Here is a 56,597-nt window from a genome sequence, read left to right as displayed (position 1 = left end):
CGCCATCATCAGCTTGGCCATGCCGTTGACGAAAGGCTCGACGCCGATAAAACCGGTCTCAGGAGCCGCCGTCGCCCGATGCAGCAGGTGCTCGCCGCCGCCGAAACCAATTTCGAGATGAATAGCGCAGACATTCGCTTCGAACAGGCTGCGCATTTCGGCCGGCGGTCCAGCCGTCAGATCGAGCCGGTAGGTGCTGAAGCCGCTTTCCAGTGCCGCCGCCTGCTGCGGACGGATGGTCTTGCCGCGCCGGCGACCGAAAAAAGCTTCGGTCGCGCGGCTTGGCCGATCTTTCGGATCCATTTCTTTCGGATCCATGACTTTCGGGCCCATGGGCGCCGCGATTAGGCGGCGACGGCTTCGGCGGTCGCTTCGGCGAGTGCTTCCTTGAGCGCCTTGGCCAAGTCGGTCCTTTCCCAGGAGAAGGACCCATCGCGGCCGGCCTTGCGGCCGAAATGGCCATAAGACGACGTCTTGGCATAAATCGGCTTGTTGAGATCGAGGTGACGACGAATACCGGACGGCGACAGGTCCATCACGGTGCGCAGCGCTTGCTCGAGTTTTGCCTCGTCGACCTTGCCGGTGCCATGCAGGTCGACATAGACCGACAGCGGCTGAGCAACACCGATGGCATAGGAAAGCTGGATGGTGCAGCGATCGGCGAGCTTGGCCGCCACCACGTTCTTGGCGAGGTAGCGTGCCGCATAGGCTGCGGAACGGTCGACCTTGGTGGTGTCCTTGCCGGAAAAAGCGCCGCCGCCGTGGGGCGCAGCACCGCCGTAAGTATCGACGATGATCTTGCGGCCGGTCAGGCCGGCGTCGCCATCAGGCCCGCCGATGACGAACTTGCCCGTGGGGTTAATGTACCAGTTGCAGCTGTCAGCGATCTTCAGCTCGCCCAGTGCCTCGCGGATATAGGGTTCGACGACCTTGCGGACCTTCTTCGAATCCCAGTCCGCATCAAGGTGCTGAGTGGACAGCACGATCTGCGTCACTTCCGCCGCCTTGCCGTCGATATAGCGGACGGTGACCTGGCTCTTGGCATCCGGGCCGAGCCGGCCGGCATCGCCGCTGCCTTCGTGGCGCGCGGCGGCCAGCAGTTCGAGGATCTTGTGGCTGTAATAGATCGGCGCCGGCATCAGATCCGGTGTCTCGCGGCAGGCATAACCGAACATGATGCCCTGGTCGCCGGCCCCTTCCTCGCCTTGCCGATCGGAGGCATTGTCGACGCCCTGGCCGATATCCGGCGACTGGCCGTGCAGCAGAACCTCGATCTTTGCCGTCTTCCAGTGGAAACCGGGCTGTTCGTAGCCAATTTCGCGGATCGCCTTGCGGGCGGCCGACTTGAACTTCGCCGGATTGACGAGCGGATGACCGGCGGCATCCATCAGGATGTTGCCGGCCTTGTCCTTCTTCAGCAGGGTCTCAGGGACGCGCACCTCGCCGGCAATGACGACGCGATTCGTGGTCGCCAGCGTTTCGCAGGCGACGCGGACCTTCCAGGGGTCCATGCCGGCCTTTCTGGCCTCGCGATAGACCAGATCGACGATCTCATCGGAGATACGGTCGCAGACCTTGTCAGGATGACCCTCGGCAACGGATTCCGAGGTGAATAGGTAATTTTGCCGCGTCACGGGTGTCCCCTCTTGAAAAAATATCGGCAAGCTGCCGATTGGCGCGCCACGTGTTAGCGGTGCCGGGCGCCGCTCGTCAAGCGATGCGGCCGTTCTGCCACGAAAATCACGCTATTATCTTGTACCACTGTGATCGGCTACCCCTGTGACCAGCGGCAGGATGCCGCCAGCGTGCCTAGCCCTAATCCCCAAATAAAAAGGACTTGAGGACGGGCGTCGAGCAAAATCGATCCCCTCTTGGGCACGCCTACGGAATGCAAATTCCACGATGCACGAGATCACGAGAATTTTGCGTGCCGCTACGACGGCCTCCGCCATTTTCGACTTTTCAGCGACCTCTCAAAATCGGCCCAGTCAATCGACTTCGTCGGCGGCAAGCGCCTTCACAAGCTCGATGATCTTGCGACGTATCTTCACGTCGGCGATCTTGACGAAGGCCCGGTTGAGTTGAAGACCTTCAGGACTGCCGCAGAATTCGACGGCAAAAGCCATCGATGAATCCTCGGCAAATCCGCGGTTGCCCACGGGCTCCTGACCCGGCGCGTCCTCGAAAAAGAAAGCGACAGGCGCGCCGAGTATCGAGGCGATTGCCTGCAAACGGCTGGCGCCGACGCGATTTGTCCCCTTTTCGTATTTCTGTATCTGCTGAAACGTTATGCCGAGGTTCTCGCCCAGCTTCTCCTGACTCATTCCCAACATATTGCGGCGAAGCCTGATGCGACTTCCGACATGGATGTCGATAGGATTCGGTTTCTTCTTGTTCTCTTCTGTCATTTTTTCCTCGCCGAATTTTTCCGGCTTTTTGTGTTTTTTTCTGCCCAAACAACGCCGGCGGCCAGTGCCCCAACAGAACGACATACCGACTTCGAGAAATTTTAGGCGGTTACAGTATGAGTTTCTAATGTGTCGACTGTCAATTCACCCGTAGCCTTTGCCTTACATTCAATGTGAACGAGGCCAGGACAAGCACCAACATGATCAGCAGTCCGTTAACGCGTCTTTGACCGGAGGAGACGACGGCTTCATTGGAGATCGGCACATGGGCATCGATGGCTCCGCGTGCGTCGATCGCCAGTGCATCGAGGATGCGTCCGCGCGGATCGACGACGGCGGAAATGCCGTTATTGGCTGCGCGCAACAAGGGCACCCCGTTCTCCACCGCACGAATCTGCGCCTGCCTGAAATGCTGGTACGGACCCGGCGTGTCACCGAACCACGCGTCGTTCGTGACATTGACAATAAGATCGGCTGACGCAACGTCAACTGCCACCAGATCGGGGAAGATGACTTCATAGCAAATGAACGGAAGCGCGCGGATGCCACCGGGCAGCACGATCGGATGCCGCTCATTACCCGCCGCGAAAGTCATCGGCCCGGCGACGAGCTGTTCGAGCCCGAAGCGGCCAAGCAGGTCGGTGAAGGGCAGATATTCGCCAAAGGGCACCAGATGAACCTTGTCGACGGCGTCGATGATTTCACCCCTGTCGTCGATCGCCACCACGGAATTGTAGTACCGCGTGTCGGCGTTTGCCGCCGAGCCGCCCTCCTCCCGGACGACGCCGGCGATCAGCATCTGGCCGCCGCCAAGCATCTCTCCCAGCGCGGTCAGCGCGTCGGGACGTTCGGTGAAAAGAAACGGCACGGAAGTTTCCGGCCACAGGATCAATTGCGGCTTGCCATGGCCAGGTTCGGGCGTCTTGGCCGAGAGCCCCATCATGGTGGCGAAGATGCGGTCGCGCACCGAAGCATCCCACTTCTCGCTGAGGTCGACGGCCGGCTGCACGATGCGGACATCGAGGCTGCGCTCCGCCGGCTTCTCCGGAGCAGCAAGCCTGAGATAGCCGAAGCCGACATGGGTCGCGACGAGAACCGCAAGCAGTGCCGCGCCCAGGCGGACATGCCGGCGCGCCGCAAGCAGGGCCGGCAATGCAAAGACGAAGACTGCCAGCGCGTTCATGCCGACCATGCCGGTCACCGACACGCTCTGCATCAGCAAGGGCACCGGCATCGCCGCGTAGCCAACGGCATTCCAGGGAAAGCCGGTGAACAGGAAGTCGCGCAGCCATTCCGTCAGGCCAAAGCCGAAGGCCAAGGCAGCGATGCGGCCGATGTCGTTGCTCCACAGCAGCCGGGCAACCGCTGTCGCGAAGCCGTAGAAAAAGGCGAGCACCAGCGGAATTCCGACCACTGCGAAGGGAAGCGCCCAGGCGAAACTGTCGGCCTCGACGAGAAGTGCCGAGCCGACCCACCACAGGCCGGCGAGAAAATAGCCGAAGCCGAACCACCAGCCGATGGCGAAGGCCGGCCGCAGCCGCCGGAGCCAGCCATCGGAGGCTTCGCCGGTCGCGCCGTCGAGGAGCCAGACCAGCAACGGAAACGAAACGAAACAGACGGCGAAGAAATCGTAAGGCGCCTGGGCAAGAACCGCCAGCGCCCCGGCAAGAAACGCCACGAGCGCGCGTCGCCAACCCCACAGCAGAATTATCCGGCCGGCCAGGCGCTGCATCAATGCTTCCGAGTCGCGCGAATCACGGAGCAAGATTTATCAGGCTGCGGTCCACGCTCCAAACCCGGATGAGCGCGATCCGATTATAGCGGCTATCGGTGCCAGCCCTCGATCCGCAAACCGCTCAACTGCTCCGCTTCCTCGCGTGGAATGGAGCGTACGGTCTGGGAAAAGGTCCAGACGTGACCTTCAGGATCGCGCGCCCTGTATTGCCGTTCACCGTAGAACTGGTCGGCTGGCTCCTGGACGATCCCGGCGCCCGCGGCCCTTGCGCGATCGCAGTGGGCATCTATGCCGTCCTTCAGGCGCACATAGACCGACTGCGTGTTCTTGCCTCCAAGCGAAGCGGGGCTGGCGACATGGTCGGCCCATTCGGAATCGACGATGATATAGCCGTCACCGAACCGCATCTCGGAATGGACGAGCCTGCCATCGGCGTCGCTGACCACCATGCTCGGCTCGAAGCCGAAGGCCTTTTCAAGCCAGATCAATGCGGCGCGCGGATCCTTGTAGAATATGCTGGAGCCCAAGGTCGAGTGCTTGAACGGATCGTCGACCGTCATCGGGCGGCGATGCTTCCTCAGGCCTGCTCGGCGCGGACGGCGCGCCGGCGGCGCTCGCCCTTTGGGGTCTCGACGATGCGCACGCGCTTGACGCGGCGCGGATCGGCGTCGAGCACATGGAATTCGAAGCCAGGTATGGCCTGCACCACTTCGCCGCGGGCCGGGACACGTCCAAGCGTGTTGAAGATCATGCCGCCGATCGTGTCGACATATTCGCCATGCTCGCCGGCGGCGAAATCCTCGCCGATCATCTTGGCGACATCGTCGATCTCGGCCTTGCCGTCGACGACGAACACGCCCTCGCCGGTCTGGGTGATCATCGGCTCGTCGTCGTCATGCTCGTCCTCGATGTCGCCGACCACCATCTCGACGATATCCTCGAGCGAAGCCAGACCATCGGTCCCGCCATATTCGTCGATGACCAGCGCCATCTGGGTGCGCATCGCCTGCATCCGCCCCATGAGATCGGAGGCGAGCATCGACGGCGGCACGAAAAGCACCGGGCGGATCAGGTTCAGGTCGCCGATGGTGCGCGCGAGATCGACCTTGGCAAGATCGAGAAGCGTGGTGGCGGCGGCTTTCCTGGTCGTCCTGCCCTTCCTGACACGGGCGACCTTGGTGATGTGGGCGAGCACGTCGCGGATGTGGACCATGCCGCGCGGGTCGTCGAGCGTCTCCGAATAGACCGGCATGCGGGAATGGCCGGACTGCTCGAACAGTCCCAGAAGATCGCCCAGGTTCGTCGTGATCTCGACCGCCTCGATGTCGGCGCGCGGCACCATGACGTCCTCGACGCGCACCTCGCGCAGGCGCAGGATGTTGTTGAGCATGGCCCGTTCGCCAGGCGAGAAGGATCCGGCATCGCTCGCCGTTTCGGCAAGCGCGTCGGCGATCTCCTCGCGCAGGCTGGTGCCGTTGCGTTGCCTGAACAGGCCGAGCACGCGATCGAACAGGGAAGGACCGGCAGACGATGGCTCGCTGGCGAAGCTGCCGGTCGTGGTACTCGGACTCGAGCCCTCTTCCGTCTGTTCAGATGGCTTAATCGCACTGCCGGGGTCTGGGCGGGCGGCAGTCTCTGGTTTGTCGTTCATCGTCGTCCGGTCATTTGATCTTTTTAGTTACGCGTAGGGATCGGGAATGGCAAGTCTCGCAAGCGCCGCGCGTTCGACTGCTTCCATTTCCTCGGCCTCGGCATCGGTCTCGTGATCGTAGCCCAGCAAATGCAGCAGGCCGTGGATGACGAGATGGGTGATATGGTTGTCGACAGGCTTGTCTTCCAGTGCGGCTTCGCGCGCGACCGTCTCGGCGGCCAGCACGATGTCACCCAGCATGGGCGGCAACGGGCCACCCTTTGCGAGCGGAAAAGCCGGGAAGGACAGAACGTTGGTTGGTTTGTCCTTACCGCGCCAGCCGGCATTGAGGCTGCGGATATGGGCATCGTCGGAAAAGACCATGCTGAGCTCGGAACTCCCGTTCACACCGGTTTCGGCAAACGCAGCGGCAACGGCGCGATCGACCAGCCGCATCAGCGCGGCCTCATCGGGCCAGTCGCCTGCTTCGACCGCCATATCGATGTCGACGGGAACCGGAAGATCCCCGCCGCCAGACTTTCTGTCCTCAGCCATGGGGCCGCATCGTGATACTGGAGCGGCGGGCTTTCGCTTCGCATCGTGCCCCCGCTCTATTTTCTTGTTCGAGCATCGGATTTCCCACCGGTTCCCGCTTTGGGCCCGATGCTTCTAGCCTTCGGCGTCCAGGCCCCGGGCCAACTTGCCGTCGCGGTCGTAGGCCTTGACGATCTCGGCGACCAGCGGATGCCTGACGACGTCGCCTTCGTTGAAGCGGACAGTCACCATGCCGGTGACGCCGTCGAGGATCCTGAGCGCCTCGACCAGACCGGATTTGGTGTTTTGCGGCAGGTCGATCTGGGTCGGATCGCCGGTGACGATCATGCGCGAGTTCTCACCAAGGCGGGTCAGGAACATCTTCATCTGCATCGGCGTGGTGTTCTGCGCCTCGTCGAGGATGACGGCGGCATGCGCCAGCGTGCGACCGCGCATGAAGGCCAGCGGCGCGATCTCGATCACCTCGGCGGCAATCGCCCGCTCGACCTTGTCGGCCGGCATCATCTCGTAAAGCGCGTCGTAAAGCGGCCGCAAATAGGGATCGACCTTCTCCTTCATGTCGCCGGGCAGGAAGCCAAGCCGCTCGCCGGCCTCGACGGCCGGCCGCGACAGCACGATGCGCTCGACCATGCCGCGTTCGAGCAGCATCGCCGCATGCGCCACCGCCAGGAAGGTTTTTCCCGTGCCGGCCGGGCCGATGCCGAACACGAGTTCGGACCGCTCCAGCGCGCGCATATAGGCGTCCTGATTGAGCGAACGGGCATAGATCGTCTTCTTGCGCGTTGATATCTGAGCGGCGGACACCTTGCCCTTGCGCTCCAGCGTCGGCAGCGTCAACTGGTCGTCGGCGGCGATCGCCATGCGCACGGCGCCGTCGACGTCCGACTGGCCGATGTCGGCGCCTTTCTGGAGAATGCCGTAGAGATTGTCCAGGGCGCGGCGCGCCTGCTCGGCGGCCGAGGCGGAGCCCTTGATGGTCAACTGGTTGCCGCGCGAGCGGATATCGACGCCAAGCTTCTGTTCGAGCCTGGCCAGATTCTCGTCGAACTGACCATAAAGGGCGCTGGCAAGCTTGTTGTTGTCGAAAGTCAGAACGATGTGCGCCATATCCGAAGCCCCCGATGGTAGGTTCTGGGGCAGGTTCTTCACTTCCGCAGCGCTCAACCGTCTCTCCTCATCTGCCGAGACCTTCAGGCCAATTCGGCGAACAGGCTGTTGTAACCCGTCTTCGTGATTCGTACCTGGATAATCTCACCGATTTCGCCGGCCTTTTCATCAACAATAACCGGCTGCAGCCATGGCGAGCGGCCAACCTTCTGGCCGGCCTGACGGCCGGGCTTCTCGATCAGCGTGTCGATGGTGCTGCCGACCAGGCTCGCGCCGAAAACCTGCTGCTGCTTCAGCAGCAGCGCCTGCAGCCGCTGCAGGCGCTCGTCCTTGATGGCTTCCGGCACATGATCGGTCATCTCGGCGCCCGGCGTGCCGGGGCGCGGCGAATATTTGAACGAGAAGGCCGAGGCGTAGTTCACCTGGCGGACCAGTTCCATCGTCGCCTCGAAATCGGCATCCGTCTCGCCGGGAAAGCCGACGATGAAATCGCCCGAAAGCGCGATGTCGCTCCGCGCAGCGCGGATCCGGTCGAGCAGTGTCAGATAGTCCTTTGCCGTATGTCTGCGGTTCATCGCCTTGAGGATGCGGTCCGAACCCGATTGCACCGGCAAATGCAGATAGGGCATCAGCGCCGGCAGGTCGCGGTGGGCGGCGATCAATTCGTCGTCCATGTCGCGCGGATGGCTGGTGGTGTAGCGCAGCCGCGAAAGCCCTGGGATCTCGGCCAGCCTAAACAGCAGGCGGCCAAGGCCCCATTCGGCGCCGTTCTCTCCCTGGCCGTGCCAGGCATTGACGTTCTGGCCAAGCAGCGTCACCTCGCGCACGCCGGCTTGCGCCAGCCGCTCGGCCTCGGCGACGATCTGCGCCACCGGCCGCGACACTTCCGAGCCTCTGGTGTAGGGCACGACGCAGAAGGTGCAGAACTTGTCGCAGCCTTCCTGCACGGTCAGGAACGCGGTGACGCCGCGCTTGATGATCTCGGCGCGTTTGGGCCGCGGCAGGTGATCGAACTTGTCCTCGACGGCATAGTCGGTCTCGACGATCTTTTCGCCGCCGCGCACCCGTGCCAGCACATGCGGAAGCCGGTGATAGGTCTGCGGGCCGATGACCAGATCGACGGCTGGCGAGCGGCGGATGATCTCGGCCCCCTCCGCCTGCGCCACGCAGCCGGCGACGCCGACCAGCATCTCGCGGCCGGCCTGAGCCCGTTCGGCCTTCATCTCACGAATGCGGCCGAGTTCGGAATAGACCTTCTCCGCCGCCTTCTCACGAATATGGCAGGTGTTGAGCAGCACCAGATCGGCTTCGCCGATGGCGTCCGTCGCCACATAGCCGTCGGCGGCCAGCGCATCGGTCATTCGCTGCGAATCGTAGACGTTCATCTGGCAGCCATAGGTCTTGACGAAGACCTTCCTGGTCGCGGCAGACGGCACGACCGCAGTCTCGGCCGCACGTTCGATGTCGTCCCGTTCTATCGTGTTCAGCTCCATTCGGCGGCTTCTAACGCCTTTCCGTGACAAAAAACAGACGATTCTGCTCTACAGCGCCGCGTATCGTCCTGGACGCGAGCACTTGATTTTGTGCGTGAGCCCTTCGGGCTTACCGGCTCGGACGCGGATCGGCGAGCGCCGCCCGCACCATATCACGCACCTGGCTTTCCATCAGCCTTGCCGTCTCCTTGCGGCTGGAGCCCTTGGAAAAGGCGACCGGCTCGCCGAAATGCACTTCGACATCGAGCCCGCCTTCCGCCATCAGGACCTTGAGATGCGGCACCAGATCTTCATCACCGATCCAGGCGGCAATCGGCCGGTGCCTGCGGCCGAGCGGCACGCCATGCAGGCGCGTGTAGACGATCGCCACCGGCTGGATGAAGACTGTTTCGGCCGTCCCTTCCGAAATCGCCATCGAGGCGGCGCCGAACAGCGTGCTCTTGAACGGCAGGATCATGTTGCCGTCGCTGGTCGAGCCTTCGGCGAACAGCACCATGGCGTCGCCCTTGGCCATGCGGTTGGCGATCTCGCTCGCCTGGTCGCCCGACGAACGCTTGCGCTCGCGCTCGATGAAGACGGTGCGCTGCAGCTTCGACAACATGCCGATCAACGGCCAGCCGGCCATATCAGCCCTGGCGATAAACTTCACGTCGACCATGGACCCCAGCACCATGATGTCGGTCCAGGAGATGTGGTTCGACGCGACCAGTAGAGGACGCTGGCTGGACAGGGTCCCCTTGACATGGATGCGCATGCCCAATGCCCTGACGATCAGCCGGTGCCAGATCTTCAGGATGAACGTCTCGCGCCAGAGCCCGGTCTTCATCGACAGGATCTGCAACGGCACGAGGATCAACGAGCCGCCGACAACGAGGCCCAGCGCCAGGAAAATCCTGATTTTTCCGATCATTCGCTCTTGGCCCTGCCCGCGCTCTGGCTAGCGAAGATCGCGGCGCATGACAAGCGCCCCGGTCGGGCCGTGCTCGGGCGACCTGTAATAGTTGGGGCGCTTGCCGACCTCGCGGAATCCCAGCCGCCGGTAGAGCGCGATCGCAGCTATGTTGGTCTCGTCGACCTCGAGGAAAAGCGCCTCGGCGCGTTGCGCGTGCAGTTCACGCAGCACGGCGTCCATCAATTGCCAGCCAAGCCCCTGGCGGCGATGGGAGCGCGCCACCGCGACAGTCAGGATCTCGCCTTCGCCGGCAGCCAGGCGCGCCAGCACGAAGCCAACCGGCGGCTTGGCGCCCTGTCCGGTCTCGCGCGCCGCATAGCCGAACACTGTGTCCTGCTCGAGCAACGCGGCGAACTCGCCGTCTGTCCACGGCCGCACGAAATCCTCGCGATGCAGCACCGACATGGCCGCGCTGTCGGCAATCGTCAGCGGCTCGAGCGCATAGTCCCTGCGGCGCGGCTGGAGGAAAGGAATGCGCATCAGTTTTTTTGCCTTGATAAAATAAACCCGGCCTGCGGTTTGGCGTCCGCCCCGCGCAGATAAAGCGGTTTCGGCTTCTCGCCTTCGCGCTTCTTACCGGCACTTTGGGTGGCGGCCAGCCGGGCATAGATAGCGACGTCCGCAGTGGCCGCTGTCGGACCGATATCAAAGGCGCGCCCGGCCGACGCGGCGATTTGCGTTGCCGCCGTGCCGGCAAGAACCGGAGAACTAGCCGCCGCCATGGCGGCGGCTTGCGAAAGCGTGGTCACGGCCGGACCATAGCGCAGAACCGACACTTCGTCGTAAAATGCTGCGTGGATTTCCTCACGGCCGGCGTCGAGCGCGGCCAGCACGGCGCGGCCGGGAAATGTCTCTCTCGCTTGCGCCGCCAGAGCTTCCAGCGTCGTCACCCCGATTGCCGGGATTTTCAGCGCCAACGCCAGGCCCCGCGCCGCCGAGACGCCGACGCGCAGGCCGGTGAACGAGCCCGGGCCGGTGGAGACAGCGATGGCGCCAAGGCCGGCATAGTCGGTCCCGCCGGTCTTCAACGCCTCTTCGATCACGCCCATCAAATGCTCGGCATGGCCCTTGCCGAGGTCGAGCACCGAGCGGCCGAGCTCTTTCCCGGCCGCCGCGTCGTAGACGCAGGCGGCGCAGAGATTGGCGGCACAGTCGATGGCAAGCAACTTCATGAGGCGACCGGTTGGAGCACCCGCTTGGGCACAGGGGTTCGAAAAACAATTTCCCTGTGCCCGCCATGGCTCATCGCCGCAAGGGGATAATGCATAAATCGTTTGGCGGCTTCGCTTCGATCTCGCCTGAAGATGGTAAGTTCTAGCGAACGTAGCCGTTGGGGAACCATGCCGGGTTCATCTATCCGGCCGGCTCGATGCGCAGCATGTGATTGTCCCAGACATAGTCGGGTTCGGACCGTGTCGCGCCGCCCGCTTCGACGATTTCGCCGGTGCCCGTCGTCGCCATAAAGCTTGCCCCCTCGGGCGCCACGCCGCAAACCTCGGCCAGTGCGCTGGTGGCGACGATCCGGCCGCTGGCCGCATCGATCACCGCAAGCGAGTTGCCTTGCGGCGAGGACACGGCGACGGTGCCGGCGGCGGGGTTGGCGGCGACCGAGCCAATGTAGTTCCTGAGGCCAGAAAGCACGTCCTGCGGCATGTCGAGCAGTTGCAGATCCTTGCCGCGCGCGGCGCGGCCTACCAGGGGCGGACGATCGGCGCCCGACCCCCTGTACTGGCAGCCGAACCAGACCGTGCCGGATGGGTCGGCATCCATGTGACGGATCGAAAGCTGGTGCAGCGCCGGCGGCAGTTCGTGCTTTTCGACGAGGTCGCCGGTGAGGCTGTCGACCAGCACATAGGAAGGCTTCATCGTCGCGATGTTGAGTTCGGCACGGCCGTAGTCCGGATGCGTCTCGATGCCGCCATTGGCGACGGCAATCGTCCTGCCATCACCCAGCAGCAGAAGCTCGTGCGAACCCATGCCGTAGGTCGGGAACTCGCTGACGCGCTTGAATTTCGCATGCGCGTCATAGACGCCGACCACGCCGGCGGCGTTATCGAAGTCGTTCTCGGTGGCGTAGAGCAGGGCACCGTCGGTCGAGAACACGCCGTGACCGAAGAAATGCCGTCCGCTGACGCTGGCAATGGTCAGCGGCTCGTCGCGGCCGGTGTGGTCGAAGACCACCGCGAAAGTGCCGGGCTGCCTGGCAAAGACCACGGAGCGCTTCGACACCGGATCGAAGGTGACGTCGTGACCGCGGGCGGGCAGGTCGATGGCAAGCAGGACCTTGCCGGCCTCGGACAGGATGGCCGCGCCATAGCTGCCGTCGCGCTTGACGAAAGCGGTGGCAAAGACGGCGTCGGCGGCAAGCGTCTTCGCCCATGCGGACGGCGTCATGGCCGCCACAAAGCCTGCTCCGGCGGCCCTGAGGAAATCGCGACGATCGGTCAGCGGGGTTTTCAAGAGACCGTCCTCTCGGGCACGGTCTCATTCCTCGACACGGTGATTTTGACAGACCGGAGGGCTTCTTGGTGCCCAGCACCCACCGATCGTTTGAATGGATCATCGCAGACGTTCGGGATTGGCCGAAGCCTCCCCAACTTCGTCATCCCTGGGCGAAGCAGGAGCGAAGCTCCGTCGCGGAGACCCTGGGATCCATGCCGTAATCTCAGCCGAAGAGTACGGCGGAGCAGAATTCTGCACCGAAGCAACGCTCTGAAGTTCCGGCATGGATCCTGGGGTCTGCGCCGCGTCGCTGCGCTCCTTGCTCCGCCCCAGGATGACGAAGCGATGGGCGTTTCGGCCAATCTCCAAAGTGTGCGATCCGTCAACGCAAGCGCGTCCGGCCTGTTAAAAACTTCCTCGCCAAGTAACTCGCCCCAAAAGTCGACGCCGTTTCGAGATCATGCTCAGTCCCCGTCGAGCGAGGAGAAACCAGCGGTCAGGCCGAATTCCGCGGTCAGCCTGGTGCCGATCAGGGTCGACAGGCTGGATGTCACCAGCGACAAATGCTCGAGCTTCTGGCGCAGCGCCGGGTCGACGAGCGCCTTGTCGATCGGACCTCTGATGGCCGTGGCGTCGGCGGTCCCGTTGACGAGCTGGATATGGATCGATTCCGCCATCCAGCGTGCGTCGGGTGACAGCGCATCGCCAAGCTGCGAGGCCTGGAACAGCGCGTCCATGCCCGCCAGATTTCCGGTCAGCGAACGCGCGGTGTTTTGCGAACGCCAGTAGATCGCCTGCTTTGGCTTGTCGGCTTCCGGATTGCTGCCCAGGAACCCTTTCAGGCGCACGTCACGGACCATTTCCAACTCGTTGATGAAGACGCTGACCAGTTCGGTCACCGCTTCCGTACCGTCGCGGTAGAGCGCGTTCTGCGGCCCCGGATTGGCCCAAAGTGCTGCAAAACCGTCGGGCTTGTTCCAGGCGTCGCTGACATCGGCGGCAATCGTCTCGATGTTACCGGCGACAGCCGCGCCGTAAGCGCAGCGATAGGGATCGTCCCTGCCGGCGAGCCGCTCGGCGCCATCGCCATAAAGCACGAATTCGAGCGCGCCGAGGCCTTGCATGGCCACGCTCTTTGTCGCCAGCTGGGTCGGATCGGCGGCGGTCTGATCCTTATTGGCCAGCGCCGCCTGCACTTGCCTCAGGCCGATGCTCTTGCGGTCCGGCCAGAACAGCATGCGCTCCAGCCGGTTGTCCTGCGTGATCGGTCCGATGCGAATTATCTCCACGACCGACCAGGCATCCACGGTGCCGGAGAATTCGGCGCGCGCCGCATCGAGATGCTCTTGCGAGGGCGCGTCGCAAAGCGTGCGCATGGCCTTGGTCAGGCTGTCCGCATGCTCATGCAGGCGGGCATAGGCCGGGCGGACAAAGCCGTCGATCGCCCGCTGGATCACATCGGAGGCCTTGACAGCGGCGGACGCCGGAAAAGCGCTGACGAGGACCAGCGGGAGAACCAGAGCAAGCGCAAGACGCTTCGACATCAGAACGACTCCAGGAACTTGACCAGGGCGTCGCGATCGGCCGCATCGGCGGCGGCAAAGCGGTCGCGCGCGGCCTGCCCCTCGCCGCCATGCCAAAGGATCGCCTCGGTCAAGGTGCGCGCGCGCCCGTCATGCAGGAAGAAGCTGTTGCCGTTGACGGTCTGCGTAAGGCCGATGCCCCACAGCGGCGGCGTGCGCCATTCACTGCCGGTCGCCTCGCCCACCGCCTGCCCGTCGGCGAGGCCCGGTCCCATGTCATGCAGCAGGAAGTCGGAATAGGGCCAGATCAACTGGAAGGCCTGCGCCTTGTTGGGCGTACCGCGGCGGGTGACGAATTTCGGCGTATGGCAGGAAATGCAGCCCATGTCGTAGAACAGCTTCTTGCCGGCCAGCACATCGGGCTTGTCGAGGTCGCGCCGCGACGGGACGGCGAGGTTTTGCGAATAGAAGGTGACGAGATCCATGACCGGCGGCGGCGCCTCGACCGGGCCGAGGCGCTCCTGCACGCCGTTCGGCATGGCAAGACAGGCCTTTTCGGCTGCGGTGCAATCGCCCCAGTGGTTCGGCACTTCCGGCGACGAAATGCCGATATCGCCAGCGAGTGCGTCCGCCGCTTGCTGGCGGATCGACGGCGTCTGCGCCTTCCAGCCGAAGCGGCCGAGCGTCAGTTCGCCGCTCTTGCCGTCGCGCACGATATTGGGCTTGCCGGAAATGCCGTCGCCATCACGGTCGTCCGGATCGGCACGGGCGAGAATATCCGCCGGCGCGATCTGCTCGACCAGGCCGAGGCCGATCATCGGCGGCGTGATGCGCGGCGAAAGCGTGGTGCGCGGATCGAGCGACCCATTGGCGAGATCGTCGACCGAATAGCTCGGCTTGCGCAGTGAAACCACGATACCGTCCGGCAGCGTGACTTTCTGCTCCTGGTAGTCGACACGCATCCTGCCTTCGCCCCGAAGGCCCGGAACGGCAAGGTCCTGCAATTGCGAGCCGTAGATCGGGTCGGGGAAGTTGAGCACCTTGCGTTCGGCAAGCACGGCTTTCTCCTCCTCGGTGCTCGCCTGCCGCGCCAGCCGCAGGAACATGGAGGTGGTACCACTATCGCCTTTCGGCGGATGACCGCGGCCGTCCTTCAGATGACAATTCTGGCACGCCCGTTCGTTGAACAGCGGCCCAAGCCCGTCCGATGCCTGCGTCGAGGAGGGCGACGACACCCAGTTCTTGCGGAAAATGGCATTGCCGAGCTTGAAGGTGCCTTCTTCCTCGAATGTGATGTTGGTCGAGGAGTGCGAGAAGGCGTCCTTGTTGACACCTTTCCGCGACGTGCCGGCGCCGCCCTGCATCGGCTCGAACTGCTCGGGCTTGGAAAAATCCTTGGTCGGCCTGGTGATGGCGATGACACGCGCCAGATCCTTCGGCGTCAGATCGGTACGGCTGGTGGCGAGGCCCGCCGACTCGGTTGCGCCGGCCACCGCCGAGGCTGTCAGCGCGACCCCAACGGCAAGCGATAGCCCGCGAAGCCATCGCAGGTTTTGCTGGGACGGCAGGCCGTAGTCCTCGGCCCGCCGCAAGCGGCGCAAGAAATCTAAGGGGCGCCGCATTCCCGCATGTCCTTATTCCGCCTCGTCGGCCGATGCCGCGTTGAGCTGGCCGTATTTTTCCTCGCCGATCGAGGCGAGCAGGTCGAGTTGCGTCTCGAGGAAGTCGATGTGACCTTCCTCGTCGGACAGCAGATCCTCGAACAGCTTCATCGTCACGTAGTCGCCTGCTTCTTCGCAAATCTCGCGCGACCGCTTGTAGGCGGTGCGCGCGTCGTACTCGCCGGCAAGATCGGATTCGAGCACTTCCTTGACATTCTGTCCTATGCGCAGCGGCGCTACCGACTGCAGGTTCGGATGGCCTTCAAGGAAGATGATGCGGGCCACCAGCCGGTCGGCATGGTGCATCTCCTCGATCGATTCCGCGCGTTCCTTCTTTGCCAGCTTGGCGTATCCCCAGTCCTCCAGCAGCCGGAAATGCACCCAGTACTGATTGACCGCTCCGAGCTCCAGAAAGAGAGCCTCATTAAGCCGCTCGATGATCTGTTGTTCGCCTTTCATGGGTACTGCTCCCGTATTGGACGCGCAGGCCTCTGACGCGATCCAGGTGTGAAACGATGTCCACGCCGCTCGCCTCCGAGCGGGCATGGTAATTTTCGGTGACCCGAATGATCGTTTCGACCACATTTGGGAAGCAGCCGCAACAGCGACCACGCTTCTGCATGGCATGATATATCTTCGCCGGCACGATAAGCTGCCAGGGATCCTGATCCAGCAGCCCGACGATCGTCTGCTCAATCTCCTTCTCGGTGATGATATTGCAATGGCAGATCAGCATAGTTTGCTCTGATTGGCTGACGGCGCTTTCTCGGCGCCGTGTGGCTGATACTCGGCTTTGACGCCCTACTGGAACACCTTGTCGGGCGCATCGAGGCTGTCGGACCCCTCGAAGGCAATGGCATTGAGTTTCAGGGTGCCGACGGCGCGTTCGATCGACTTGGTCTGATCGACCAGCGCGTCGATCGCCGCCTGCACGGTGGCGTTGCCTTCCGTGTTGCCTTCTCCGATCTGCTGGTCATAAGCCTCGCCGGCAAGCGCCCGCGCCTTGATGGCTTCCATCTTGGCGACGGTGGCATTCAGCTTGTCCGACAGTTCCTTGTCGACCGCCGAATCGGCCTCCTTGACCATGTCCGATACCGAGGGCCCCTCGACGACCGTGCCGTCGAGGCGCGTGTAGCTGCCATCATACGCAGTACGGATGCCGACGGCGTCGTAGAGATGCGAATCGTAGGTGTTGTCGGAGAAGCAGTCGTGCTCCTCTTCCGGATCGTGCAGCAGCAGGCCGAGCTTCATACGCTCGCCGGCGAGTTCGCCATAGGACAGTGAACCCATGCCGGTGAGGATGGTCGAGATGCCGGCTTTCGGCTCGCCGTCGACAAGGCTCTTGCGGGCGGCGCCGCCTTCCTTCCAGTCGTTGACCATGTCCTGCAGGTCGGCAACCAGAAGGTCGCTCGCCGACTTCAGATACTGCGCCCGGCGATCGCAATTGCCGCCGGTGCAGTTGGCGAGGTCATAGTCCGTATAGGGCCGTTCGCCAGTGCCTGCGCCGGTGCCGTGCAGATCCTGGCCCCACAGGAGGAATTCGATGGCGTGGTAACCGGTCGCCACATTGGATTCGATGCCACCAGCCTCCTGCAGCGTGCCGGAGAGGAACTCGGGCGTCAGCTCAGCGGCGTCGATCTTCTGGCCGTTGATCTCGATCGACTTGTTGGCGATCACATTGGCGGTGTAGAGCGCATTCGCGTCCGACTCGGTGCCGTAGCTCTCGGCGACATAGTCGATCAGGCCTTCGTCCAGCGGCCAGGCATTCACCTTGCCTTCCCAGTCGTCGACGATGGCGTTGCCGAAGCGGTAGACTTCGGTCTGCTGATAGGGAACGCGCGCCGCTTTCCAGGCCTCGCGGGCGGCGGTCAGCGTTTCCTCCGAAGGCTTGGCGAGCAGCGCCTCGACGGCCTTGTCGAGCGCCTGTGCCGTGGTCAGAGAATCCTCATATTTGGCGAGCGCGATGTCGGAATAGGTCTTGATGACCGCCTTCGCATCGGTTTCCGCCTTGGCCGGCAACACGAATATCGCCGCCGTCAATGCCGCCGTGGCGCCGATCGCGGCGAGCCTGCCATATCGTGCCGTGATCATCGCTCTCATGACTGTCATCTCCTCGGAATTCAGTGAAATGCCGGCGCCAAAGGCGCTTCGGCAGGCAATCGGCGCCAGGGCAGGTCCATGCCATCGGGCAAAAAACAGACCGCGGCATGGCGCGGTTCGCAGAAGAAAGACATCGAAATGCCTCCAATCGAAAGGGTTCAAGGCCCAGACATCAAAGGGTGCGCTTGACGCGCAAGCTCTCATAAAGCGATGCAGGGGGCGGAAGTCAACCAATTTCGGAGAGAAAAACCAATTGAAACAACAGTTTAGAATTATTCTAAACTGCAAGTGTCAACTTTATCCCTATTTACCATGTCGCCGTCGAACGAGACAATTGACAGACCGCCATTCCGGGTGCGACCCGCAAAAGCGGTCTTGCGGCGGCGTCAGACAATCGCCACTTGGCGAGACGTCCTAGACTTGGATTAAGGAATTCGGGGATTAAGAAATTGGGGGATTAAGGAATTGGGGCTGCGATGAAAAACGGTGTGGTCATTGTCGGTGCGGGTCACGCGGGCGTGCAAGCGGCCGCCAGCCTGCGCGAGGACGGTTACAACGGATCCGTGATCCTCGTCGGGGACGAGAGCGAACTGCCCTATCACAAGCCGCCGCTGTCGAAGACCTTCATCAAGGACGAAGAGGCCAAACCACAGCCGCTGCGCGGTGAGGCTTTCTACACCGGCAGCGCGATCGACTACCGGCCGGGCATCAGGGTCGACCGCATCGATACCGGAGGCCGCAGGCTGGAGCTATCAGGTGGCGGCGTGCTGGCATTCGACCGGCTGATCCTGGCGACCGGTTCGCGGCCGCGCATCCTGCCGCTGCCGGGTTCGGATCTTTCAGGCGTGGTGTCGCTGCGCTCGCTGGCCGACGCGCGCCTGATCCGCGAATTGAGTGCGCAGAGCGAAGATGTCGTCATCCTCGGCGGCGGCTTTATCGGACTGGAAATCGCCGCGACGCTGAAAGCGGCCGGCCGCAGGGTCACGGTGGTCGAGGCGGTCGACCGGCTGCTCGGCCGGGCGGTGGCGCCGGTCATCGCCAGCCATGTGCGGCAGCGGCTGGAAGCAACTGGCGTCCGCATCCTCACCGGCACGACGATTGCCCGGCTCGAAGGCGAAAACGGCTATGTCTCGGCCGCGGTCACCTCAAGCGGCGAGCACCTGCCGGCGCAAATGGTCGTCATTGGCATCGGCGTCGTGCCCAATGTCGCACTGGCGCAAGCCGCGGGCATCACTATCGCCAACGGCATCCGCGTCGACCAGCAGATGCGTACGTCTGTGGCCGAAATCCTTGCCATCGGCGATGCCGCCGCCTACCGGCACTGGCTCACCGGCAGCGACGTGCGACTGGAATCGGTGCAGAACGCGACCGACCAGGCGCGCCTTGCCGCGCGCACCATCCTCGGCCATGCGGACGCCTTTGCGGCGGTGCCATGGTTCTGGTCCGATATCGGCGACATGAAGCTGCAAATGGTCGGTCTGATTTCGGGCGGCGACAGCCATGTCGTGCTGGGCGACGTCAACGAGAACAGATTCTCCATCTACCATTATGCGGCAAACCGGCTGCTCGGCATCGAATCGGTCAATCGCCCCGGCGACCACATGCTTGGCCGCAAGATGCTCGGCGCCGGCTTCTCGCCGACGCCGCAGACGGTTGCGACGGGACCGGACGGACTGAAGGCGGCGCTCGCCGCCTTCCAGCAGGAAGAGCCTGTCCGCGCCGCTGAATAGGATATGTTGGTATTCAGGTGATGCCGGCCTGACCTGAATCTCAACACATCCCGGAGCAGACGAGGGTCAGGCGGCACGGACCTCGCGGATCGAGCTTTCCAGAATGTCGAGCGCTTCGTTCATGACGCCGTCCTGGATGGTGATCGGCGCCAGGAAGCGGATGACATTGCCGTAGACGCCGCAGGTGAGCAGGATCAGGCCCTTGTCGAGCGCCTTCAGACGGACCGCATTGGCGATTTCCGCCGACGGCAGGCCCTTCTTCACATCGTTGAACTCGACCGCGTTCATGAAACCGGGGCCTCTGATGTCGACGATCTCCGGCGTGTCGTCGCGGATTGATTGCAGCCGCTGCTTCAGCCGCGCGCCCAGCGTATTGGCGCGGTCGCAGAGCTTTTCCTCCTCGATCACGTCGAGCACGGCATGCGCCGCGGCGACGCCGATCGGGCTGCCGCCATAGGTGCCGCCGAGCCCGCCGGGGTTGGGCGCATCCATGATCTCGGCACGGCCGGTGACCGCCGACAACGGAAAGCCGCCGGCCAGGCTCTTGGCCATGGTGGTGATGTCGGGCGCCACCTCGTGATGATCCATGGCGAACATCTTGCCGGTGCGGGCAAAGCCGGTCTGCACCTCGTCGGCGATCAACAGCATGCCATGCTGGTCGCAGATCTTGCGCAGCGCCACCATGAAGTCGCGCGACGCCTCGTAGAAACCGCCCTCGCCCTGCACCGGCTCGACGATGATGGCGGCGACGCGGGCCGGGTCGACATCGGCCTTGAACAGGCGGTCGAGGGCGGCCAGCGAATCGGCGACGGAGACCCCGTGCAGCGCCACCGGGAACGGCGCGTGGAAAACATCGGCCGGCATGGCGCCGAAACCGACCTTGTAGGGCACGACCTTGCCGGTCAGCGCCATGCCCATGAAGGTGCGGCCGTGGAAGCCGCCGGCAAAAGCGATGACCGCCGGCCGGCCGGTGGCGTTGCGGGCGACCTTGATGGCGTTCTCCACCGCCTCGGCGCCGGTGGTGACGAAGATCGTCTTCTTGTCGAACTTGCCGGGCAGCATGCCGTTCAGCCGTTCGGCCAGCCTGACATAGCTCTCATAGGGCACCACCTGGTGGCAGGTGTGGGTGAAGCGGTCGAGCTGCGCCTTGACCGCCTCGATCACTTTGGGATGGCGGTGGCCGGTGTTGACGACGGCGATGCCCGACGAGAAATCGATATAGCGGCGGCCTTCGACGTCCCATATCTCCGAATTCTCGGCGCGGTCGGCATAGATCTGCGTGGTCATGCCGACGCCGCGCGAGATCGCCTGGTTCTTGCGTTCGGAAATGGCTGAATTCTTCATTTTCGTCCCTCGCCGGGCTGGTGCCCGTTCTCGTTGATGGTTGGTGAAATCTGTTCTGGCCCTATTTCATGTTTTCCTCAAGTTGGCACCGCCGCCAGGCGATTGGGCCTGCCGTTACGCGCCGGGCCGTTTCGCCAGCTCTGCTAGACCAATCGGCCGATACGTGTACGAAAAGGTTCCCTTTTACGAGGGATCGATTATTCTCGCATTCGCCTGCGACGTGTTGCCGCGAGAGCATCCTCGCAGACAGGGGAACCCATGAGCAGGAATGCGACACCGTCCGCCCCGCAACCATCGGTCAACGCCTCCAGCCTTTTGCCGTCTCCAACCGTTCCCGCCATTTTTGCCTGCGCGATGATGCCGTTGCTTCTGGCCGGCTGCCAGAAGCAGGAGGCGGCCAAGAGACTGCCGGTTATGGTGCGCGCCGAGACGGTGGCGATCGCCGACTATGCGCCCAGGACCTCGCTCACCGGCGTGATCGCGGCGCGCACACTGAACAACCTGTCATTCCGCGTCGGCGGCCGCGTCGCCGAGCGCCTTGTCGATGTCGGCCAGCATGTCGACAAGGATGCCGTTCTTGCCCGTATCGATCCGCAGGAACAGGAATCGGACCTGCGCTCGGCACAGGCCGACCTCGATGCGGCGCAAGCGCAGTTGACCCAGGCTTCCGCCGCCTTCGAACGACAGAAGACCTTGCTTGCCCAGGGCTACACCACAAGGCGCGACTACGATGCGGCCGATCAGGCGCTGAAGGTGGCACAAGGCAGCGTCGAACAGGCGCAAAGCGCGCTGGCCAACGCCAGGGAGAACCTGTCCTTCACCGAGCTCAAGGCTGGAGCGGCCGGCGTGGTCACCGCTCGCCAGGTCGAAGCCGGGCAGGTGGTTCAAGCGGCACAGACCGTCTTTGCCATCGCCGAGGACGGCGACCGCGACGCGGTTTTCAATGTGCAGGAAACGCTGGTCGCCAAGACGCCGGCGGCACCCGCGGTGACGATCACGCTGTTGTCCGACCCGCAGGTCAAGGCGACGGGCAAGGTGCGCGAGATCTCGCCGGCGGTCGATCCGGCTTCGGGTTCGATCCGCGTCAAGGTCGCCATTGCCGACACACCCGCCGGCATGCCGCTGGGCGCCGCCGTCATCGGCTCGGCCAGCGCCAAGCCGTCGAAAGCCGTCATCCTGCCCTGGCAGGCGCTGACCTCGAGCGACGGCAAGCCGGCCGTCTGGGTTGTCGATGCGTCGACAAAGGCTGTGGCCACGACCCCCGTGAATGTGCTGGCCTTCGATTCCGGCACCGTCGTCATCGACAAGGGACTGGAGGCCGGACAAAGCGTGGTCACCGCCGGCGGTCAGCTGCTCAGCCCGGGGCAGACGGTCGAGATAGCGGGAGCAGGGCAATGAGCCGGCTGCCGCGCATTCCCGCTTTGCTCACCTTGGCATTGCTTGCCGCCTGCTCGCAAGCGGACGAGAAGCCGCCAGAGATCGTCCGGCCGGTGCTGTCGATTGTGGTCGAACCGCGCACCAGCCAGGTATTCGGGTTTGCCGGCTCGGTCGAACCGCAATTCAGCGCCGACCTCGCCTTCCGCCTGCTGGGCCGGGTTGTCGCTCGCGACGTCAATGTCGGCGACATCGTCAGCAAGGGAACGACGATCGCCGCGCTCGACCCGACTGGCCTGGACCTTGCCGCCCAGGCGGCAAAGGCGGAACTCTCCAATGCCGAGGCGCAGTTCGCCAATGCCGCCGCGAGTGAGGAGCGCCAGCGCCAGCTGCTTGCCGCCGCCAACACCTCGCAGGCCGTCTTCGATGCCGCCCGGCAAGCCAGGCAGGCCGCAGAGGCCGGTGTCGAACGGGCCAAGGCCGCGCTTGCCAAATCACAGGAGCAGCTCGGCTATACCAGACTGTTTTCGGATTTTGACGGCGTCGTCACCGCCGTCGGCGCCGAGGTCGGCCAGACGGTTTCGCCCGGCCAAACGGTTGTCACCGTGGCGCGTTCGGACCTGCGCGAGGCAGTTGTCGATATCCCCGACCAGCTGACCGGCGACCTCGCGGTCGACACCCCTTTCGAGATTACCTTGCAATCGCTGCCGACGATCCGCACCGAAGCCAGACTGCGCGAGGTCGCGCCGCAAGCCGAAAGTGCGACCCGCACCCGCCGCGTCCGGCTGACGCTTACCGACCCGCCGGTGGCGTTCCGGCTCGGTTCGACGGTGACGGCGACACGCGTGGCAAAAGTAGCGCCGACGATCGAGCTGCCGCTGTCGGCACTGCTCAAGAAGAACGGCGCCGACAAGGTCTGGGTCGTCGACGCGCAAACGTCGAGCGTCAGCACACGCGACGTCAAGATCGCCGCCAAAGGCGCCGCCACATTCATTGTCGCCGAAGGCCTCGAGCCCGGCATGCGCGTGGTCACCGCCGGCGTTCACAGCCTGGTGGAAGGCCAGAAGGTCAGGATTGCCGAAGGAGGGGCCATATGAAGGGCTTCAACCTGTCCGACTGGGCGCTCGGCCATCGCTCGCTGGTCTGGTACTTCATGCTGGTCTTCGTCGTGGCCGGCGTCGCGGCCTATCTCAATCTCGGCCGCGAGGAAGACCCGGCCTTCACCATCAAGACCATGCTGGTCCAGGCCAACTGGCCGGGCGCTTCGGTAGACGAGACGCTGCGGCAAGTGACCGACCGCATCGAGAAGAAGCTCGAGGAGCTCGACAGCCTCGATTTCACCCGCTCGGTCACCACCGCCGGCAAGACCGTCATCTTCGTCAACCTGAAGCCGACAACCAGGGCACGCGATGTCGTGCCGACCTGGCTTCAGGTGCGCAACATGATCAACGACATCTCGGCCCAGTTCCCGCAAGGTGTGCAAGGGCCGTTCTTCAACGACCGTTTCGGCGATGTCTATGGCAATATCTACGCCTTCACCGCCGACGGGCTAACGCCTCGGCAACTGCGCGACTATGTCGAGGATGTCAGGACAAAGATCCTGACCGTGCCGAATGCCGGCAAGGTCGACCTCGTCGGCGCCCAGGACGAAGCGATCTATCTCGAATTCTCGACCCGCCAGATCGCCGCGCTCGGCCTCAACCAGCAGGCAATCGTGGCCAGCCTGCAAGCCCAGAACGCCATCACCCCGTCCGGCGTCATCCAATCCGGACCCGAACGCATCAGCGTGCGTGTCGGCGGCCAGTTCACCTCCGAGGAGAGCCTTCGCGCCATCAATCTGCGCGTCAACGACCGCTTCTTCCGCCTGAGCGACGTGGCGACAATCACCCGCGGCTACGCCGACCCGCCGACGGCGCTGTTCCGCTTCAACGGGCAGGATGCGATCGGGCTTGCCATCGGCATGAAGCCCAACGCCAACCTGCTCGAATTCGGCGAGGCACTGCAGGAGGAAATGACCAAGGTGCTGGCCGAGCTGCCGATCGGCGTCGGCGTGCACCTGGTCGCCGATCAGCCGGTGATCGTCGAGGAAGCGGTTTCGGGCTTCACTCGTGCGCTGTTCGAAGCGGTGGCGATCGTGCTCGCGGTGTCCTTCATCAGCCTCGGCATGCGCGCCGGCTTCGTCGTGGCGCTTTCCATCCCGCTGGTGCTGGCCATCACCTTCACGGTCATGGCCTATCTCGGCATCTCGCTGCAGCGCATTTCATTGGGCGCACTGATCATCGCGCTCGGCCTGCTGGTCGACGATGCGATGATCGCGGTCGAGATGATGGTGGCGCGGCTGGAGGTGGGCGACAATCTGCGCAAGGCGGCGACCTATGTCTATACCTCGACCGCCTTTCCCATGCTGACCGGCACGCTGGTGACGGTCGCCGGCTTCATCCCCATCGGCCTCAACAACAGCGCCGCCGGCGAATACACCTTCACGCTGTTCGTCGTCATCGCCGTCTCGCTCCTGGTGTCATGGATCGTGGCGGTGCTGTTTGCACCGCTGCTCGGCGTCACCATCCTGCCGGCGACGATGAAACAGCAGCATCACGACCAGCCCGGCCGCTTCACCCGCCTGTTCCGGCGCATCCTTGTCGGCTCCGTGCGCCATCACTGGTTGACCATCATCGCCACGGTGCTTCTGTTTGCCGGGTCACTGGCCGGCTTTGGCCTCGTTCAACAGCAGTTCTTTCCGCCCTCGGATCGTCCGGAACTGATCGTCGACTGGAACCTGCCGCAGAATTCTTCGATCGCCGAGACGCGCGACCAGATGGAGCGTTTCGAGCAGCGGGCGCTGGCCGGCAACCCCGATATCGATCACTTCAGCTCCTATATCGGCCAGGGCGCGGTGCGTTTCGTGCTCGCCTTCGACGTGCAGCCGGCCAATCCCTATTTCGGCCAGACCGTCATCGTCACCAAGAGCATCGAGGCGCGCAACCGGGTCAAGCCGGCGCTGGAAAAGCTGCTGCGCGAAGAGTTCGTCGGCACCGACGCCTTCGTCAAGCTGCTCGAGCTCGGGCCGCCGGTCGGGCGACCGGTGCAGTACCGCGTCGGCGGTCCCGATATCCAGACGGTACGGACGCTGGCGACGGAATTCGCCGGGGTCATTTCCGCCAACGCGAAGGTCGCCGCGCCGACCTTCGACTGGAACGAGCCGGAGCGCGTGCTGAGGGTCGATGTCTTGCAGGACAAGGCGCGCCAGCTCGGCATCACCTCGTCCGACATAGCAAGCGCGCTGAACAGCACCGTCGGCGGCTCCACCATCACCCAGGTGCGCGACGCCACCTATCTGATCAACGTCGTTGCCCGCTCGCGCGAGGCCGAACGCGGCTCGATCGGGACGCTGCAAAACATGCAGCTGCCAACCGGAACCGGCGAGGCGATCCCGCTCGCCGCCGTGGCGAACTTCCGCTACGACCTCGAACAGCCGACGGTGTGGCGTCGCGACCGCATCCCAACGATCACCGTGCGCGCCGGACTGGTCGGCGACGTGCTGCCCGCCACCGTCGTCAATGAATTGAAGCCCTCGGTCGACGCCTTCATCGCCAAGCTGCCGCCAGGCTATTCGATAGCCACTGCCGGCTCGGTCGAGGAAAGCGCCAACAGCCAGGGGCCGATCGCCGCCGTGGTGCCGTTGATGCTGTTCATCATGGCGACGATCCTGATGATCCAGCTGCAGAGCTTCCAGCGCCTGTTCCTGGTCGTCGCCGTTGCGCCGCTCGGCCTGATCGGCGTGGTCGCCGCGCTCGTGCCCAGCGGGGCGCCGCTCGGCTTTGTCGCCATCCTCGGCGTGCTGGCGCTGATCGGCATCCTGATCCGCAACTCGGTCATCCTCATCGTGCAGATCGAGGATCTGATCGCCGAGGGCAAGGATCGCTGGGCGGCCGTCATCGAGGCGACCGAGCACCGCATGCGGCCGATCGCGCTGACGGCCGCCGCCGCCAGCCTGGCGCTGGTTCCGATCGCGCGCGAAGTGTTCTGGGGGCCGATGGCCTACGCCATGATGGGCGGCATCATCGCCGGCACGGCGATCACGCTGCTGTTCCTGCCGGCGCTGTATGTCGCGTGGTTCAGGATCAGGGAACCGACGCCGGAAGACGAGGTGAGCGCAAACGGCGAGGCCGACGAGGTTCCGACAGGCAGCGTGGCCTGATGCGAAGGTTGCGAATTGGGTCGCATTCCTTCGCGCTCCCTCTGGCCTGCCGGCCATCTCCCCCACGGGTGGGGAGATTGGCTGTCACCACTGATTTCGCCAATCGCGAACGTTGTAGAATGAATGCTGCCGACGAAGCTGCTTATCTTCCTCCTTGTGGAGATATGGCTGGCAGGCCAGAGGGAGGCGCGAAGGAGCACGACGCGGGAATTGAAAGTAAGCCTGCTCACGCCGTCCGCACAAACCCGTCGCTCGCCCTGAGCAGATTGCGCGTGTAGTCCTTGGTCACGCGGTGCCCGACAAGTTGGGCTGCCGTGAGATTTTCCACCGCCTCGCCGTCCTGCATCACCATCAGCCGCTCGCACATATGGGTGATGATGGCGAGGTCATGGCTGACCATCAGGAAGGTCAGCTTGCGCCGCCGCCGGATCTCTTCCAGCAGATTGAGCACTTCCGCCTGCACGGAGGCATCGAGCGCCGAGGTCGGCTCGTCGAGCAGCAGGATCGACGGTTCGAGGATCAGGGCACGTGCGATCGCCACGCGCTGGCGCTGGCCGCCCGACAATTGATGCGAATAGCGGAAGCGGAAGCCGGTCCCCAGGCCGACCTCGTCCAGCGCCCGCTGGATGCGCTTCTCGCTATCGGCAAAGCCGTGGATAGCGAGCGGCTCCTGCAGCAGGCGGTCGACGGTCTGGCGCGGGTGCAGCGAGCCGTACGGATCCTGGAAGACCATCTGCACCTCGCGATAGAACGCCTTGTCGCGACGTGTGCCGAGCCTCTTGCCGTTGACCGCGATGGTGCCCGAAACGGCCGGCGCGAGGCCGGCGATTGCCCTGAGCAACGTCGACTTGCCGGAGCCGGACTCACCGACCAGGCCGAAGGATTCGCCAGACTTCACCTCGAGGCTGACGCCCTTCAGCGCGCGAAAGCGGTCGAAGACCACCTCCAGCCCGTCGATGGAAAGGGCCGCATTCATGCTGCCCACTCCGGCTTGCGGTCGAGCACCGGCAGCGGATGACGTTCGAAGCCGATCCTGGGCATGCAGTTGAGCAGGCCGCGCGTGTAGGGGTGCTGGGCGTCGCGGAGCTCCGACGCCTTGATCTGCTCGACCACCTTGCCGGCATACATGACGATCACGCGGTCGCAGAAGGAGCATACCAGGCGCAGATCGTGCGAGATGAAGATCAGCCCCATGCCGCGCTCGCTGACCAGTTTGTCGAGGATGTTCAGCACATCGAGCTGCACGGTGACGTCGAGCGCCGAAGTCGGCTCGTCGGCGATCATCATTTCCGGCCCGGCGATCAGCATCATGGCGATCATGGCGCGCTGGCCCATGCCGCCCGAAACCTCGTGCGGATGCAGGTCGAAGACGCGGGCCGGATCGCGGATTTGCACCGCCTCCAGCATGGCGAGCGCCCGGTCGCGGGCTTCGGCCTTGCCGACCTTCTCATGCGTGCGCAGCGTCTCGACGATCTGACGGCCGATGCTCATCACCGGGTCGAGCGAATATTTCGGATCCTGCAGGATCATGGCGATGCGCTTGCCGCGCAGCGCCCTGCGGTCACGGGGCGAGGCCGCGAGCAGGTCGATGCCGTCGAAGGCGAGTTTCCTGGCGGTGACCTCGGCCTGCGGCGGGGTCAGGCCCATGATGGCGCGGCCGGTCTGCGATTTGCCGGAACCGCTCTCACCGACGATGCCGAGCCGTTCGCGGCCAAGCGAGAAGGAGACGCCGCGCACCGCCTCGATCAGGCCGGTGCGGGTCGGGAAGGTGACGCGCAGGTCGTCGACGTCGAGAAGCGTGCTCATTGGTCACCGCTCCGGGGGTCGAGCGCGTCGCGCAGGCCGTCACCAAGCAGGTTGAAGCCGAGGCTGACGATGAGGATGGCAAAGCCCGGTGCGCCGGCCACCCACCATTGGTCGAGCACGAAGCGGCGGCCCGAGGCGATCATCGCGCCCCATTCCGGCAGTGGCGGCTGCGCGCCGAGGCCGAGGAAGCCGAGACCGGCGGCGGTCAGGATGATGCCGGCCATGTCGAGCGTCACCCTGATGATCAGCGAAGAGATGCAGAGCGGCATGATGTGGCGCAGCACGATGCGGAACGGCGAGGCGCCCATCAACTGCACCGCCTTGATGTAATCCGAATTGCGCACGGTCAGTGTTTCGGCACGGGCAATGCGTGCGTAAGGCGGCCATGAGGTGATGGCGATGGCGAGCACTGCATTCTCGATGCCGGGGCCAAGTGCCGCGACGAAGGCCAGCGCCAGGATCAGCTTCGGAAAGGCCAGAAAGATGTCGGTGATGCGCATCAGGATCGCATCGATCCAGCCGCCGGCATAACCGGCGACCGTGCCGACCAGCAGGCCGATGGGGGCGGCGATGATGGCGACGAGAATGACGACGTAGAGCGTCCACCGCGAGCCGAAGATGACGCGCGAAAGGATGTCGCGGCCGAGGTCGTCGGTACCGAACCAGTGCGCGGCGCTCGGCGCCAGCAGCCGCGACCCCTTGAGGTCGCCGAATGTCGGCGAATAGGGAGCCAGCACATCGGCAAGGGCCGCGACCACAAGCAAGGCGATGATGATCAGCAGGCCGAGAAACGCCAGCCGGTTGGCGGAAAAGCGCCGCCACGCCACATAGGCGCGGCCGAGCCTTGCCTGCATGCGCGAGGCCGGCCGCTCGCTGAGCAGCCAGTCGCGACGGCTCTGGATTGCCTCAACGCTCATCGTGCCTTGGTCCTGGGATCGAGCACACGGTAGAGCAGGTCGGACAGGAGATTGATGCCGATGAAGACCGAGCCGATGATGATGGTGCCGCCGAGCACGGCGTTCATGTCGGCGTTCTGCAGGGAATTGGTGATGTAAAGGCCGATGCCCGGCCACGAGAACACCGTTTCGGTCAGCACCGAGCCTTCGAGCAGGCCGGCATAGGAGAGCGCGATTACGGTGACCATCGGCACCGCCGCGTTGCGCAACGCATGGCCCCAGATGATACGCGTTTCCGACAGGCCCTTGGCGCGCGCCGCGACGATATATTCCTGGGCAAGCTCGTTCAGCATGAACGATCGCGTCATCCGGCTGATATAGGCGAGGGAAAAATAGCCGAGCAGCGAGGCCGGCAGGATGATGTGGCGGAATGCATCGCGAAACACATCCCACTGCCGCTGCCACAGCGCATCCAGAAGATAAAAACCGGTGATCGGCGTGAAGGTGTATTCGTAGACGATATCGAGGCGGCCGGGAAAAGCCACCCATTGCAGCCTGGCATAGAACAGCACGAGCGCCAGCAGTCCCAGCCAGAAGATCGGCACGGAGTAGCCGACCAGACCGATGATGCGCACGATCTGGTCGATGATGCTGCCGCGCCGGACCGCGGCCAGCACGCCGAGCGGCACGCCGATCACCGAACCGATCAGCGTCCCCAGCGTCGCCAGCTCGATCGTCGCCGGAAAGGCGCGGCGGATGTCGGTCATGACAGGGTTGGTGGTCAGCACCGACGTGCCGAAATCGCCGTTCAGCGCATTCTTCACATAGATGTAGAACTGCTCGATCAATGGCAGGTCGAGCCCCATCTCGCGGCGGGTGCGCTCGACGACATTGGCCGGCGCCCGGTCGCCGAGCACCGCCAGCACCGGGTCGATGGGGATGACCCGGCCGATGAAGAAGGTCACCGCGAGAAGACCGAGATAGGTGGTTATCGCGATGACCAGGAAACGGGCGACCGACGACGCGACAGCGATAGCACGGGCGCTGCCGCGCCCTGCCGTCGCTTCGCTTTCAACCGTGCTCATGCGGCGCGTCCGCCGGCATCATTCCTTGGAGATCTGGCCGACGAAGTTGGTGTCGAAGCTCGGGCCGAGCGCGAAGCCCTTGAGGTTCTTGCGCAGGCCGGCCACTTCCAGCTGCTGGTGAACGATGATGAAAGGACTGGTTTCGAGGACCTTCTTCTGCAGATCCTGGTACATTGCGGCGCGCTTGGCCGAATCCTTCTCGAGCAGGGCCGCTTCCGTTTCCTTGGTCAGGTCCGGAATGTCCCAGGCGTTGCGCCAGGCCAAGGTCTTGGTCTTGCCTTCATCCGAATTGTCCGGGTTGCTGGCAAAGGTCTGGGCGTTGGAGTTCGGATCGAAATAGTCCTGGCCCCACTGGCCGATATAGATGTCATGGTTGCGGGCGCGGTATTTGGTCAGCGTCTGCTTGCCATCGCCGGGGATGATCTCCAGCTTGACGCCGGCCTGTCCCAGCGTCTGCTGGAACGATTCCGCCATGCCGGTCACCGGCTGGGTGTTGCGCACGTCCATGGTGACGCTGAAGCCGTCGGCGAGGCCGGCCTTGGCGAGCAGTTCCTTGGCCTTGGCGACGTCGAGCGTGAACGGGTTTTCGTCGACAGCGCCCAGATCGCCCTCGGGCAGGAAGGTCTGGTGGATCTCGCCGATGCCCTTGAGAATGGTCGAGCTTAAGGCGTCGTAATCGACCAGATATTTGAAGGCCTGGCGCACCTCGGGCTTGGCGAGGTTCGGGTTCTTCTGATTGAGGCTGATGTAATAGACCGTGCCCTTCGGCGCGCTGGTGGTGGTGAGATCGGCGTTCTTGGCGATGGCATCGAGGTCGTTGGGCTCGAGATTGCGGGCAACGTCGATGTCGCCGGCCTCCAGCGCCAGGCGCTGGCCCGAGCTCTCCTTCATGTTGCGATAGATGACGCGGGCAAGCTTGGCCTTCTCGCCGTGATAATTGTCGTTGCGCTCCAGGACGACGACCTCGTTGGCGCGCCATTCGCGCAGCTTGAAGGCGCCGGAGCCGGCATAGCCGGTCTTCAGCCAGGCGTTGCCGAAGTCGTTGTCGTATTTGTAGTCGTCGCTGGGCGTAACCGCGGCGACATGTTCCTTGACCAGCTTGGCGTCGACGACCGAGGCGACGGTTGCCGACAGGCAGTTCAGGACGAAGCTCGGTGCATAGGCCTTGTCGACGGTGAACTGGAACGTCGTGTCATCGACGGCCTTGGCCTTCTCGGTGACGTTGCCGCCATCGATGCCGAACTGCCCGATGATGAAGGCCGGGCTCTTGTCGAGCTTGATGGCGCGCTCGAACGAATAGGCGACGTCCGCCGCCGTGATCGGATTGCCCGAGGCAAATTTCAGGCCGGGCTTGAGCTTGAAGGTATAGGTCAGGCCGTCGTCGGAGACGCTCCAGCTTTCGGCGAGATCGCCCTTGACCTTGGAGGTATCGTCGAGGTCGAGGCGGACGAGAAGATCATAGGTGTTGCCGGTGACCTCGGCGGTCGACAGCTCGAACGCCTCGCCCGGATCCATGGAGATGATGTCGTCGATCGCGAAACCCTCGACCAGCGTGTCGGCGGGCGTGACAGCAAGGGCAGGTGCACCGGCCAGAAGCAGCGCAGACATGGCCGCGCCCGCAAGCAAGAAGCGGGAGCGTAGAGCAAACTTTTCCATCATCATTTTTGACTGTTCCCTGTTTTGTTGACCTGAGTTCCCGGCTCAGGGTTGCGGCATTTCTTGCCGGATCGAATGAAGCCCCTGAACCGGTTGTCTTGGCAATTTTTGTCCAGTTCCGCCTCACCTTATCCGGCGGTTTCAAGCGCGGCAACGGGCATTTGCGAGGCGCTTGGTTGGACCAGATCGGGCTGCCACCACCAGCCGGGAGCAACAACCGGATTGCGGCTATTTCAGTGCCGTGACCAGCTCAGCATCGGGAAAACAGGTGGCGGCGCGACCATTGCTGGCCTGCCATTTGCCGATCGACCGGCGTGTCTTGAAACCGGGCAGACCGTCGGCGCTGCCGACATCGTAGCCCTTGGCCTCCAGCGCCCGCTGCAGGGCGGCGATGTCCGACCTGTGGAGCCCGCCGACCGCGCCCCAACTCCTCGAAAAATTGCTGTCGCCATGGGCGATGCGATCGGCGCCATGGCCGATGAACAGGGCGTAGAGGTCGCTGGTGTTGTATTGCTTCAGCACGTAGAAATTGGGCGTGACGATGAAGGCCGGACCGCTGCGCCCGGCCGGCATCAAGAGAAAGCCTTCGGCCTTCAACTCGCGCGCCGGAAACGGTCTTGCCGCGACACGCTTGATGCCCATATCAGCCCACTCGGAAATCCTCTTGCCCTGGTCCGGACCTTCGAGCGAACAGGAGACCGCCTCGGGCACCGTCACCTCGAAGCCCCAGTCACGGCCCTTCACCCAGCCATAGTGGACGAGGTAGTTGGCGATCGAGGCCAGCGTGTCCGGCACCGAGTTCCAGATGTCGGCCCGGCCGTCGCCGTCGAAATCGACGGCATGCTTCAGGAAGGACGTCGGCATGAACTGCGGCTGGCCGAGCGCGCCTGCCCAGGACGATTTCATCGCGCCGACCGGGGCCAGCCCACGCTCGACGAGTTCGAGCGCCGCCATCAGCTCGGTGCGAAAGAAATCCTTCCTGGTCGCCATGAACGCCTTGGTGCCCAGCACCTCGAAGGCGTCGTAGGGCATCTTCGCCGCGCCGAAGCCGCTCTCGCGGCCCCAGATCGCCAGCAGCACGTCGCCCGGCACGCCGTAACGCTTCTCGATCGCCGCAATCGTCCTGGCATTGGTCGTCTTGCGCGCCCGCCCGCCGGCGGCGACGGCGCGAACCGTCTTTTCGGCGAAATAGGCGCCGGGCGAACCAAACTCCGCCTGACGCTGCTTCTGCGGCGTCGTCGTCTTTTTGCCCGGCATCACCAGGTCGGGCAGTTTGAGGTTCGGTTTGACGCCGTCGAAGGCGGCATCGAAGGTTTTTCTGGAGATGCCTTTGGCCTTGGCATCGGGCCAGAGGTCGTTCTGCAGCCAGGCGTGGAATTGATCGTCGATTTTTGCGGCGGAAGCGGGGGCGGCGAGGAGGATGAGAGTGAGTCCGACGAGAAGAAATGCAAAGCTGAATTTGCGAAGGTCGCGCTCTGTCGCGCCCCCCTCTGTCCTGCCGGACATCTCCCCCACGAGGGGGGAGATTGGCAGCTGCACTGACCGCGCCTTCTCTTCAACGTTGGAGATAAGCGAAGCCTTCGATGACAACCGATCTCCCCCCGTGTGGGGGAGATGTCCGGCAGGACAGAGGGGGGCGTGACAGAATGCCGACATCTCAGAAAACCACTCGCTAAAACGCCGTCCGCGAGCGCAGCGCCGCGGCCAGCGTGCCTTCGTCGAGATAGTCAAGCTCGCCGCCGACCGGCACGCCATGCGCCAGCCGTGTCACCTTGATATCGAAATCGGACAATTGGTCGGTGAGATAATGCGCGGTGGTCTGGCCTTCGACCGTGGCGTTGACGGCGAGGATCACCTCCTTGACCTCGCCGCCGGCGACACGGTCGACCAGCGAGCGGATGTTGAGCTGCTCGGGACCGATGCCGTCGAGCGGCGACAGCGTGCCGCCCAGCACATGGTAGCGGACATTCATGGCGGTCGCCCGTTCCAGCGCCCACAGGTCGGCTACATCCTCGACGACGATGAGCGTGCCGGCGTCACGGCGCGGATCGGTGCAGATCATGCAGGGGTCGGACGTATCGACGTTACCGCAGGTCGAGCAGATGCGCACCTTCTCGACCGCCTCGCTCATGGCGGCGGCGAGCGGCGACAAGAGTTGTTCCTTCTTCTTGATGAGATGGAGCGCGGCACGTCTGGCCGAACGGGGACCGAGCCCCGGCACCTTGGCCAGAAGCTGGATCAGGCGTTCGATCTCGGGACCGGCGATTCGCTTGGACATCGCATCGGTTTAGGATTTTTCCGCGCGCTTTGGAACAGGCCAGCCGCGCGGCCTGCTCAACGCGTACAGACGCTGCTGCCGTCAGTATGCTTCCAGCGGCCGGGCTTCGCCGGCGATCATCGCGCCGATGGCGTCGGTGTTCTCGGGCGTCGATTCAAACGACATCGTCGGCTCGGCCGACGCGGCCGGGAATGACGTGACAGGTTGCGCATCGACCGTGCCGCCGAAACGGGCCGCGTCCGGCTCCTGCATCGCCACGAGCGTCGCCTTATCGGAGGTAGCCTCCGCGGGGATTGCCTTCACGAAGGTCGCCTTCATCGGCTTTGCCGCCTGCGCTGCGGTCACGTAGGTTGCCTCGATCGGCCTTGTCTCGGCAGGTGCTGGCTCAGCGGATGTCGCCCGGGCGGATGTTGCCTTATCTGCCCGTACCGGCGTCGCGGAGGCCACGAGCGTGGCGCGCGCCGTGGGCGTAGCCTGTGCCATCGCGACCGTGGGCTCGTCCGGCAATGGTTTCCAGTTCCGGCCGCGCTTTTCATAGAAGGCATTGCCGCCGGCAACCATGGTGTAGTGCATGTTCTTGTAGGGGAAGCGCAAGCCGGCGGTGTGAAAGAACATCGTGTCCTTCAGCTTGGCCTTGCGCTCGCCCTTGAGCACCGCCTCGGCGGCCTCCTCGACATCAGGCAGCGCCTTCGAATTCATCCGCCGCGTCATCACGCCCGGCGCGAACTGCCCGCGCTCGCCGACCACCTGGCAGATGGTGTTGCCGTGCTTGCCGGACCGCAGCCGGTTCATGACCACCGTGCCGACGGCAATCATGCCGTCTCGGCTCGACCGGTTGGATTCGAAGAACATAGCGCGCTGGAGGCACTCCTTGTCCTTCGCTGTGTGACTGTAGGGCCGGGATCTGACGGCATCGGTCAGGCTGGCCACGGACAAGCCGTGCGAGGTGGTCTGACTGCAGGCGGCCAAAAACAGCGGAGAGGCGATGACGCCGAGCAACAATGGCGCCTTCCATCGGGTCGCGATCAAAAGTATCCCCTCATTCTGTCGCCGGCCCGCCCCAGCTTGTGGCAAGAATGATACTGTTTCAGGCAAAAAGATGGCTAAAGGGTTATTAAACGACGAGAGTGGCCAAATCGGCACATTCCGGTGGGGCACATCTGGGGGACCAGCGATGGGACGGGCCGCTCTACCTGCCTGCCGGCACGACGATCGGTTGCCCGGGCTCGGACTCGTCGAATTCCTCCGAAAACAGACCGCGTCTCAGGAACAGCGTCCGCGCATCCCGTGCCTTGGGCGCAATCTGCTGCGGCCAGCCGCTCTCGATGAACTCGGCCCTGGTGAAGTCAGGGGTCGCCGCGCAGGCGGCTTCCAGGAAATCGGCGATTTCCAGCACGATCGCGCGTTCGTCCTTCGACAGAACCGACATGCCGGATTCGATGGACGGATGATGGAGGAAATCGTCGAAGAGATGAAAATAGCCATTGATTCCAACGAGGTCCACGCCGGCATCGCAATCAGCCAAGGATTCCAGGATGTCATAGATCCTGTTTCGGACGCGCTGCTCTATCAGCCTGGCTGATGGCTCTTCGGTCATGGCGCCGCTGAAACGCTATAGTTCAGAGTGGTGAAACCTAACGAATGGTGCCCGAAACTCAACTACCGCTCAGGGTGGTTTGCAGTAGTCTGCCTTGCCAAGTCGCCAATTGGATAAGGAGTTCCACCGGAGCTTTGGTGGGGGCCCGGGCTTCATGCTATTTTGAACCAGCCATTCGTGGAGGGGTAGTGTCGTGTCGCAATTGGCAACTTTGCTGCTGGGATCATGGAGGATGAATTCCTGGACTTATGAGGTCCTTGAATCCGGCGAAGTCAGAGACGCTTTGGGAAAGAATCCCAGAGGCGTTATCACCTATACTGCGGACGGCCGAGTGATGGTCCTCGTTCTTAATGAAGATCGCATTACACCCAACGACCTTGTTCCTACTCCTGAAGAAAAGGTCCGACTCTACGATTCGATGTTTGCCTATGCAGGGACATACACGGTCGAAGATGATCGGGTTATTCACTATATTGACATGAGCTGGAATGCGACGTGGGAGGGCACCCAGCAAGTTCGTTTCATCGATACGGACGGTCGAATGCTGACTTATAAATCAGCTCCAGCGAAAAACCCCCTTGATGGTCGCGACTGCATTCACACCGTCAGGTTCGAGAAGATCGTTTCGCCTCATCACTAACGGTGCAACGCGCATCAGTCCGCGCGCGGACGACGATAATCGCCCATCCGCATGACGGCTTTGGTCCACAGACTTGTGCCGTTTTGTTCTCAAACCCCAACGACCGGAACGGGTCGAACCCTGCCATCCCTCGCGGGAACCAAGCGTCAGGTTTTCACCACTAGAACGGCAGCTTCATTCCCGGCGGTATCGGCAGTCCCGCGGTTAGTGCCTGGGTCTTTTCCTGCATGATCTGCTCGACCTTGACCCTGGCGTCATTGTGGGCAGCGAGAAGCAGATCCTCCAGAATCTCGACCTCGTCCTCCTTGAACAGGGACGGGTCGATCTTCAGCGACTTCATCTCGAATTTGCCGGTCAGCGTCACGTTGACCAGACCGCCGCCGGCCTGCCCGGTGGCTTCCAGCGTGGCGATCTCGTCCTGCATGGCCTGGAACTTGGCCTGCATTTCCTTCGCCTTGCCCATCAGGCCGAGAAGATCTTTCATCGCGTGGTCCTCTACAAATTGATGCTGTATCAGGTTTCGTCGTCGTCCGCCGCCGGCTCGACCGGAACTTCGGCCTCGACCGCATCGGCTTCCGGTGTGTCGGGAATGCGCACGTCGATGATCCTGGCGCCGGGAAACCGTGCCAGGATGGCGGCGACGGTCGGGTCGCTCTTGGCGTCGAGAAGGGCGTTTTCGCGCTTGGTCGATTCCATCTCGGCCAGCGTCTGGCCGCCCTCTTCCTTCGACAGCGACACCAGCCAGCTGCGGCCGGTCCAGGCGCGCAATTTGGCGGTCAGATCGTTGAGCAGCATCTTCGGCGCGTCATCGGTCAGGCTGACGTCGATGCGGCCGGGCTCGATGCGCACGAGGCGCACGCAGCGCTTCACCAGCACCTTGAAGGCCATGTCGCGCTGGGCATCGGCAAGGGCGGCGATGTCGGCCAGCGACTTTACCGGCACCGGCGGCGCATCCGCGACCGGCTCCGGCGCTGCCACGAAGGCTGCCGGCATCGGCTCGGCTTCGACCAGCCGCATGGTCTGCGCGCCGCCATTGGCCGTCGGCATCCGCGTCTGCGCCACGGCACTGGCGCCGCCGCCATTACCAGGACTTACGGGACCAGGACTTGCGGGGCCTGGACTTGCAGGGCTGGGGCTTGCGGGCGCACCATTCGAGAGCGGCACGCCATTGCGCGCCGATGCTCCGCCCTCGAGCGATTTCAACGCCTCGTCCAGCGTCGGCAGGTCGGCGGCGTGCGCCAGCCGGATCAGCACCATTTCGGCGGCACTGACCGGGCGGTTCGAGGACTGCACCTCGGGAATGCCCTTCAACAGCATCTGCCAGGTCCGCGACAGCACCCTGACCGACAGCGCCTTGGCGAAATCGGCGCCGCGCCGGCGTTCGTCCTCGGACAGCGAGGCGTCGTCGAGGGCTGTCGGCACGAAGCGCAGCCTGGTGACGAGGTGGTTGAACTCGGCAAGGTCGGTCAGCACCGCGGCCGGATCGGCGCCGGTGTCGTACTGGTTGCGGAATTCGGCGAGAGCGGCCGCGACATCGCCCTTCATCACATGTTCGAACAGGTCGACGATGCGGGCGCGGTCGGCCAGGCCGAGCATGGCGCGTACCGCTTCGGCGCTGACCGCGCCGCTGCCATGGGCGATCGCCTGGTCGAGAATGGACAGCGAGTCGCGCGCCGAGCCTTCGGCCGCACGGGCGATCATCGCCAGCGCGTCGTCGTCGACCGCGATGTCTTCCTTGCCGGCGATCGAGGAAAGATGCGCGACCAGCGCGCCGGCATCGATACGCCTGAGGTCGAAGCGCTGGCAACGCGACAGGACGGTGATCGGAACTTTTCTGATTTCGGTGGTGGCGAAGATGAATTTGACGTGCGGCGGCGGCTCTTCCAGCGTCTTCAGCAGGCCGTTGAACGCCTGGGTCGAGAGCATGTGCACTTCGTCGATGATGTAGACCTTGTAGCGCGCCGACACCGGCGCGTAGCGCACGCGCTCGATGATGTCCCTGATGTCGTCGATGCCGGTGTGCGAGGCGGCGTCCATCTCGATGACGTCGACATGGCGGCCTTCCATGATCGCCTGGCAGTGTTCGCCCAGCACGGCAAGATCGACCGAAGGCTGATCGACGGTGGCGGTCTTGTAGTTGAGCGCTCTTGCCAGGATGCGCGCCGTCGTCGTCTTGCCGACACCGCGTACGCCGGTCAGCATCCATGCCTGGGCGATGCGGCCGGTGGCGAAGGCATTGGTGAGGGTGCGGACCATCGGCTCCTGGCCGATCAGTTCCGAAAAATTAGCAGGACGATATTTCCGCGCCAGAACGCGATAGGCAGCGGCCTTTTCCGTTCCCGAATTTCCGGCTTCGCTCATTCGCCAGTAAAGCTCCAAGGCCACGTCTGGGGTGGCCGATTCCTGCGCATAGTTTCGCCCGCAGGGCTTGGCGCCGTCAATGTCGCGGGAGAAAGGCGAAGAGGCGGGAGGCTGGAACAATGACCCGTTCCGGGCTCGTTAGGGCTGCTTCCTTCCGGACCTGACCCGGTTGGCGAGTGGACCGTCCACCACCAACCTCCCGTTTTCCATATCGGCAATTCGGCGATGAAATGCAAGGGCGCAGGATCAATCAGCCGAGGATGGCGCCGAAAGCTGAAACAAAAAACCCGCCTCGAGGGCGGGTCCTCGGCGCAAATCAGCACCATATTAAAATTGTTAGCATAACTGCCGGCACAAAGCAAGAACAAAATTGGCATCCTCGACGAAGCTGCCTATCTCCCCCTTGCAGCCCCTCGGCAGCCGCTTTAGCGTCCATGAAGTTTAAAAACACTATAAAAGCGAGGAAAACGCCAATGTTGCCGGGCCTTGAGGCCGGATTCACGCTGGATGCCCGGTTGGAGGCGGACAGCGAGCAGTTGATGTGGCTTGGGCTGTGCGAGTTGCGGGTGATGAACGACCGCCGCTGGCCGTGGCTGCTTCTGGTGCCGCAGCGGCCGGGCGCGGAGGAAATCCACGATTTGACGCCGCTCGACCAGGCGATGCTGACCTTCGAGACCAACATGGTGGCGCAGGCGCTGAAGAAGGTGACCGGCTGCACCAAGATCAACACGGGCGCCCTCGGCAACATCGTGCGTCAGTTGCATGTCCATGTCATCGCGCGCTCGGAGGGCGATCCTGGCTGGCCGGGTCCGGTGTGGGGCCACGGCATGCGCGAGCCCTACCAGCACCCGGACCTTCGCCGGTTTGCCGAAACGATCAAGGCGGCGCTATAAGCCTCTCCCGTGTCCATCCTGAAGTCCGAGTCTCCCATGAGCTTCCGCCTGTTTGACGCGCCCTTGCGCGAGCCAAGCCAGTTCGTCGGCTTCGCCGGCAACATGATCGACCGGCAATCCGAAAACCGCGCCGACGATTGCGTCGAAAAGGCGCTCGCCGATCCCTCGACCAGGCTCTTGCTGATGCATGGCGGCCGGCTCTTCCTGAAGCTCGGCGATGGCGGCTTCGATCCCTGGTTCGGCGCGGCCGAAAGCCAGCCGCTCCAGGCGTCGCTCGACCATGGCGTCCTGCTCGGTTTTTCCGACAGCGGCCCTGTGCTCGCCGTGCCGGCCGGCGTCGACCCCGAGCAGCTTCCCGAAACCATCAAGGCCATCGACTACCGCTCGGTCTATATGCAGGGGCTGATCGACGAGGCGGCGGCCGGCGCGATGGCGCAAGGAGCAGCGCTGCTGGCCTGGCACGCGAGCCACCGCTTCTGCGGCAAATGCGGCACCGAGTCCGAGATGCGGGCCGGCGGCTACAAGCGGCTTTGCCCGGCCTGCGGCACCGAGCATTTTCCGCGCACCGATCCAGTGGCGATCATGCTGACGGCGACGCGCGAAAAATGCCTGCTCGGCCGCGGCCGGCATTTCGCGCCGGGTATGTATTCGGCACTTGCCGGCTTCATCGAACCGGGCGAGACGATCGAGGCGGCAGTGCGCCGCGAAACGCTGGAGGAAGCCGGCATCAGGCTCGGCCGCGTCGTCTACCATGCCAGCCAGCCCTGGCCGTTTCCGTATTCGCTGATGATCGGCTGCTTCGGCGAACCGCTCAACGACGACATCCAGGCCGACCTAAACGAGTTGGAGGACTGCCGTTGGTTCCTTCGCGACGAGGTGCTCTCGATGCTGGCCCGCGAGCATCCGGGCGGCCTGATGACGCCGCCAAAGGGGGCTATCGCCTATAACCTCATTCGCGCCTGGGCCGACAGCGCATAAGACTTGCAGGGGACCAAAATGATCCGTCACACAGTGGTGTTCAGGCTGAGGCACAAGGACAATTCGGCCGAGGAGGCAAGATTCCTCGTCGACGCCAAAATACTCGCGGCGATACCGGGCGTCGAGAAATTCGAGCAGTTGCGGCAGGTCAGCCCGAAGAATGACTATCGCTTCGGCTTCTCGATGGAGTTCGCCGACCAGGCCGCCTATTCCCGCTATAACGACCATCCCGACCACGTCGCCTTCGTCCGCGACCGCTGGGTCCCGGAGGTCGCGGTATTTCTCGAGATCGATTACGAGCCGCTGACTTAGGGACGGAGTCCAATCGCTCTGAACGAACAAGTTCGCCCCCAGTAGGCATCGAGGCACATCGCTCGCAAGTCCGAGATGCGCACGGAAAGCGGATGCCCAGGGTGAACGGACCATCGACACGGCTAAAGGGCTCGCTTCGAGATGCCTGCCTTCGCCAGGAAGCTCTCGACCTCCTTCGGGATCACGGCGTGCAGTGCGCCATGGTCACGGTGATTTCCCGATCCGGGATCGCATGCAAGCCAGGGATGTGGAGGGGTTCAATCGCGATCTGGGCTGCGCCTGACCTAGTGTCGTCCGCGTTCGCGACATTTTGCGAAGTCCGAAAAATGGGATTCGATATTCGATGGGGTTTTCTTTCGAAGACAACACGTATAACGTGCATGAAGAGGTGGAGGGTGCCCGATCGGCCAAGCGGCGGTGCTGGTCTGCAGGGTTCTTTGTTGGAATCCAGCAATCCGGTCAATCTACCTTGCTTGGCGTGACCATCACAGGATGGACGCCGTGGTGACCCCCATACCATTAGAGCCAGCGCTTTCTTCTCCACGTAGGCGGATGCCGCCGAGAATGAACGTGAAGCGGGAGCCAAAGTCGGCAATCGCAAAAAATGCGGCCGTACTCGAGGCCGGTCTCGTCCTCTCGCGGCACGCCGATGAATGGCGCATCTACGACATCCGCTACGGGGATCGCGATGACGGCTGGCGGCTGAGATCCGTGCTGGCCGACGCGATCGAGGAAGAAATTCCATAAATTCCGGGCGCAGTCAGTGCCCGGAGATAGCGCAGTCAAGTGAGGTGAAAGAGGAAGGAGAGAGAGATGCTGAAGGTCACAGTTCCGGTGCTTGCCGCCGTAAGCGTCATGGCGACGTCGGTGTCGACGCCGACGCCAGCCCATGCCCACCATAATCATGATGGAGCGCTGATAGCCGGCCTCATCGCCGGTGCGGTATTGGGAGCCGCGGTCAGCGCGCGGCAGCGCCCGCGCCCGCGCTACTATTACGGGCAGCCTTTCCCCCCAGCTTATTATCGTCCGCCGCCTCCGTCCGTCTACTATTATCCTCCACCCCGGCGGCCTGCCTACTATCGGCCCTATGAACCGTACTGACGTCCGGCGAAACTGCGTCGAGATCCGTCGGTCGTCGCCTTCAACGTTGCACCCAGGATAGGAGGCTCCAGATGCACATCCTTTCACCAATCATCGCTGTCCTGATCGCCGGCGGCCTCATCAGCTTCGCCAACGCACAGCAGCCCGCGCCGGAAGATCAACAGCCTGCTGAACAGGAACCCGCGCCCCGGGATCAACAGGCCACCGGGACCGAACCATTGCCGCATCCGATTGATTGTACCTTTACCGAGGCCCGCCTCTGCAAGACAGGTTCCGGTTGCAGTGCGGCCGAGGCGCTTGGCGAGGTGCCACTGCCGGCGCGTTTTCTCATCCATTTCGAGCAGCAAATCATCGCGTCGGTCAATGCGGACGGCCTGCCGCATGTGTCCACGATCGGTGTCCTGGCTCGGTCGGGCGACAGCCTCATCCTTCAAGGTGTCGACGGGGCGACCGGCTGGACGATCCAGGGCTCGACAAGTGACGAGATGGCCTCCTTCACCGTGGCCTCGCACCATAGCGTGTTGAACGCGTTCGGAACTTGCAAAGCGATCGAGTGACATACGGATCAACGCAGCATGAGGCGCGACGGCGCGTCTGTTCGGGACGCACCCAAAGGCTTGAGCGATAGCCTTCCTCACGGCGGCGTTCGCGCCTCAAAAGCGGCCCTTCGCCGCAACCAGCAGCCGTGTCGCCGGGCCGGCCTGGATCGTCACCTTGCGTGCTCCCTGAACTGCTCGTCAATCGTGCGTGACCGCCGCAACGGAGGCGCGTAGCGCGCCGGCGAAGTCGGGATGGCTGTAGAGATCGTTGTGGCCAGCCGCTATGGCGATGTGGCTGCGCAGATCACGGGCGGCTTCGCGCAGGGGTGCCGAACGTGCCGCGGGAACGATGGTGTCGTGCTCGGCGATGATGACGGCCGTTGGGACATCGAGGCGGCGCAAAGACCCTGCCGCTTCCATGCGGTGCCGCAACAAGAGGCGCACCGGCAGCCAGGGATAGTGGTGAGCGGCGAGTTCCCTCAGCGAATCGAAGGGCGTCACCATGACGATGCCGCGCAGCGGCCGGGCCGCCGCCAGATCGACCGCAACCGAAGCGCCGAGGCTGAGGCCGATGGCGACGATGCCGGCCTTGGCATCTTTGGCCAGGTGGTCATGGGCACGCCGGGCGTCCTCGAACAGGGCGGAGGCCGACGGCCTGCCGCCGCTCGGCGCATAGCCGCGGTAGTGCAGCGCAGCGACCTCATGTTCGGGGAAGAGCTGGTGCAGCATGAGGGCAAGTGCGTCGGCATTCCAGGCGTTGCCTGCGAATCCCAGCAGGAGCGGGCGTGGCTCCGCCACCGCCTGTCCTGCCGGCAGGCGTACCAGAACGACGCGCTCGCCATCCTGCGTCGCCAGTTCGACATGGCGGGCTCCGGCCGGCAGGTCGGGTCCGAAGGCCGCAAGGCCGGACGGGAAGATCAGCCAGGACTGAAGCACATACGCGACGGCGACAACGACCGCATACAATCCAGCGACCGCGAAGGTCAGTTTCAGGAGCCACATCACAGGACTGTCGCCCGGCGCTCGTCAGCTGGCAAGGCGCTACGTCAGGACGCTGCGGAGCTCTCGATGAATGCTAGCTAATCCGCCACCTTCCATTGCTCGCGCGATTCGCTGGCCGGGTAGACGCCCAGGATCCGCATTTCGCGCGAGAAGAAGGCAAGCTCGTCGAGCGCCAGCTTGACCAACGGGTCGTCGGGATGGCCCTCGATATCGGCATAGAACAGGGTCGCCGTGAACGCACCGAGCTGGTAGCTCTCCAGCTTGGTCATGTTGATGCCGTTGGTGGCGAAGCCGCCCATCGCCTTGTAGAGCGCGGCCGGCACGTTGCGGACGCGGAAGATGAACGTCGTCATCATCTTGGCGTCGGCGGAGGGACGGTCGGCCCATCGCCTGTTCTTGGTCAGCACGACGAAGCGGGTGACGTTGCTGTCGGTGTCCTCGACATTCTCCTCGATGATGTCGAGCCCGTAGAGCGTCGCGGCCAGGGCCGGCGCCAACGCGGCCATGGTGCGGTCCTTCAGCTCGGCGACCAGCTTGGCGGCGCCCGCCGTGTCGCCGGCGACCACCGGCTTCCAGCCGTTCCTGCGGATATATTTGCGGCATTGGCCGAGCGCATGGATGTGGCTGTGCACGGTCTTGATCTCGTCGCGCCTGACGCCCGGCAAGACCATCAGCTGGAAATGGATCGGCAGGAAATATTCGCCGACGATGTGCAGCTTCGATTCCGGCAGGAGATGGTGGATGTCGGCGACGCGCCCGGCGATCGTGTTCTCGATCGGGATCATGGCGAGGTCGGCCTTGCCGGTCTCGACGGCATTGAAGGCATCCTCGAAGGTCGGGCACGGCAACGGCTCCATATCAGGGAACATGTTGCGGCAGGCGGTGTCGGAATTGGCGCCCGGCTCGCCCTGGAAGGCTATTTTGTTGGTTTTTTCAGGCATGCCAAATGTCTCGGATTGACCAAATGTCTCAGGTTGAAAGGATGGTTCTGGCGCGTTCGAGGTCGTCCGGCGTGTCGACGCCGAACGGCGCGGACTGCACGATCTCGGCGTCGATGCGCATGCCGGCCTCCAGCGCCCGCAACTGCTCGAGCTTCTCGCGCCGTTCCAGAGGCGACGGCTTCAGCGCGACGAAGCGTTCGAGCGCGGCGCGGCGGTAGGCATAGAGGCCGATGTGGTGATAGAGCGGCCCCTCGCCCCAGGGTGCCGTGGCGCGGGTGAAATAGAGCGCCCGCAGCCGTGTCTGCGACTGCGGCGAGCCGACGATCTTGACGACATTCGGATTGGTCTTTTCCTCGTCGCGGACGATCTCGATGCCGAGCGTGGCGATGTCGACGGCCGCATTCTCGAAAGGCCTCAGCGCGGCATTGATGATGTCGGGATCGATGGTCGGCAGGTCGCCTTGCACATTGACGATTGTTTCGACCTTGCGCCCGGGATCGAGCGTGGTCAGTGCCTCGAAGATGCGGTCGGAGCCCGATTCGTGATCCGCCCGCGTCATCACCGCCTCGAAACCGTGCGCGCGCACCGCTTCGGCCACGCTTTCGGTATCGGTGGCGACCACCACCCGGCCAAGTGCGGCATCGGCGGCGCGGCGGGCGACATGGACGATCATCGGAGCGCCGGCGATGTCGGCCAGCGGCTTGCCCGGCAGGCGGGTCGAGGCCATGCGGGCCGGGATGAGGATGAGCGTGGACATCGGGATGGCGAAGCGTTCGAAAAGAGGACGGGAAAAGTGGCAAAAGGTCTCACTGGAAGCGCCCTTATAGGTGTTGCAACGCCAGAGCAAAAGACCTAGTTTCCGCCCGATTTGACCGCCTCGCGAGGTGGTTCACGATTACCGACGGACGGAGTGGACGGATCGGTCCGCCGGAAAAGGGAGCCTGGGGCGTATGGACTCTTTCGAAATCAACAAGCTGATCGGCGGGCTGCTGGGAACCGTGTTCGTCATCTTCTCGGTCGGCATCGTGTCCGACGCGCTGTTCGCCTCCCCCACCCCGGAAAAGCCCGGCTTCGCCATCGAGGCGGCCGAGGAGCCCGCCGAGGGCGGCCCGGCAGCCCCGGCCGCAGAAGCCAAGCCGATCGCCGACCTGCTGGCCAACGCCAATGCCGAAGCGGGTGCCGCCGTGTTCAAGAAGTGCCAGGCCTGCCACTCCGGCGAGAAGGGTGGACCGAACAAGGTCGGCCCCGATCTGTGGGACATCGTCGACCGACCTGTCGCCGAGCATGCGGGCTTCGCCTATTCGGGCGGCATGAAGGAGTTTTCCAAAGACGGCGCCGAGAAGTGGACCTACGACAATCTCAACCACTTCCTCACTTCGCCGAAGAAGCTCGTGAAGGGCACGGCGATGAGCTTCGCCGGCCTGCCGAAGGACGAGGATCGCGCCAACGTCATCGCCTATCTGCGCACGCTGTCGGATAGTCCCAAGCCGCTGCCGACGCCTGGCGCTTCAGCCGACAACGCAGCCGCGCCCGCCGAAGGTGAGGCGCCGGCCAAGCCGGCAGAGGGTGCAGCGCCGGCAGAGGGCGAGGCGCCAGCGGCGCCGGCCGCGGGTGAAGCACCCGCAGCCCCTGCCCCGGCCCAATAACGCAATTGTCATGACAGCATCCCCTACAGCGCCGCGCGTCCTTTTGGGACGCGCAAAGGACGCTGTAGGACTTTGATTTTGCGCATGATCCTTTTCTGAAAATCGATTCCGATTTTCAGGGTCATGCGCTAAAAAGCCGGGTTGAACCCGGCTTTTTTTGTTAGGAAAAGCGCATGTGCGGCGACAAAGCCGGCCTGTCGCGGTTTTCATAGGCGTCAAATGATCTAGATTGTCCGCTGACAGCTATCGCTAAGAGGAGAAGGCATGACGGTTGGCCGAACGTTTCTCAGATCGATGCTGGTTGTGGCCGCTATCGCCGGCGGCCTGCAGGCAGCGTTCGCGGACGAATGGCGCACCACCTCGTCGCTGATCGGCGAATCCAAATATGGCGACAACTTCCAGCACTACGACTACGTCAATCCGGACGCGCCGAAGGGCGGCACGCTGAATTCGGTGGCACCCGGCACGTTCGACAGCTTCAATCCCTATATCGTCCAGGGTTCCTTCGCTGCCGGCTTCGTCCCGTTCGGCGGCGGGCTGCTCTACGACACCCTGATGGAGCAGGCGACCGACGAGGGCAGCGTCAGCCACCCGCTGATTGCCGATGCCTACAAACATCCTGACGACTATTCCTCGGTGACCTACCGTCTCGACCCGCGGGCGAAGTGGCATGACGGCAAGCCGATCACCACCGACGACGTGATCTGGTCGTTCCAGGTGCTGAAGGCCAACAGCCCGCAATACAGCCGCTATTTCGAGAACGTCACCGATGCCGTCGCGATCTCCGACCGCGAAGTCGAATTTCATTTCGACCAGAAGGGCAATAGGGAGCTGCCGAAGATCCTCGGCGACCTCGTCGTGCTGCCGAAGCACTGGTGGGAAGGCACCGACGCCAAAGGCAAGAAGCGCGACGTCACCAGGCCGACGCAAGAGCCGCCGCTGGGGTCCGCCGCCTACAAGATCGCCAGCTTCAAGCCGGGTTCGGAAATCGTCTGGCAGCGCGTGCCCGACTACTGGGCCGCCAAGCTGCCGGTGAAGATCGGCCGCGAGAATTTCGACACGCAGCGTTTCACCTATATTCTCGATGAGAACGCGGCCTGGCAGGCGTTCACCAAGGGTGGGCTTGAGGACATCAACGCGGAAAACAGCTCCAGACGCTGGTCGACCGCCTATAATTTCCCCGCGATCAAGCAAGGCGACGTCATCAAGAAGGAATTCAAGACCGAATCGCCCGAGCCGATGCAGGGTTTCGTGCTCAATCTGCGGCGCCCGCAGTTTCAGGATAGACGCATACGCGAGGCGCTGACCAACGTTCTCGATTTCGAAAGCATGAACCGTACGCTGTTCTTCGGTCTCAACACCCGAACGAGCAGCTATTTCCAAGGCACGGAACTGGCATCGAGCGGCCTGCCGCAAGGCAAGGAGCTGGAAATCCTCGAGCAGTATCGAGACAAGCTGCCGCCAGAGCTGTTCACAAAGGAGTTCAAGCTGCCGGTCTACGATTCCCCGCAGGCCGAGCGCAAATACCTGAAGGCTGCGGTCGATCTCTTCGCTCAGGCCGGCTGGGTCATCAAGGGCGGCAAGATGGTCAACGCCGAGACGGGCCAACAGTTCAAGCTGGAAGTCCTCGGACGAGACCCGAGCGACGAGGTGATCGCCAATCCCTATGTCGACAATTTGCGCAAGATCGGTATCGATGCGGCGCTCCGCATTGTCGACCCCAGCCAATATGTGAACCGCACCCGCAGCTTCGACTTCGACGTGGTGACGGGGATGTTCGGACAGTCGGATTCCCCCGGCAACGAGCAGCGCGATTTCTGGAGTTCGAAAGCCGCCGATGCGCCTGGTTCCCGCAATCTGATGGGCATCAAGGACCCGGTGGTCGACGCGCTGGTCGACCGCGTCATCTTCGCCACCGACCGCGACGATCTGGTTGCCGCCACCCATGCGCTCGACCGGGTGCTGCTGTGGAGCTACTATGTGGTGCCGCAATGGCACAGACCGGTGGTCTGGCTGGCCTACTGGAACAAGTTCGGCATTCCCGACAAGCAACCCGCCTATGTCGGCGCCGACATCAATTCCTGGTGGATCGACAAGGACAAGGAAAAGGCGCTGGCGGCAAAATACAAGAGTGGCAATTGATGGCGGCGCTGCCCCGCCGCGACTTTCTGGCCCTGGGCGGCGCGGCCGCGGCGGCGGCACTGCTGCCCGGCCGGGCCTTTGCCACCATTCCGACCGGCGTGAAGCTGCACGGCCTGTCGGCCTTCGGCGATCTCAAATATTCCCCAGGTTTCACGCATTTCGACTACGTCAATCCGGACGCCCCCAAAGGCGGCGGGATGAATTTCGCACCGCCGAACGCCACCTTCAATCAAAGCTTCCTGACCTTCAACACGTTGAATTCTCTGGTGTTGAAGGGGGATTCTCCGCCGCGCACCGAACTCTGTTTCGATTCGCTGATGGCAAGCGCGCTCGATGAGCCGGATGCGGTCTATGGCCTGCTTGCAGAGTCCGTTACCTTATCGCCGGATCGCAATGGCTTCCGCTTCAGCCTGCGTCCGCAAGCGCGCTTCCACGACGGCTCGCCATTGACGGCTGAGGATGTTGCCTTCGCGTTGAAGCTTTACAAGGACAAGGGCCATCCGAACCTTTCCCAAGCGTTGCGGCATATGACGGAAGCGGTCGCGGTCGATCCGGTTACCGTCGACCTCACCTTCGACGGCAAACAGTCCGCGCAGAATATCCTTGCAGTCGTCGTAATGCCGATCGTGTCCAAGGCCTTTTATACGGTCAACGAATTCGATGCCTCGACGATGAAACCGCCGCTCAGCTCCGGACCATACAGAGTGGGGCGCGTGGCGGCCGGACAGACTATCGAATATGAACGCGTCGCCGACTATTGGGGCCGCGATCTGGCCGTGAACCGCGGCCTCTACAATTTCGACCGCATCCGTATCGACTTTTATCTCGATCGCCAGGCAGCGTTCGAAGCCTTCAAGAAAGGCGACACGCATTTTCGCGAGGAATTTACAGCGCGGGTATGGGCGACCGGCTACGACTTTCCGGCGCTGAAGGACGGCAAGGTCGTCAAACGGGAGTTTCCCGGCGAGAAGTCGCCTGACATGCAGGCTGTCGCGCTGAACCAGCGCCGGCCGCAATTCCGCGATGTGCGCGTCAGACGGGCGATCGCCTATTGCTTCGATTTCGAATGGACCAAGCGGGTTCTGTTTTACGGTGCCTACGAGCGCTCGCAATCGAACTTCGAGCGGTCGGATTACAAGGCCGAGGGCCTGCCCTCGCCCGAGGAATTGGCCCTGCTGGAACCGTTCCGGGCCGAGTTGCCGCCGGAAACCTTCGGCGAACCGGTGATGCAGCCTGTATCCGACGGCTCCGGCCACGACCGCAAGCTGCTGCGCGAGGCTTCGAGACTGCTTGCCGAAGCCGGCTGGAAGCGAGCCGGCAATTTCGTCGTCAATGAAAAGGGCGAGCGACTGCGGGTGGAAATGCTGGCCGAGGACGATGGCATCGTTCGCCTTTTTGGCCCGTGGTCCGAGAATATGAAGGCGATCGGGATCGACGCCTCGATCCGGCAGGTCGATTCCACGCAATACGAAGCGCGGCAGAGCGATTTCGACTTCGATTTCAACATGCTCCATTGGTCGATCGGGGCGACGCCCAGTGCCAACAGCCTGGAAATCCTCTATGACTCCCGGATGGCGAAAACGCCGGGCCAGCGCAACTATCCCGGTACGGAAAGCAAAGCCATCGACGCGCTGATCGAGGCAGCCGGCAAGGCGCAGAGCCGGATCGAGCTGGTCACGGCGCTCAAGGCACTCGATCGGGTCTTGCGCGCGCGGCTAGACTGGATTCCAACATATCACCTCGCGAATCACCGAGCCGCCTATTGGGACATGTTCGGCTTTCCCGAGCAGAAGCCCGATTTCGGCTTTCCGGTCGAGACGCTGTGGTGGTTCGACAAGGACAAGGCGGCAAAAATTGGCAAAGCCTGAGATTTTCGCCCAAGCAAGGCAGAGGGCCTGATGGGCGCCTACATCCTGCGCCGCATCCTGCTGATGATCCCGACCCTGTTCGGCATCATGGCAATATCCTTCGCCGTCATCCAGTTCGCTCCGGGCGGACCGGTCGAGCAGGTCATCGCCAGGCTGACGAACCAGGGCGGCAGCGACCGCCTCGGCGGTGGCGGTGGCGATGCGGGCGGCAGCACTTTCGATGCGGCCGGCGACGTCAGTTCGAAATATCGCGGCGCGCAGGGGCTCGACCCCGAATTCATCGCCAAGCTGGAAAAGCAGTTCGGCTTCGACAAGCCACCGCTCGAGCGCTTCGGCATGATGCTGTGGAACTATATCCGGTTCGATTTCGGCGACAGTTATTTCCGTGACATTTCGGTGATCGATCTGATCCTGGAGAAGATGCCGGTGTCGATCTCGATCGGGCTGTGGATCACGCTCCTGTCCTACCTGATCTCGATCCCGCTAGGCATCCGCAAGGCCGTCAAGGACGGCTCGGCATTCGACGTCTGGACCAGCGGCGTCGTCATCGTCGGCTACGCCATCCCGGGCTTCCTGTTCGGCATCCTGCTGATGGTGCTGTTTGCCGGCGGATCGTTCTATGACTGGTTCCCGCTGCGCGGCATCACCTCCGACAATTGGGACCAATTGTCCTGGCCGGCGCGGATCGTCGACTATTTCTGGCACATGACCTTGCCGCTGACCGCGCTGGTGCTGTCGGCCTTCGCCACCACGACGCTTCTGACCAAGAATTCGTTCCTCGAGGAAATCCGCAAGCAGTATGTGGTGACCGCGCGCGCCAAGGGCCTGTCGGAACGGCAGGTTCTCTACGGGCACGTCTTCCGCAACGCCATGCTGATCGTCGTCGCCGGCTTTCCAGGCGCCTTCATCTCGGCCTTCTTTACCGGCTCGCTGCTGATCGAGAACATCTTTTCGCTCGACGGCCTCGGCCTGCTCGGCTTCAGGTCGGTGGTCGAGCGCGACTATCCGGTGGTGTTCGCCAATCTCTACATCTTCTCGCTTCTTGGCCTGTTTGTCGGGCTGCTGTCCGACTTGATCTATACCTGGGTCGACCCGCGCATCGACTTCGAGCGGAGAGACGTCTGATGACGGATACCGCAGTCGAAACGGCACCGGACCGGATTGCCCGACCCTGGCTGTCGCCGCTCAACAAGCGGCGCCTGCAGAACTTCAGGGCCAACCGGCGCGGCTATTGGTCGTTGTGGATATTCCTCGTACTTTTCGTGTTGTCGCTGTTTTCCGAATGGATCGCCAACGACAAACCGGTCCTCGTTTCCTACAAGGGCGAGATCCTGTTTCCGGTCGTGGTCGCTTATCCCGAGGAGAAGTTCGGCGGCTTTTACGCGGTCACCGACTATCGCGACCCGGTCATCCAGGACGAGATCAATGCCCATGGCTGGATGATCTGGCCGCCGATCCGCTACTCCTACCGGACCGTCAACAACGCCATCCCCGAAGCGGCGCCCACCAAGCCGTCCTGGCTCTATGACGCCAAGACACGGTGCAACCAGTATCCGCAAGGTGCCGCCGACCCCAATTGCGTCGTCGGCAACTGGAACTGGCTGGGCACCGACGACCAGGCACGCGACGTGCTGGCGCGCGTCATCTACGGGTTCAGGGTCTCGGTGCTGTTCGGCCTGATCCTCACCGCCGGCTCGGCGCTGATCGGCGTGACGGCCGGCGCTCTGCAGGGCTATTTCGGCGGCTGGACCGACCTTCTGTTCCAGCGCTTCATAGAAATCTGGTCGGCGATCCCGGTGCTCTATCTCTTGCTGATCGTCGCCGCCATTCTGCCGCCCGGCTTCTTCATCCTGCTCGGGCTGATGCTGCTGTTCTCCTGGGTGGCGCTGGTCGGCGTGGTGCGGGCCGAGTTCCTGCGCGCCCGCAACTTCGAATATGTCAACGCGGCCCGCGCGCTCGGCGTGTCCAACGGCACCATCATGTTCCGGCATCTGTTGCCCAATGCCATGGTGGCGACGCTGACTTTCCTGCCTTTCCTGCTCAGCGGCTCGATCTCGACGCTGACATCGCTCGATTATCTTGGCTTCGGTCTGCCGCCCGGCTCGGCCTCACTGGGCGAGCTCCTGAAGCAGGCCCAGCGCAATCTCAACGCGCCGTGGCTGGGCATTTCCGGCTTCGTCGTCATCTCGCTGATGCTGTCGCTGCTGGTTTTCGTCGGCGAGGCGACCCGCGACGCCTTCGATCCGCGCAAGACGTTCCGATGAGCGAAGCCCTCCTCTCCATCCGCGACCTCAGCGTCGCCTTCGCGCAGGAAGGCCGCCAGTCGATGGCTGTCGACCACGTCTCGTTCGACATCGCCAAGGGCGAGACGGTGGCGCTGGTCGGTGAATCCGGCTCCGGCAAGTCGGTCACGGCGCTGTCGGTGCTGAAGCTGCTGCCCTATCCGGCCGCCAGCCATCCGTCAGGGAAGATCCTGTTCCAGGGCGCCGACCTGCTCGCCACCGACGAGAAGGAATTGCGCCGCGTGCGCGGCAACAAGATCACCATGATCTTCCAGGAGCCGATGACCTCGCTCAATCCACTGCACACGATCGAGCAACAGATCGTCGAGGTGCTGGCGCTTCACCAGGGCCTGGGAGACCGCCAAGCCAAGGCGCGCACCCTGGAGCTGCTCAACGAGGTCGGCATCCGCGAGCCGGAGAAGCGGCTCGACGCCTATCCGCACCAGCTTTCCGGCGGCCAGCGCCAGCGCGTCATGATCGCCATGGCGCTGGCCAACGAACCGGAACTGCTGATCGCCGACGAGCCGACGACGGCGCTCGACGTCACCGTGCAGGCGCAGATCCTCGAACTGCTTGCGGAGCTGAAGAACCGCAAGGGCATGTCGATGCTGTTCATCACCCACGATCTCGGCATCGTCAGGAAGATCACCGACCGGGTCTGCGTGATGACGAAGGGCAAGATCGTCGAGACCGGACCGACGAAAGACATCTTCGCCAACCCGCAGCATACCTATACACGGCATCTGCTTGCCGCCGAACCGAAGGGCAAGCCGCCGGCGGCCAACCATGCCGCCAAGCCAGTGATGACGGGCCAGGACATCAAGGTCTGGTTTCCGATCAAAAAAGGCTTTTTCCGGCGCACCGTCGACAATGTGAAGGCGGTCGACGGCATCGACGTCACCGTGCGCGCTGGCCAGACGCTGGGCGTTGTCGGCGAATCCGGGTCGGGCAAGACGACGCTCGGCCTGGCGCTGGCCAGGATGATCTCGTCGACCGGGACCATTCGGTTCAACGGACGCGACATCAACGAGCTGACTTTCAACGCCATGCGGCCGCTGCGACGCGAGTTGCAGATCGTCTTCCAGGATCCGTTCGGGTCCTTGAGCCCGCGCATGTCGGTTTCCGAGATCATCGAGGAGGGGCTGAAGATCCACGAGCCGAAGCTGTCGCCCGATCAGCGCGACAGGCGCATCGTCGATGTGCTAGGGGAAGTCGGGCTCGATCCCGCCACGCGCAACCGCTATCCGCACGAATTTTCCGGCGGCCAGCGCCAGCGTATCGCGATCGCCCGCGCCATGGTGCTCAATCCGCGCTTCGTCATGCTGGACGAGCCGACCTCGGCGCTCGACATGAGCGTGCAGGCGCAGGTGGTCGATCTGCTGCGCAGCCTGCAAGCCAAGCACGACCTCGCCTATCTGTTCATCAGCCACGACCTGAAGGTCATCCGCGCGCTTGCCAACGACGTCATCGTCATGCGCAATGGCAAGATCGTCGAGGCCGGCCCATCCGAACAGATTTTCGAGCGGCCGCAGACCGACTATACCAAGGCGCTGATCTCGGCCGCGTTCAGGATCGAGACGGCGCCGGTCGGCATCGTCAGCGAGTAATGGCCTGCCCATGCCTCCCGAAAATCGGAATCGATTTTCGTTGAGGATTATGCGCAAAATCACAGTGCTACGGCATCCTTCGCGCGTCCGGGAGACGCGGGCGCCGTAGGTAAAAAGGAAAAAGAATTCGCAATGGAAAAAGGCCGTATCCTGCTTGCCGTCACCGGCTTTCATCCGCAGCGCTGGCGTGAATTGCTGTCGGCGGAACGCGAGGTGGCGCTCGAGCCGGACGGCGCCAGCGATCCCTCGATCACCTATGCGGTGGTCTGGAAGCAGCGGCCGAACCTGCTGTCGGCGCTGCCCAATCTGCGCGCCGTCTTTTCAATCGGCGCCGGCGTCGACCACATCTTCGCCGATCCCACATTGCCCGACGTGCCGATCGTCAAAATCGTGGCCGACAACCTTACCCAGTACATGACCGAATATGTCGTCTGGCGAGTGCTCGATCATCACCGCCAGGGCATGCTCTACCGGTCGCAGCAGAAGAAGAAGATCTGGCACGAGCCGCCGCAACGTCCGGCCAGCGACATCTCCGTCGGCATCATGGGGCTCGGCACGCTTGGCCGCGCAGCGGCGTCGGTGCTTTTGTCGCTCGGCTTTCCGGTCAATGGCTGGTCGCGCAGCGACCGGTCGATGAAGGGCGTTTCGACCTATTCGGGCGAGGCTGGGTTGATCCCGTTCCTCAACGCCACCGACATTCTGGTGGTGCTTTTGCCGCTGACGCCGCAGACGCAAGGCATCGTCAATTACGGCGTGCTGAAGGAGCTGAGGAAACGCAACGGCCTCGGCGGCTCGGTGCTGATCAATGCCGGGCGCGGCCGCCTGCAGAAGGATGCCGACATCGTGCGCGCGTTGGAGGACGGCACGCTGAAGGAAGCGAGCCTCGACGTGTTCGAGGTCGAGCCGCTGCCGAAGACCAGTCCGCTATGGAGCCACCCGAAAGTGTTCGTGACGCCGCATGCGGCGGCGACCTCCGACCCCGTGCATCTGGCGCCGATCATGCTGCGCCAGATGGCCGCCTTCGAGCGCGGCGAGAAGCTCGAGAACGTCGTGGATCGCGACGCGGGGTATTAACCCGTCAGGCCGAGCTTGTTTGGCTTGGCCGGCTTGCCACATTCGCGGCGGGCCATCGAACGGTTCATGGCATCGATCTCGCCGCGCGCCCGGTCGGAATCGCGCTTGCTTTTCGAGCGCATATCAGGCGTGAACGGGCCGAAGCCCATTGCCGGATTGGAGAAGGACGGCTTGGCGTCCACCGGCAGGCGGTATTGCTGCGCCAACCCGTCGCGCTGTGCCAGCAATTGGTCGCAGGGCACGCTGTCGTACTGCAGCGAGGATCGGACGTCCGCGTCCTGCCGTTCGGACATCGAGTTGCCGACGCAGCCGGCCGATGCCAGGCAAGATGCCAAGACCAGTATGTTCCAGCGCATGGGACGTGCTCCGTGTCGACGTTCTGCCTTCGATCGGGATGGTCGCATCAGTCGGGCATGCGAATCGGGCTTTTTCGCAGCCGCTACCACCAGCGGCGCGGATGCGATCGATATCTCCTGCCTATGCAGGTGTCAGCAGCCACTTGCAACAGGCTTCCCGCGCCGGAATTAATGCCTATCTTGGAGCCATGCGCGCCAGAGACCTGCTTCATCCCCGGCCCGAGGGCCTCTATTGCCCACCCGGCGACTTCTTCATCGACCCGGTGCGGCCGGTCAACCGGGCGCTGATCACGCACGGCCATTCCGACCATGCCCGTTCCGGCCATCGCTTCGTGCTGGCGACAAGGCAGACGCTTGATATCATGGAGCTGCGCCATGGCGAGGGTCATGCCGGGGCGACGCAAGCGGCAGCACTCGGCGAGACGATTGCCGTGAACGGCGTCAGCGTCACCTTCCATCCGGCCGGCCATGTGCTCGGCTCGGCGCAGATCGCGGTCGAGCATCAGGGCACGCGCATCGTCGCGTCGGGCGACTACAAGCGCCAGAGGGATGCGACGTGCGAGCCGTTCGAGCCGGTCAAATGCGACGTGTTCATCACCGAGGCGACCTTCGGCCTGCCGGTGTTTCGTCATCCGCCCGACACCGGGGAGATCGCCCGCCTGCTGAAATCGGCCGCGCAGTTTCCCGAACGCGCGCATCTGGTCGGCGCCTATGCGCTCGGCAAGGCGCAGCGCGTCATGCGCTTGCTGCGCGATGCCGGCCACGACAGGCCGATCTACATACATGGCGCGCTGGCCAAACTCAGCGACTACTATCAGAGCCAGGGCATCGACCTCGGGACGCTGGAACCGGCGACCGTTGAAAGCGGCGGCAAGGACGATTTCTCCGGCGCCATCGTCATTGGCCCGCCCTCGGCCTTCGCCGACCGCTGGGCGCGGCGCTTTCCCGATCCGATCTCGTGCTTCGCCTCCGGCTGGATGCGCATCCGCCAGCGCGCCAAGCAAGGCGGCGTCGAGCTGCCGCTGATCATTTCCGACCATGCCGACTGGGAGGAGCTGATCGCCACGATCAAGGAAACCGGTGCCGAGGAGATCTGGGTGACGCATGGCCGCGAGGAAGCCCTGGTGCGCTGGTGCGAACTCGAAGGCATCACCGCCAGGCCGCTGCATCTCGTCGGCTACGAGGACGAGGGCGATTGAGGATGGAGACGGCAATCGCCGGTATCGCGCCCTACGGCGCCCCCCTCTGTCCTGCCGGACATCTCCCCCACTTGGGGGGAGATTGG

General features: G+C 63.5%; 54 protein-coding genes and 1 other RNA gene (1 of these 55 running past the window's edge). 19 read left to right on the top strand and 36 right to left on the bottom strand.

The window, feature by feature from the left end; translation table 11 throughout:
• From trmB to E5X88_RS25065, 18 genes are all read right to left on the bottom strand, one after another.
• Window positions 1-303, bottom strand: partial view of a tRNA (guanosine(46)-N7)-methyltransferase TrmB gene (trmB, locus tag E5X88_RS25150; protein ID WP_292166068.1) — the start only. It extends 399 nt beyond the left edge of the window; the window shows 303 of its 702 coding nt (coding positions 1-303); the start codon lies at window positions 301-303; its stop codon lies beyond the left edge, outside the window.
• Between the two features lie 41 nt (window positions 304-344).
• Complete coding sequence (gene metK / locus E5X88_RS25145; protein ID WP_292166066.1) at window positions 345-1,634, bottom strand: methionine adenosyltransferase; 1,290 nt, start codon at window positions 1,632-1,634, stop codon at window positions 345-347.
• A gap of 354 nt (window positions 1,635-1,988) precedes the next feature.
• Complete coding sequence (locus E5X88_RS25140; RefSeq protein WP_292166064.1) at window positions 1,989-2,408, bottom strand: helix-turn-helix domain-containing protein; 420 nt, start codon at window positions 2,406-2,408, stop codon at window positions 1,989-1,991.
• A 139-nt stretch (window positions 2,409-2,547) separates the two neighbouring features.
• Window positions 2,548-4,140, bottom strand: coding sequence for an apolipoprotein N-acyltransferase (gene lnt / locus E5X88_RS25135; protein WP_292166063.1), 1,593 nt, complete (start codon window positions 4,138-4,140; stop codon window positions 2,548-2,550).
• A gap of 92 nt (window positions 4,141-4,232) precedes the next feature.
• On the bottom strand, window positions 4,233-4,703 hold the full coding sequence (locus E5X88_RS25130) for a VOC family protein (RefSeq protein WP_292166061.1): 471 nt from the start codon (window positions 4,701-4,703) through the stop codon (window positions 4,233-4,235).
• 17 nt (window positions 4,704-4,720) lie between these two features.
• A complete protein-coding gene (locus E5X88_RS25125; RefSeq protein WP_292166060.1) occupies window positions 4,721-5,794 on the bottom strand; it encodes a hemolysin family protein in 1,074 nt (357 codons plus the stop codon).
• 27 nt (window positions 5,795-5,821) lie between these two features.
• A complete protein-coding gene (gene ybeY / locus E5X88_RS25120) occupies window positions 5,822-6,328 on the bottom strand; it encodes an rRNA maturation RNase YbeY (RefSeq protein ID WP_292166059.1) in 507 nt (168 codons plus the stop codon).
• Window positions 6,329-6,442: 114 nt separating this feature from the next.
• A complete protein-coding gene (locus E5X88_RS25115) occupies window positions 6,443-7,492 on the bottom strand; it encodes a PhoH family protein (RefSeq protein ID WP_292166058.1) in 1,050 nt (349 codons plus the stop codon).
• 26 nt (window positions 7,493-7,518) lie between these two features.
• Window positions 7,519-8,928: a tRNA (N6-isopentenyl adenosine(37)-C2)-methylthiotransferase MiaB gene (gene miaB / locus E5X88_RS25110; RefSeq protein ID WP_292166056.1), complete on the bottom strand. Its 1,410-nt coding sequence runs from the start codon at window positions 8,926-8,928 to the stop codon at window positions 7,519-7,521.
• A gap of 109 nt (window positions 8,929-9,037) precedes the next feature.
• Window positions 9,038-9,838 (bottom strand): 1-acyl-sn-glycerol-3-phosphate acyltransferase, encoded by an 801-nt coding sequence (locus E5X88_RS25105; RefSeq protein WP_292166054.1) that lies wholly within the window; start codon window positions 9,836-9,838, stop codon window positions 9,038-9,040.
• A 27-nt stretch (window positions 9,839-9,865) separates the two neighbouring features.
• Entirely contained in the window at window positions 9,866-10,360 is a 495-nt protein-coding gene (gene rimI / locus E5X88_RS25100) for a ribosomal protein S18-alanine N-acetyltransferase (protein WP_292166053.1), read from the bottom strand.
• Window positions 10,360-11,052, bottom strand: coding sequence for a tRNA (adenosine(37)-N6)-threonylcarbamoyltransferase complex dimerization subunit type 1 TsaB (tsaB, locus tag E5X88_RS25095; RefSeq protein ID WP_292166051.1), 693 nt, complete (start codon window positions 11,050-11,052; stop codon window positions 10,360-10,362). The genes rimI and tsaB overlap by 1 nt, the downstream gene beginning before the upstream one ends.
• A 181-nt stretch (window positions 11,053-11,233) precedes the next feature.
• Complete coding sequence (locus tag E5X88_RS25090) at window positions 11,234-12,340, bottom strand: DUF1513 domain-containing protein (RefSeq protein ID WP_292166050.1); 1,107 nt, start codon at window positions 12,338-12,340, stop codon at window positions 11,234-11,236.
• A 446-nt stretch (window positions 12,341-12,786) separates the two neighbouring features.
• A complete protein-coding gene (locus E5X88_RS25085; RefSeq protein WP_292166048.1) occupies window positions 12,787-13,866 on the bottom strand; it encodes an imelysin family protein in 1,080 nt (359 codons plus the stop codon).
• Window positions 13,866-15,467, bottom strand: a complete 1,602-nt coding sequence (locus E5X88_RS25080) for a di-heme oxidoredictase family protein (RefSeq protein WP_292166046.1) — start codon at window positions 15,465-15,467, stop codon at window positions 13,866-13,868. Before E5X88_RS25080 ends, E5X88_RS25085 begins: the two co-directional genes overlap by 1 nt.
• A gap of 12 nt (window positions 15,468-15,479) precedes the next feature.
• Window positions 15,480-15,965 carry a bacterioferritin gene (bfr, locus tag E5X88_RS25075; protein ID WP_126037586.1) on the bottom strand — a complete coding sequence of 162 codons (486 nt, stop codon included), beginning with the start codon at window positions 15,963-15,965 and terminating at the stop codon, window positions 15,480-15,482.
• Window positions 15,931-16,242, bottom strand: a complete 312-nt coding sequence (locus E5X88_RS25070) for a (2Fe-2S)-binding protein (RefSeq protein WP_292166044.1) — start codon at window positions 16,240-16,242, stop codon at window positions 15,931-15,933. The genes bfr and E5X88_RS25070 overlap by 35 nt, the downstream gene beginning before the upstream one ends.
• A gap of 65 nt (window positions 16,243-16,307) precedes the next feature.
• Window positions 16,308-17,597, bottom strand: coding sequence for an imelysin family protein (locus tag E5X88_RS25065; protein WP_292166153.1), 1,290 nt, complete (start codon window positions 17,595-17,597; stop codon window positions 16,308-16,310).
• Window positions 17,598-18,082: 485 nt separating this feature from the next.
• On the opposite strand from E5X88_RS25065, the gene E5X88_RS25060 reads away from it, so the two are divergent.
• A complete protein-coding gene (locus E5X88_RS25060; RefSeq protein WP_292166042.1) occupies window positions 18,083-19,336 on the top strand; it encodes an FAD-dependent oxidoreductase in 1,254 nt (417 codons plus the stop codon).
• A 66-nt stretch (window positions 19,337-19,402) separates the two neighbouring features.
• On the opposite strand, the gene E5X88_RS25055 is transcribed toward E5X88_RS25060, so the two are convergent.
• Together E5X88_RS25055 and E5X88_RS33705 are read right to left on the bottom strand one after the other, a co-directional pair.
• Window positions 19,403-20,680: a 4-aminobutyrate--2-oxoglutarate transaminase gene (locus tag E5X88_RS25055; protein WP_292166040.1), complete on the bottom strand. Its 1,278-nt coding sequence runs from the start codon at window positions 20,678-20,680 to the stop codon at window positions 19,403-19,405.
• Between the two features lie 197 nt (window positions 20,681-20,877).
• On the bottom strand, window positions 20,878-21,081 hold the full coding sequence (locus E5X88_RS33705; RefSeq protein ID WP_366664801.1) for a hypothetical protein: 204 nt from the start codon (window positions 21,079-21,081) through the stop codon (window positions 20,878-20,880).
• On the opposite strand from E5X88_RS33705, the gene E5X88_RS25050 reads away from it, so the two are divergent.
• From E5X88_RS25050 to E5X88_RS25040, 3 genes are read left to right on the top strand one after another with little or no spacing between them, the layout of a single operon-like run.
• Window positions 21,035-22,078: an efflux RND transporter periplasmic adaptor subunit gene (locus E5X88_RS25050; protein ID WP_366929974.1), complete on the top strand. Its 1,044-nt coding sequence runs from the start codon at window positions 21,035-21,037 to the stop codon at window positions 22,076-22,078. The two genes, E5X88_RS33705 and E5X88_RS25050, sit on opposite strands and share 47 nt — an antisense overlap.
• Window positions 22,075-23,151 carry an efflux RND transporter periplasmic adaptor subunit gene (locus E5X88_RS25045; protein ID WP_292166037.1) on the top strand — a complete coding sequence of 359 codons (1,077 nt, stop codon included), beginning with the start codon at window positions 22,075-22,077 and terminating at the stop codon, window positions 23,149-23,151. Before E5X88_RS25050 ends, E5X88_RS25045 begins: the two co-directional genes overlap by 4 nt.
• Window positions 23,148-26,252 carry an efflux RND transporter permease subunit gene (locus E5X88_RS25040; protein ID WP_292166036.1) on the top strand — a complete coding sequence of 1,035 codons (3,105 nt, stop codon included), beginning with the start codon at window positions 23,148-23,150 and terminating at the stop codon, window positions 26,250-26,252. The genes E5X88_RS25045 and E5X88_RS25040 overlap by 4 nt, the downstream gene beginning before the upstream one ends.
• A gap of 226 nt (window positions 26,253-26,478) precedes the next feature.
• Here E5X88_RS25040 and E5X88_RS25035 read toward each other — a convergent pair whose 3' ends face one another.
• From E5X88_RS25035 to E5X88_RS24995, 9 genes are all read right to left on the bottom strand, one after another.
• Window positions 26,479-27,228 (bottom strand): ABC transporter ATP-binding protein, encoded by a 750-nt coding sequence (locus tag E5X88_RS25035; protein WP_292166035.1) that lies wholly within the window; start codon window positions 27,226-27,228, stop codon window positions 26,479-26,481.
• Entirely contained in the window at window positions 27,225-28,058 is an 834-nt protein-coding gene (locus tag E5X88_RS25030) for an ABC transporter ATP-binding protein (RefSeq protein ID WP_292166034.1), read from the bottom strand. The genes E5X88_RS25035 and E5X88_RS25030 overlap by 4 nt, the downstream gene beginning before the upstream one ends.
• Complete coding sequence (gene nikC / locus E5X88_RS25025) at window positions 28,055-28,975, bottom strand: nickel transporter permease (protein WP_292166031.1); 921 nt, start codon at window positions 28,973-28,975, stop codon at window positions 28,055-28,057. The genes E5X88_RS25030 and nikC overlap by 4 nt, the downstream gene beginning before the upstream one ends.
• Complete coding sequence (locus E5X88_RS25020; protein WP_292166030.1) at window positions 28,972-30,039, bottom strand: ABC transporter permease; 1,068 nt, start codon at window positions 30,037-30,039, stop codon at window positions 28,972-28,974. The genes nikC and E5X88_RS25020 overlap by 4 nt, the downstream gene beginning before the upstream one ends.
• An 18-nt stretch (window positions 30,040-30,057) precedes the next feature.
• Window positions 30,058-31,701, bottom strand: a complete 1,644-nt coding sequence (locus E5X88_RS25015) for an ABC transporter substrate-binding protein (protein WP_292166028.1) — start codon at window positions 31,699-31,701, stop codon at window positions 30,058-30,060.
• A 222-nt stretch (window positions 31,702-31,923) separates the two neighbouring features.
• Complete coding sequence (locus tag E5X88_RS25010; RefSeq protein WP_292166026.1) at window positions 31,924-33,201, bottom strand: lytic murein transglycosylase; 1,278 nt, start codon at window positions 33,199-33,201, stop codon at window positions 31,924-31,926.
• A gap of 166 nt (window positions 33,202-33,367) precedes the next feature.
• Window positions 33,368-33,973 (bottom strand): recombination mediator RecR, encoded by a 606-nt coding sequence (gene recR / locus E5X88_RS25005; protein WP_292166024.1) that lies wholly within the window; start codon window positions 33,971-33,973, stop codon window positions 33,368-33,370.
• A gap of 81 nt (window positions 33,974-34,054) precedes the next feature.
• Window positions 34,055-35,002, bottom strand: coding sequence for a cell wall hydrolase (locus E5X88_RS25000; protein WP_292166023.1), 948 nt, complete (start codon window positions 35,000-35,002; stop codon window positions 34,055-34,057).
• A gap of 160 nt (window positions 35,003-35,162) precedes the next feature.
• A complete protein-coding gene (locus E5X88_RS24995) occupies window positions 35,163-35,477 on the bottom strand; it encodes a hypothetical protein (RefSeq protein ID WP_292166022.1) in 315 nt (104 codons plus the stop codon).
• 286 nt (window positions 35,478-35,763) lie between these two features.
• On the opposite strand from E5X88_RS24995, the gene E5X88_RS24990 reads away from it, so the two are divergent.
• On the top strand, window positions 35,764-36,210 hold the full coding sequence (locus E5X88_RS24990) for a lipocalin-like domain-containing protein (RefSeq protein ID WP_292166021.1): 447 nt from the start codon (window positions 35,764-35,766) through the stop codon (window positions 36,208-36,210).
• 160 nt (window positions 36,211-36,370) lie between these two features.
• Here the strand turns inward: E5X88_RS24990 and E5X88_RS24985 are convergent, their stop codons facing one another.
• From E5X88_RS24985 to ffs, 3 genes are all read right to left on the bottom strand, one after another.
• Window positions 36,371-36,694 (bottom strand): YbaB/EbfC family nucleoid-associated protein, encoded by a 324-nt coding sequence (locus E5X88_RS24985; RefSeq protein WP_292166020.1) that lies wholly within the window; start codon window positions 36,692-36,694, stop codon window positions 36,371-36,373.
• Window positions 36,695-36,723: 29 nt separating this feature from the next.
• Window positions 36,724-38,571 (bottom strand): DNA polymerase III subunit gamma/tau, encoded by a 1,848-nt coding sequence (locus E5X88_RS24980; protein WP_292166019.1) that lies wholly within the window; start codon window positions 38,569-38,571, stop codon window positions 36,724-36,726.
• Window positions 38,572-38,674: 103 nt separating this feature from the next.
• Window positions 38,675-38,771, bottom strand: an RNA gene (gene ffs, locus E5X88_RS24975) — signal recognition particle sRNA small type.
• Window positions 38,772-39,044: 273 nt separating this feature from the next.
• Here ffs and E5X88_RS24970 point away from each other — a divergent pair.
• The 6 genes from E5X88_RS24970 to E5X88_RS24945 all read left to right on the top strand — a co-directional run bounded on the left by E5X88_RS24970 (window position 39,045) and on the right by E5X88_RS24945 (window position 42,412).
• Window positions 39,045-39,464: an HIT family protein gene (locus E5X88_RS24970; RefSeq protein WP_292166017.1), complete on the top strand. Its 420-nt coding sequence runs from the start codon at window positions 39,045-39,047 to the stop codon at window positions 39,462-39,464.
• Window positions 39,465-39,500: 36 nt separating this feature from the next.
• Window positions 39,501-40,442 carry an NAD(+) diphosphatase gene (gene nudC, locus E5X88_RS24965; RefSeq protein ID WP_292166016.1) on the top strand — a complete coding sequence of 314 codons (942 nt, stop codon included), beginning with the start codon at window positions 39,501-39,503 and terminating at the stop codon, window positions 40,440-40,442.
• Window positions 40,443-40,460: 18 nt separating this feature from the next.
• Window positions 40,461-40,754, top strand: coding sequence for a Dabb family protein (locus E5X88_RS24960; RefSeq protein ID WP_292166014.1), 294 nt, complete (start codon window positions 40,461-40,463; stop codon window positions 40,752-40,754).
• Between the two features lie 564 nt (window positions 40,755-41,318).
• Window positions 41,319-41,501 carry a hypothetical protein gene (locus E5X88_RS24955; RefSeq protein WP_292166012.1) on the top strand — a complete coding sequence of 61 codons (183 nt, stop codon included), beginning with the start codon at window positions 41,319-41,321 and terminating at the stop codon, window positions 41,499-41,501.
• 66 nt (window positions 41,502-41,567) lie between these two features.
• Entirely contained in the window at window positions 41,568-41,855 is a 288-nt protein-coding gene (locus E5X88_RS24950) for a hypothetical protein (protein ID WP_292166010.1), read from the top strand.
• A gap of 71 nt (window positions 41,856-41,926) precedes the next feature.
• Entirely contained in the window at window positions 41,927-42,412 is a 486-nt protein-coding gene (locus tag E5X88_RS24945) for a hypothetical protein (RefSeq protein WP_292166008.1), read from the top strand.
• Window positions 42,413-42,592: 180 nt separating this feature from the next.
• On the opposite strand, the gene E5X88_RS24940 is transcribed toward E5X88_RS24945, so the two are convergent.
• The 3 genes from E5X88_RS24940 to E5X88_RS24930 form a co-directional block, all read right to left on the bottom strand.
• On the bottom strand, window positions 42,593-43,396 hold the full coding sequence (locus E5X88_RS24940; RefSeq protein WP_292166006.1) for a hypothetical protein: 804 nt from the start codon (window positions 43,394-43,396) through the stop codon (window positions 42,593-42,595).
• Between the two features lie 77 nt (window positions 43,397-43,473).
• Window positions 43,474-44,337, bottom strand: coding sequence for a prephenate dehydratase (locus E5X88_RS24935; protein WP_292166005.1), 864 nt, complete (start codon window positions 44,335-44,337; stop codon window positions 43,474-43,476).
• Between the two features lie 28 nt (window positions 44,338-44,365).
• Window positions 44,366-45,094 carry a 3-deoxy-manno-octulosonate cytidylyltransferase gene (locus E5X88_RS24930; RefSeq protein ID WP_292166004.1) on the bottom strand — a complete coding sequence of 243 codons (729 nt, stop codon included), beginning with the start codon at window positions 45,092-45,094 and terminating at the stop codon, window positions 44,366-44,368.
• A gap of 193 nt (window positions 45,095-45,287) precedes the next feature.
• Here E5X88_RS24930 and E5X88_RS24925 point away from each other — a divergent pair, with 193 nt between their 5' ends.
• The 7 genes from E5X88_RS24925 to E5X88_RS24895 all read left to right on the top strand — a co-directional run bounded on the left by E5X88_RS24925 (window position 45,288) and on the right by E5X88_RS24895 (window position 54,956).
• A complete protein-coding gene (locus E5X88_RS24925) occupies window positions 45,288-45,983 on the top strand; it encodes a cytochrome c family protein (RefSeq protein ID WP_292166002.1) in 696 nt (231 codons plus the stop codon).
• Between the two features lie 264 nt (window positions 45,984-46,247).
• Window positions 46,248-48,125, top strand: a complete 1,878-nt coding sequence (locus tag E5X88_RS24920) for an extracellular solute-binding protein (RefSeq protein ID WP_292166001.1) — start codon at window positions 46,248-46,250, stop codon at window positions 48,123-48,125.
• Window positions 48,125-49,993, top strand: a complete 1,869-nt coding sequence (locus tag E5X88_RS24915; protein WP_292165999.1) for an extracellular solute-binding protein — start codon at window positions 48,125-48,127, stop codon at window positions 49,991-49,993. Before E5X88_RS24920 ends, E5X88_RS24915 begins: the two co-directional genes overlap by 1 nt.
• A 30-nt stretch (window positions 49,994-50,023) precedes the next feature.
• On the top strand, window positions 50,024-51,118 hold the full coding sequence (locus E5X88_RS24910; protein WP_292165997.1) for a microcin C ABC transporter permease YejB: 1,095 nt from the start codon (window positions 50,024-50,026) through the stop codon (window positions 51,116-51,118).
• Window positions 51,118-52,257, top strand: a complete 1,140-nt coding sequence (locus E5X88_RS24905) for an ABC transporter permease (RefSeq protein WP_292165995.1) — start codon at window positions 51,118-51,120, stop codon at window positions 52,255-52,257. Before E5X88_RS24910 ends, E5X88_RS24905 begins: the two co-directional genes overlap by 1 nt.
• Window positions 52,254-53,882, top strand: coding sequence for an ABC transporter ATP-binding protein (locus tag E5X88_RS24900; RefSeq protein ID WP_292165994.1), 1,629 nt, complete (start codon window positions 52,254-52,256; stop codon window positions 53,880-53,882). The genes E5X88_RS24905 and E5X88_RS24900 overlap by 4 nt, the downstream gene beginning before the upstream one ends.
• A gap of 132 nt (window positions 53,883-54,014) precedes the next feature.
• Window positions 54,015-54,956 carry a glyoxylate/hydroxypyruvate reductase A gene (locus E5X88_RS24895; RefSeq protein WP_292165992.1) on the top strand — a complete coding sequence of 314 codons (942 nt, stop codon included), beginning with the start codon at window positions 54,015-54,017 and terminating at the stop codon, window positions 54,954-54,956.
• Here the strand turns inward: E5X88_RS24895 and E5X88_RS24890 are convergent.
• Window positions 54,953-55,312, bottom strand: a complete 360-nt coding sequence (locus E5X88_RS24890) for a hypothetical protein (protein WP_292165990.1) — start codon at window positions 55,310-55,312, stop codon at window positions 54,953-54,955. The genes E5X88_RS24895 and E5X88_RS24890 overlap by 4 nt on opposite strands.
• 188 nt (window positions 55,313-55,500) lie before the next feature.
• Between E5X88_RS24890 and E5X88_RS24885 the strand changes: the two genes are divergently transcribed.
• Window positions 55,501-56,511 (top strand): ligase-associated DNA damage response exonuclease, encoded by a 1,011-nt coding sequence (locus tag E5X88_RS24885; RefSeq protein ID WP_292165989.1) that lies wholly within the window; start codon window positions 55,501-55,503, stop codon window positions 56,509-56,511.
• Window positions 56,512-56,597 lie beyond the last annotated feature (86 nt).

Source organism: Mesorhizobium sp. (assembly GCF_004962245.1).
Taxonomy (GTDB): domain Bacteria; phylum Pseudomonadota; class Alphaproteobacteria; order Rhizobiales; family Rhizobiaceae; genus Mesorhizobium.
Note: the sequence above shows the minus strand (reverse complement) of the source record. Positions and strands in the feature narration are given on the sequence as shown.

Coding starts and splice junctions, on each gene's coding strand:
- E5X88_RS25140 (WP_292166064.1), bottom strand. CDS start 2,408: ATGACAGAAGAGAACAAGAAGAAACCGAATCCTATCGACATCCATGTC.
- lnt (WP_292166063.1), bottom strand. CDS start 4,140: ATGCAGCGCCTGGCCGGCCGGATAATTCTGCTGTGGGGTTGGCGACGC.
- E5X88_RS25130 (WP_292166061.1), bottom strand. CDS start 4,703: ATGACGGTCGACGATCCGTTCAAGCACTCGACCTTGGGCTCCAGCATA.
- E5X88_RS25125 (WP_292166060.1), bottom strand. CDS start 5,794: ATGAACGACAAACCAGAGACTGCCGCCCGCCCAGACCCCGGCAGTGCG.
- ybeY (WP_292166059.1), bottom strand. CDS start 6,328: ATGGCTGAGGACAGAAAGTCTGGCGGCGGGGATCTTCCGGTTCCCGTC.
- miaB (WP_292166056.1), bottom strand. CDS start 8,928: ATGGAGCTGAACACGATAGAACGGGACGACATCGAACGTGCGGCCGAG.
- E5X88_RS25105 (WP_292166054.1), bottom strand. CDS start 9,838: ATGATCGGAAAAATCAGGATTTTCCTGGCGCTGGGCCTCGTTGTCGGC.
- rimI (WP_292166053.1), bottom strand. CDS start 10,360: ATGCGCATTCCTTTCCTCCAGCCGCGCCGCAGGGACTATGCGCTCGAG.
- tsaB (WP_292166051.1), bottom strand. CDS start 11,052: ATGAAGTTGCTTGCCATCGACTGTGCCGCCAATCTCTGCGCCGCCTGC.
- E5X88_RS25085 (WP_292166048.1), bottom strand. CDS start 13,866: ATGTCGAAGCGTCTTGCGCTTGCTCTGGTTCTCCCGCTGGTCCTCGTC.
- E5X88_RS25080 (WP_292166046.1), bottom strand. CDS start 15,467: ATGCGGCGCCCCTTAGATTTCTTGCGCCGCTTGCGGCGGGCCGAGGAC.
- bfr (WP_126037586.1), bottom strand. CDS start 15,965: ATGAAAGGCGAACAACAGATCATCGAGCGGCTTAATGAGGCTCTCTTT.
- E5X88_RS25070 (WP_292166044.1), bottom strand. CDS start 16,242: ATGCTGATCTGCCATTGCAATATCATCACCGAGAAGGAGATTGAGCAG.
- E5X88_RS25065 (WP_292166153.1), bottom strand. CDS start 17,597: ATGATCACGGCACGATATGGCAGGCTCGCCGCGATCGGCGCCACGGCG.
- E5X88_RS25060 (WP_292166042.1), top strand. CDS start 18,083: ATGAAAAACGGTGTGGTCATTGTCGGTGCGGGTCACGCGGGCGTGCAA.
- E5X88_RS25055 (WP_292166040.1), bottom strand. CDS start 20,680: ATGAAGAATTCAGCCATTTCCGAACGCAAGAACCAGGCGATCTCGCGC.
- E5X88_RS25050 (WP_366929974.1), top strand. CDS start 21,035: ATGATGCCGTTGCTTCTGGCCGGCTGCCAGAAGCAGGAGGCGGCCAAG.
- E5X88_RS25045 (WP_292166037.1), top strand. CDS start 22,075: ATGAGCCGGCTGCCGCGCATTCCCGCTTTGCTCACCTTGGCATTGCTT.
- E5X88_RS25040 (WP_292166036.1), top strand. CDS start 23,148: ATGAAGGGCTTCAACCTGTCCGACTGGGCGCTCGGCCATCGCTCGCTG.
- E5X88_RS25035 (WP_292166035.1), bottom strand. CDS start 27,228: ATGAATGCGGCCCTTTCCATCGACGGGCTGGAGGTGGTCTTCGACCGC.
- E5X88_RS25030 (WP_292166034.1), bottom strand. CDS start 28,058: ATGAGCACGCTTCTCGACGTCGACGACCTGCGCGTCACCTTCCCGACC.
- nikC (WP_292166031.1), bottom strand. CDS start 28,975: ATGAGCGTTGAGGCAATCCAGAGCCGTCGCGACTGGCTGCTCAGCGAG.
- E5X88_RS25020 (WP_292166030.1), bottom strand. CDS start 30,039: ATGAGCACGGTTGAAAGCGAAGCGACGGCAGGGCGCGGCAGCGCCCGT.
- E5X88_RS25015 (WP_292166028.1), bottom strand. CDS start 31,701: ATGATGATGGAAAAGTTTGCTCTACGCTCCCGCTTCTTGCTTGCGGGC.
- E5X88_RS25010 (WP_292166026.1), bottom strand. CDS start 33,201: ATGTCCGGCAGGACAGAGGGGGGCGCGACAGAGCGCGACCTTCGCAAA.
- recR (WP_292166024.1), bottom strand. CDS start 33,973: ATGTCCAAGCGAATCGCCGGTCCCGAGATCGAACGCCTGATCCAGCTT.
- E5X88_RS24985 (WP_292166020.1), bottom strand. CDS start 36,694: ATGAAAGATCTTCTCGGCCTGATGGGCAAGGCGAAGGAAATGCAGGCC.
- E5X88_RS24980 (WP_292166019.1), bottom strand. CDS start 38,571: ATGAGCGAAGCCGGAAATTCGGGAACGGAAAAGGCCGCTGCCTATCGC.
- E5X88_RS24970 (WP_292166017.1), top strand. CDS start 39,045: ATGTTGCCGGGCCTTGAGGCCGGATTCACGCTGGATGCCCGGTTGGAG.
- nudC (WP_292166016.1), top strand. CDS start 39,501: ATGAGCTTCCGCCTGTTTGACGCGCCCTTGCGCGAGCCAAGCCAGTTC.
- E5X88_RS24960 (WP_292166014.1), top strand. CDS start 40,461: ATGATCCGTCACACAGTGGTGTTCAGGCTGAGGCACAAGGACAATTCG.
- E5X88_RS24955 (WP_292166012.1), top strand. CDS start 41,319: ATGAACGTGAAGCGGGAGCCAAAGTCGGCAATCGCAAAAAATGCGGCC.
- E5X88_RS24950 (WP_292166010.1), top strand. CDS start 41,568: ATGCTGAAGGTCACAGTTCCGGTGCTTGCCGCCGTAAGCGTCATGGCG.
- E5X88_RS24945 (WP_292166008.1), top strand. CDS start 41,927: ATGCACATCCTTTCACCAATCATCGCTGTCCTGATCGCCGGCGGCCTC.
- E5X88_RS24940 (WP_292166006.1), bottom strand. CDS start 43,396: ATGTGGCTCCTGAAACTGACCTTCGCGGTCGCTGGATTGTATGCGGTC.
- E5X88_RS24935 (WP_292166005.1), bottom strand. CDS start 44,337: ATGCCTGAAAAAACCAACAAAATAGCCTTCCAGGGCGAGCCGGGCGCC.
- E5X88_RS24930 (WP_292166004.1), bottom strand. CDS start 45,094: ATGTCCACGCTCATCCTCATCCCGGCCCGCATGGCCTCGACCCGCCTG.
- E5X88_RS24925 (WP_292166002.1), top strand. CDS start 45,288: ATGGACTCTTTCGAAATCAACAAGCTGATCGGCGGGCTGCTGGGAACC.
- E5X88_RS24920 (WP_292166001.1), top strand. CDS start 46,248: ATGACGGTTGGCCGAACGTTTCTCAGATCGATGCTGGTTGTGGCCGCT.
- E5X88_RS24915 (WP_292165999.1), top strand. CDS start 48,125: ATGGCGGCGCTGCCCCGCCGCGACTTTCTGGCCCTGGGCGGCGCGGCC.
- E5X88_RS24910 (WP_292165997.1), top strand. CDS start 50,024: ATGGGCGCCTACATCCTGCGCCGCATCCTGCTGATGATCCCGACCCTG.
- E5X88_RS24905 (WP_292165995.1), top strand. CDS start 51,118: ATGACGGATACCGCAGTCGAAACGGCACCGGACCGGATTGCCCGACCC.
- E5X88_RS24900 (WP_292165994.1), top strand. CDS start 52,254: ATGAGCGAAGCCCTCCTCTCCATCCGCGACCTCAGCGTCGCCTTCGCG.
- E5X88_RS24895 (WP_292165992.1), top strand. CDS start 54,015: ATGGAAAAAGGCCGTATCCTGCTTGCCGTCACCGGCTTTCATCCGCAG.
- E5X88_RS24890 (WP_292165990.1), bottom strand. CDS start 55,312: ATGCGCTGGAACATACTGGTCTTGGCATCTTGCCTGGCATCGGCCGGC.
- E5X88_RS24885 (WP_292165989.1), top strand. CDS start 55,501: ATGCGCGCCAGAGACCTGCTTCATCCCCGGCCCGAGGGCCTCTATTGC.